Source organism: Pseudoflavonifractor intestinihominis, assembly GCF_040096055.1.
Taxonomy (GTDB): Bacteria; Bacillota; Clostridia; order Oscillospirales; family Oscillospiraceae; genus Pseudoflavonifractor; species Pseudoflavonifractor intestinihominis.
The window spans coordinates 1-44568 of record NZ_JBBMFK010000030.1 but is presented as its reverse complement, the minus strand read 5'-3'; the positions used below and the strand labels follow the sequence as shown (position 1 = coordinate 44568).

The following is a 44568-nucleotide window of genomic DNA, read 5'->3' as shown; positions in this document are numbered from 1 at the left end:
AGCTCCATAAGTTCAAATCCAGAACTCTCATCCAGCCGCTCACCGCTCTCGCAGCGAACTTTTATATGATATCATGTCCGGCCCGGTTTGTCAAGAGGTTTTTTCATTTTCTTTTTTCGAGCCGTCAGGCTGAATCAAAGAAAACTTTTGGCCTCTTCAAGGGGTGTTCCCCGCGAGCGCTTAGATAATATACCAGATAAAACACGGCTTGTCAACAGTTTTTCCGCTTTTTCTTTTCACTTTTTTCAATTTTCTCGTTTCCAACAATATCTGCCCACTGGGCAAGTGTTCGCACACTATATCTAGGTGCTTTTTACACCCTCTTTCCCCGCATTTTACGAACCGCCAACAGAAAAAGGGGCAAGCCCAGGCCAAAGGCCAGATTGCCGGCGGTAAGGGCCCCGTCGGCAAAGCGCTCCACGGCAAAGGCGTCGTGGAAGAGGAAGATGCTGCCCGCCAGCGCCACCGCCGTCACAGGCAGGGCGGCGGACTGGGCCCGCTTCAGGCCGAAGAGCACCTTGGACACGGCGCAGGCGGCCAGAACCAGCATGCCGATGAGCATCAGGTCGGAGAGGACCCACAGGGCCATGACCACAGACTCCACCCGCTGGAAGGCTCCCCGCACCCCGATCCCTTTGACCATGACAAAGAAGGGCTGCTCCACCCGGGAGATCAGGTCGGGGCCCAGGCAGCCCAGGGCCACCAGCAGCAGCACGGACAGCAGAAGGCACAGCCATGCCGTCCACCGGAGGGCCCTGGAGCGGTCCTTGTCCTCCCGCTTCAGGCAGCCCGCCAGAAAGGCCCCGGGGACGGCATACCCCAGCAGGGACAGTACGGGCACCACGGCGGCCCCTGCGGCGGGCAGATCCTCCACCCAGATGGGAAGCAGGTTCTCCGGCTCCATGCGGAAGGCGGCCAGCAGCAGCACAACGCCCAGGGTGACGGCCAGGATGGCGTGGAACACCTCTCCGGCCCGGCCGAAGGCGGCCAGCTTGCCCCTGGCCATCCACAGGGCCACCGCCAGCAGCACAATCATATAGAAGAGGACCGGCCGGTTGCGGTAGCCGGTGATGAGGAAGCGCTGGCCGCACATGCGCACGGTGACGCTGAGCTGGAGCAGGCCCCACAGCAGGCACAGGGACAATACCAGCTTTCCCCCGGTCTTTCCCAGCACCAGGGGGCAGGCCTCGGCCAGACCGGTGCCCGGGGGGAAAGGGGCCAGCAGCTTGAACAGTACCCAGCACAGGGCCAGGGCAATGGGCAGGGCCAGCAGCGGCGCGAGCCACCCGGCCTCCCCTGCCGCCTGGGCCACGCCGCCGGGCAGCACCCGGATGGCGGGGGACAGCAGCGCGGCAAAGATGACGGAGAGCAGCTGGCGCATGGCGATGGGCGTCTCAGACAATGTGCTTCACCTCTTTATTTCACATCGTAGCCCCGCCGGATGCTGGCGGTGACCTCCACCCGGATGGGCAGGGTGGAAAAGGCCTCCCCCCACTGGTCCTGAAGGGCGGCCCAGCGCCAGGGGGCGGACATGCCCGCCTTGCGGCACAGGTCCAGACAGTCGGCATCCAGGGTCTGGAACAGGGTGAGGGCGGCCACGATCCGCTCCCGCTCCCGCTCGGCCAGGGCGTTCTCCAGAGCCCGCTGTTTCTCCGGGCTGTGCTCCAGGTCCAGCCCCTCCGGTCCCTGGGCCACGCTGGCGTCCACGGCGCACTTCACCGTCAGGCCGGTGAGGGCGCCGTTTTCAAAGGCAGGGCTGATTTTGGTCTGGGCCCCCACCACCCGCAGGGCCGCCGTGCCCCCCTCCGCGGGGCACTCCACCACGTCCGCCTCCACCCGGCCCAGCAGCAGGTTGACCCCCAGGGCCGCGTCGCCATCGGCAAAGCCGATGAGGGCGCTGTCCTTCAGCAGGGCATAGCCGTCGGCGGCCAGGTCGTAGTCCCCCTCCTCCCCCGTCAGGGTGAGGGCGGGGGCAAAGGTGGCGCCGCACCGGGCCGTGTCGGAGAGCAGCTCCCGCACGGTGCGAGGCATGGAGGCGGCCATCAGCCCGGCGTCCTCTGCCATGGACTCCAGCCGCTCGGAAGCTGAGGTGCCCGATTCTGACAGGGCGGCGATGGCGTCGGAGGCCTTCCCGCCCCGCACCACGTAGAACTCGGTGTCCAGCCGCATCTCAATGTCCCGCTCCAGATAGCCCAGGGCCTCCTCCAGCCCGGCGGCGGCCAGCTCCTCCCCGGAGAGCAGCTGGCCCACGTGGCCGTAAAAGAGGTAGGCGCTGCCCAGGGACTGCATGGCCAGGCAGGCGGCGCTGACCGTGCCCGCGGTGTGGGAGTACACCAGGGCGGGCTGCTCGCCGCCGCTCTGCTCGGCGGAGGCGGCGGTGACCATCACCCCCTCCTCCGCCTTATCCACCCCCAGAGTGCGGATGAGGGCCATGTTCTCCAGCTCCCGCCCCTCGGGCAGCCAGCTCTGGCCGCCGCAGCCGGTGAGGGAGAGGCACAGTGCGGCCAGGGTCATTGCAGCAAACACCCGTCTCACGCCTGATTCCTCCTGTTTTTGGTGTAGAGCCCGGCCTGCCGCAGCTTGACCCAGGGCAGGGGCAGGCGGAGCACGCCGTCCAGCCCGGACTGGCCCCCGGCGGAGAAGGGGGTGAGATAGGCCACGCCGAAGCTCTCCAGCCGGGCCAGACGGAGGATAAGCACCGCCGCCCCCACCACCACGCCGAACAGCCCGGCCCAGCCCGCCAGCAGGGCCAGCAGGAAGCGCCACAGCCGCAGGGCGGCGGCGAACTCCTGGCTGGGCATGGTGTACCCGGCGATGCCGGCGGCGGCCACCACGATGAGCACCGCCGGGGAGACGATCTTGGCCTCCACGGCGGCGGTGCCCACCACCAGGCCGCCGATGATGGACACGGTCTGGCCGATGGAGGGGGGCAGCCGCAGTCCGGCCTCCTGGAGGATCTCAAAGGCCACCAGCATGAGGAGCACCTCGAACACGGTGGTGAAGGGTACGTCCCGCTTGGCGGCGATGATGGCCAGGGCCAGCCGGGTGGGGATCATCTCCTGGTGGAAGTTGACCATGGCGATATACACGGCGGGCAGCAGCAGGGTGCCGAAGATGCACAGGCACCGCAGCAGGGTGAGGACGCTGGCGGTCATCCAGTTGTTGGACTTGTCCTGAGGGGCCCGGAGGAACTCCCCCGCCGTGCCGGGGCAGAGGTAGCCCAGGGGCAGGCCCTCCATCAGAATGCCCACCCGCCCCTGGGCCAGCCCGGCGCAGAAGCGGTCGGGCCGCTCGGTGTAGAGCATCAGGGGGAAGGCGGTGGAGGTGTCGTCCACGATATACTCCTCCAGATTGCCGGTGGAGAGCAGGGCGTCGATGTCGATGGCGGCCACCCGCTCCTCCACCCGGCGTACCAGGTCCTGGTCGGCGATGTTGTCCAGCCACAGGATGTCCACCGGGGTGAGGGACTGCCGCCCCACGATCTTCTCCCTAATCTTCAGCTCGGGGGCCCGGAGGTGGCGGCGCACCAGGCTGGTGTTGCTGCGCAGGTTCTCCACAAAGGCGTCCCGGGCCCCCTTGATGGAGGGCTCGTTGTCCGGGGCGCTGACCCCCCGCTTGTCCTCGGTGGCCATATAAAAGGAGAGGGCGGCGGGGGCGCCGGGGAAAAAGAGGATCAGGTTGCCGTTGATGAGGTCCAGGGCGGCCTGGTCGGCGGTGGTGCGCTGCTCCACCATTAAATTGTAGAGGGCGCCCCCGGCCATCTTCCGCCAGGCCTCCTCCGGCGGGGCGTCCCGCAGGGTGCTGTCCTGGGCCAGAGGGCGGAGAATGTACTCGCTGGCCCGCTCCAGCTTCACCATGCCCCCGATGTAGCACATGGTCACGTGCTTCTCCGGGTCCCCGGCCAGGTCGGCCTCCCGGACGGCAAAGTCCACGCAGTCGGCAAACGCCCGCCGCATGGTGTCCACGGTCAGAGGGCCGTCCACTCTGGGCTCCTGCCTGGGATGGGGCGGGATTCCGTCCGTCTGGGGTCCGAACAGCTTCATGGGTGGATTCCTCCTCTCCTGTCTCCCGTTCAGTATGTCCCCGGCGGCGGCGGATATGCGCGGCACGCGTTCTTTTTGTTGCCTTTTTGGTAAGGCGTGGGTATAATATGGGGGAAATCAAAATCGACATATAAAATGAGAGGCTTTTTACTATGGAATTTAAAGCGAACGAGGGCAAGAGCGTCACCATCCAGGCCATGGGCAAGACCTGGGCCCGCCACGCCATCCAGACCCATTTTGTCCAGGTGGGCGAGAGCTATCTGGACCTGATCGAAAAGTATGTGCTGCCCGTCTACCAGCCCGGGGACATCCTGTCCTCCAGCGAGAAGGTCATCGCCATGTGCCAGAAGCGGATCGTCACCGAGGACGAGGTGAAGCCCGGCTTCTGGGCCAAGGTCCTCAGCCGCTTTGTGCACCAGACCTCCGCCGGCCCCGGAATGGGCCTGCCGGTGAAGATGCAGTTCGCCATCAACATCTGCGGCCTGCCCAAGGTGCTCTGGGCCGCCTTCCGGGCCGCCATCGACAAGCTGCGTGGCATCCACGGTACCTTCTACGATATTCTGGGCACCGAGGTGTCCGGCCTGGACGGCTTCTACGGCCACGACATCCCCGAGTATGAGCACATGGGCGTCCGGGTGCCCGAAAATCCCAACGGCGTGTGCGACGAGGTTTTTGAGAAGACCGGCGTGGTGATGATGATCGTGGACGCCAACGACCTGAACGTGGAGCTGCTGGGCCGCTGCTCCCAGCTCAAGCAGTCCGACGAGGAGCTGCTGGACCTGATCCGGGACAACCCCGCCGGCCAGGACCGCCAGCTCACCCCCTTCATCCTGATCCGGGAAGTGAAGGAGTAATTCCATATGCACAGCGGGCCCGCGGCAGACGCCGCGGGCCCGTTTTTTATGCCTTCCCCCGGGGGAATGCGGGGTGTGTCCTAAGCCTTCCCCCCGGGGGAAGGTGGCATTTGCGCAGCAAATGACGGATGAGGGGAGCGTTACCGGTGATTTCCGCAGTACCCCTCATCAGTCACGCTTCGCGTGACAGCTTCCCCCCAGGGGGAAGCCTATGGGGTGCGGCCAGACAGATCAGGCTCACGACCCTCAGTCCGCCTTTTTCCTCCCCCAGCGGCCCAGGGCCTTGGTCAGCTCGCACACAACCAGCGGTGCAGCGGCCAGTCCCAGGACGGCCCCCCACTGCGCCCCGCTGAGGGGTACGGTGGAGAACACGGCCTGGAGGGGCGGCAGGCACAGCACGGCCATCTGCATGGCCATGCCCACCAGGAAGGCCCTGTTCATGGCCTTATTGGAGAACAGGCCGATGCGCAGCAGGCTCTCCTCCTCGCTGCGCACGTCGAAGGCGTGGAAGAGCTGGCAGATGGTCAGGGTGGCAAAGGCCATGGTGTTGGCGGCGGCGGCGGGGTCGGCCGGGCCGGGCAGGACGTACTGCCCCAGGAAGAAGGCGCACAGGGTGAGCAGGCCCACCATGCACCCCTGCCAGCACAGCCGCCAGGCAAATCCCCCGGCGAAGAGCTTCTCCCCCGCGTCCCTGGGCCTGTGCTCCATCACGTTCTTCTCCACCGGCTCCACCCCCAGGGCCAGGGCGGGCAGGGAGTCGGTGACCAGGTTGAGCCACAGCAGCTGCACCGGCACCAGGGGCATCTGGCGGAAATCCAGGGCGGTGGCCAGGAAGATGGTGAGCATCTCGCCGATATTGCAGGAGAGCAGGTAGTGGATGGCCTTCTTGATGTTGGCGTAGATGCCCCTCCCCTGCTCCACCGCCGAGACGATGGTGGCGAAGTTGTCGTCGGTGAGGATCATGTCGCTGGCGCCCTTGGCCACGTCGGTGCCCGCCACGCCCATGGCGCAGCCGATGTCGGCGGCCTTGAGGGCGGGGGCGTCGTTGACGCCGTCGCCGGTCATGGCCACTACCTTGCCCCTGGCCTTCCAGGCCTTCACGATGCGCATCTTGTGCTCCGGGGACACCCGGGCGTAGACGGCGAATTTCTCCACCTCCTGCTCCAGCATTTCCTGGGGCATGAAGTCCAGGTCGGCGCCGGTGATGGCCAGGTCCCCGGGGCGGAAGATGTCCAGCTCCCTGGCCACGGCCACGGCGGTGAGCTTGTGGTCGCCGGTGATCATCACCGGCCGGATGCCCGCGGCGTGGCACTGCTCCACCGCCTCCTTCACCTCGGGCCGGGGCGGGTCCATCATGCCCACCAGCCCGGCAAAGGTCAGGTCTTGCTCTAGGGTGGCGCTGTCCAGGGCACGGGGCAGCATCTCCAGGTCCTTGTAGGCCACCCCCAGCACCCGCAGGGCCCGGGCGGCCATGTCGGCGTTGCGGGCGGAGATGTCCCGGCGGAGGCCGTCGGTGAGGGGCGCGCCGCCGGGCAGGCGGCGGCACAGGGACAGCAGCACGTCGGGGGCCCCCTTGACGCACACCCGGAACCCCCCGTCGGGCCGGCGGTGGACGGTGCTCATCCGCTTGCGGTCGGAGTCAAAGGGTACCTCGCCCCGGCGGGGCCAGTCCTTTTCCAGGTCGTCCTTGTCCAGGCCCTCTTTCAAAGCGGCCTCCACCACGGCGGCCTCGGTGGGGTCCCCCACCGCCCGGCGGCGGCCCTTGTCCCGGGCCAGGGCGGCGTCGGAGCACAGGCTGCCCACGGTGAGGACAGTCGCCCGGTCCCCGCCCCGGGGCGTCCACACCTGGGTGACGGTCATCCTGTTCTGGGTGAGGGTGCCCGTCTTGTCCGAGCAGATGACCCCGGCGCAGCCCAGGGTCTCCACGGCGGGCAGCTTCTTGACGATGGCCCCCCGCTTTGCCATCCGCTGTACCCCCAGGGCCAGCACGATGGTGACGATGGCGGGCAGGCCCTCGGGGATGGCGGCCACCGCCAGGGCCACGGCGGTGAGGAACATGTCCAGAATGCCCTTGTGGAGCAGCATCCCCACCCCGAAGAGCACGCCGCACACGCACAGGCAGGCGAAAGACAGGGTCTTGGAGATCTCCGCCATCTTCCGCTGGAGGGGGGTCTCCCCCTCCCCGCTGTCCAGGATCATGCCGGCGATGCGGCCCACCTCGGTGTCCATGCCGGTGGCGGTGACCACCGCCTTTGCCCTGCCGTTGGTGATGACGGTGGAGGACAGGAGCATGTTGTGCCGGTCCCCCAGGGGCAGGTTTTCCGCCAGGCCGTCGGCGGGGGCCTTGCCGCTGGGCAGGGACTCGCCGGTCATGGCGCTCTCGTCGGCCTTGAGCCCGGCGCTGTCCAGGATGCGGGCGTCGGCGGGCACCATGTCCCCCGCCTCCACCAGAATGATGTCCCCGGGCACCAGCCTGGCCGCCTCCACCCGGCGCTGGCCCCCGTCCCGCACCACCCGGGCCATGGGGGCGGACATGTTCCGCAGGGCCTCCAGGGCCTTCTCGGCGCTGTTCTCCTGGGCGATGGAGATGCAGGCGTTGACCAGCACGATGACCAGGATGATCACCGCGTCCACCCAGTCCTCCCCGCCCCCGGCCCACAGGGACAGCCCCGCCGCCCCCAGCAGCACCAATATCATGGGGTCCTTCAGCTGGGCCAGGAACCGCACCGGCAGCCCGGGCCGCTTCCGCTCCTCCAGCACGTTGGGGCCGTACCGCCCCAGCCTGTCCTCCGCCTCCGTCCCGGTCAGGCCCCTGTCCCGGCTGGTGTCCAGCTCTGAGAGGACCTGGGCGGCGGTTTTGCTGTGCCATGCGCTCATACACGTCTCCCCTTTTCTTCTCCTGCGCATTGGGCCCGTCCGCCTTTGGGGTGTGGGGACGGGCCTCTGCTTCAATCTATGCGGGGAAACGCCGCGTATGACAAAAAGAAGAGGGCCCGGAGACATCTCTCCAGGCCCTCAGGCGCTCTATCGCTCTTTTTCCGCCAGCTCCTCCGCCGCCCGGCGGAGGAAGGTGCTGTTGTCCGGGGGCTTTGCGCCGTCCGCCGGGCCGAAGACCCGGACATAGTAGGGGCTGGCCCCGGCATGCATGCCCCGGATGACGGTGCGCAGGTTTTTCTCCACGCAGGCGGCGGTGGTGCGGAAGGCCTCCGCCGTGGACAGGTAGATCTCCTTCATCCGCATGGCCCTGCCGCAGCCCGACACCAGCTCCAGGGCGTAGGCGAGCTGGCCGTAGCCCTCCAGGCGGCTGTCCGCCCCCAGCCGCAGCAGCAGGAAGTCGGCGGGGCCGCTGTCCTCCGGGTGCTCCCCGTCGGGAAACAGGGCGCTGATGCGCCGGGCCAGCTGGTGCAGGTCCACCGGCTTGACCAGATAGTAGTCCGCCCCCAGGCGGCAGCTGTGCTGCACGTAGGCGTCGGCGCTCACGCCGGAGAGGATGATCACGCGGGGCTTCCCCCCGCCGGGCAGGCCGCCCAGGCCCTCCAGGAACCCGATGCCGTCCAGGCCGGGCATGATGAGGTCCAGCAGCACCAGGTCGGGCCGCAGGCGGGCGGTCAGCTCCAGCCCCTGCCAGCCGTCCCCCGCCTCGCCGCACAGCTCCAGGCCGGGGGTATTGTTCACAAAGGCGGCCAGCAGCGCCCGGGCGGACGGGTTGTCGTCCACAAGCAGTATGCGAATGCCCTTCACGCGGTTCTCCTCCTCCCGCCGCGGCGGTCCTTATTCCGGCCTGCCCGCCTCCAGCATGGCCAGCATGGTGCCCAGCATCTCGGCCGCCATGTCCCGCATGGCGGGGGTCAGGGAGGCCAGATGCTCGGCGATGCCCACCCAGGCCGCGTCGGCGTCGGTGCGGCCGTAGAGCAGGTAGTCTGCGGTGACGTTGAGGGCCCGGGCCAGATTGGCGATGTTCATCCCCGTCATGCCCTTCTTCCCCCGCTCCACCGAAGAGAGGAACTGGGGCGTAATGCCCGCCTGCTCCGCCACGTCCTCCGCCCGGCGGTCCCCGCGGGCCAGGCGGCACCGCCGGCCGAACTCCTGGTTGAAGCGCTCCTTCTCGTCATACATGGGATGTTCCTCCACTTTTTCATCTATTGTTCATTTATCCTGAAACAATGGAGTTTGTGAACAAACCATAGCTTCTTATTCATGAAACAACAGATTCCAAAGTACCGTGGGGCCTGTGAGGGGAAAATTTCATCTGCCGGCGCTGCCGGGGATGTAAAAAAACGCGGAGGCCTGCTGGCAGGAGCAGGTCTCCGCGCAATGTGTCAGGCAGCGGGCGCTGACAGGTGGAAAATACTGCGACGTATGGTATGGCCGCGCCGGGGCTCAGCCCTCGGCGGCAGGGCTGGCGGAGGGCTCCTTGGTGGCGGAACCGTCGTTCTCGCCCTCAGCGGCAGGGCTGGCAGAGGGCTCCGCGGTGGCGGCGCCGTCGCTCTCGCCCTCAGCGGCGCTGTTGGCGGCGTCCAGCTGCTCCCGGTAGGCGGCCAGGCGCTCATAGTAGTCCTTGGGGTCGATGGAGGCAAAGGTGTCGTTGGTCTGGATGTCCGCCTCGTCCATCCAGGTGGTCATCTGCTCGTTCATCTGGTTGCTGATGTTGGTGCTCTGCTCCTCGGCCCAGGCCTCACGGGCCATCTCGGTGTCCACGGGCAGGCGGAGCAGGATGTGGTAGCCGTAGTCGGTCTCCACAATGCCGCTGAGCTCGTGCTCCTTCAGGGCCTTGGCGGCGTCCTCGAACTCCTGGACCATCTCGCCGTCGCCGAACAGGTAGCCGTCGGGGGCGCCCAGGGTGCCGTCGGCGTAGCGGCCGTCCTCGGACAGCTCGTTCATCAGCTGGTCAAACAGGTTCTCCATGTCGTCGCTGGCCTGGAGCTGGGCCAGGGTGTCCTCGGCCTTCTGCTTGGCGGCGGCGATCTCCTCGTCGGAGAGGGGGTTGCCCGAGTCGTCCACGGTCTTGAACAGGATGTGCTTGACCTGCATCTTGCCGTTGTCGGCCGCCCACTGGGCCAGCTCCTCGGCGGTGAGGGAGGCGGCGTCCTGGGCGGGGAACAGCTGGTTCTGCAGGTCCACATAGAGGAAGTTGGAGGCGGTATACATGCTCCGCAGGCCGGCCTCGGTGCGGTTGACCTGCTTCAGGGCCAGCTCAAAGGCGTCCTGACCGCCGGAGCTCTCCACCGCGTCGGCCAGCTGCTGATCCAGCTCGGCCTCCTCCTCGGCGGTGAGGGTGATGTTGCGCGCGGCGCACTGGTTGCGGATGACCTGGTTGAAGGCGGCCAGGTCACGGGCGTTGTTGATGAGATACTCGGTGACGGTGCCGCTGCCGGTGTCCATGTCCCAGTCGATGGCGGCGGGGTCGCCGAACTGGTAGTAGCCCACGTACTCGGTGGCGTAGCCCAGCCAGTAGAGGTACTCCTCAGCGTTGACCTCGGCGCCGTCCACGGTCATGACGGTGGTGTCGCCGGGGATGCCCAGCAGGGCCATGGTCACGTCGGGGGTCTCCAGGTCAAAGTCGCCGAACTGGGCGGCAGAGGGGCTCTCGGACGGGGTGGCGCTCACCGAGGGGGAGGGGGACACGCTGGAACTGGGGTCGGCAGGGGTCTCGGCGCAGCCGGCCAGGGCGCCAATCAGAAGGGCGCCGGAAAGCGCCGCGCCCAGGATTCTCTTGGTAGCTTTCATTCTTATCCTCCTTATAATGGGGAAACTTTTATTATCATAGCACCAGCAGGCCAAAACAGCAACGAAAATTTTGTGAACGATTCCCCCCGGTCGCAGAAATCCGCGCCTATGCCTCCGGCGGGGTGCCGGGCTCCTCCTGGGGCGCGGCGGTGGCGGCGTACTCCTCCACCAGCTTCCGGCCCAGCTTGAGGGGGTCGTCCCCCTTTTTCAGGCGCAGGGAGAGGTAGGGCTTCTCCCCGGCGGAGAAGAGCAGGCGGCTGCGGTACTTGTCCAGGGCGCACAGGGCGGACACCCGCCGCAGGTCGGCCCCGTCCAGGTAGAAGAGCAGGCTCAGGCCCTTCTGGGAGATCTCTGTGATGCCGCAGGCGGCCGCGTCGGCCCGCATCAGGGCCACGGCGATCAGGTTGTTCACCGGCCGGGGCGGGTCGCCGTACCGGTCGATGAGCTCGTCGGTCAGGTCGTCGGCGTCCTCCTCGCTGCGGATGGCGGCGATGCGGCGGTACAGGTCCATCCGCTGCTCGGGGGAGGGCACGTACCGGTCGGGGATGGAGGCGGCCACGGACAGGTCGGCGGAGCACTCGGCGGGGATCTGGGCCTTCTCCCCCCGCTCCTCCAGCACGGCCTCCTCCAGCAGCTTCAGGTACAGGTCATAGCCCACGCTCATGAGGAAGCCGGACTGCTCGGGGCCCAGCACGTTGCCTGCGCCTCTGATCTCCAGGTCCCGCATGGCGATCTTGAAGCCGGAGCCGAACTCGGCGAACTCCCGGATGGCCCCCAGCCGCTTGGAGGCCACCTCGCTGAGCACCTTGCCCCGGCGGAAGGTGAGGTAGGCGTAGGCCCGGCGGCTGGACCGGCCCACACGGCCCCGGATCTGGTGGAGCTGGGCCAGGCCCATCTTGTCCGCGTCCTCGATGATGAGGGTGTTGGCGTTGGCGATGTCGATGCCTGTCTCGATGATGGTGGTGCACACCAGCACGTCCACCTCCCCCTCGCTCATGCGGGTCATCACGTCGTTGAGCTCCTCCTGGCTCATCTTGCCGTGGGCCACGGCCACGGTCACGTCCTCCCCCAGCATCTCCCGGATACGGGCGGCGGTACGGGTGATGGTGTCCACCCGGTTGTGGAGGTAGTAGACCTGGCCGCCCCGCTCCAGCTCCCGGCGCATGGCGTCGGAGAGCACGCCCCAGTCGTGTTCCAGCACGTAGGTCTGCACCGGCTGCCGGTCGGAGGGGGGCTCCTCCAGGGTGGACATGTCCCGGATGCCCGAGAGGGCCATGTTGAGGGTGCGGGGGATGGGAGTGGCGGACAGAGTGAGCACGTCCACCTGGCGGGACATCTCCTTGAGCTTCTCCTTGTGGGCCACGCCGAAGCGCTGCTCCTCGTCGATGACCAGCAGTCCCAGGTCCTTGAACTTCACGTCCTTCTGGAATAGCCGGTGGGTGCCGATGAGCAGGTCGATCTGCCCCGCCTCCACCCGGCGGAGGGTCTCCTTCATCTGGGCGGGGGTGCGAAAGCGGCTCACCACGTCGATCTCCACCGGGTACTTGGCAAAGCGCTGCTTGGCGGACAGGAAGTGCTGCCGGGCCAGCACGGTGGTGGGCACCAGGATGGCGGCCTGCTTGCCGTCCAGCACGCACTTCATGATGGCCCGGAAGGCCACCTCGGTCTTGCCGTAGCCCACGTCGCCGCACAGCAGCCGGTCCATGGGCCGGGGGGCCTCCATGTCCCCCTTGATCTCCGCGATGCAGCGGAGCTGGTCGTCGGTCTCGGTGTACTCGAACTGCTCCTCAAACTCCCGCATCCACTCCGAGTCGGGGGAAAAGGCGAAGCCGGGCTGGCGCTGCCGCTGGGCGTAGAGCTGGATGAGGCCCTTAGCCAGGTCCTTGACCGCCTTTTTGGCCCGGGTCTTGGCCTTTTCCCAGTCGGCGCCCCCCAGCTTGGACAGCTTCTTGGTCTCCTGGGCGTCCTCCCCCGCGCCGATATACTTGCTCACCAGGTCCAGCTGGGTGGCGGGCACGTAGAGCACGTCGGCCCCGGCGTAGGCGATCTTCACATAGTCCTTCTGGATGCCGTCCACCGGCATCTTCACCATGCCCTGGTACCGGCCGATGCCGTGGTGCTCGTGGACCACCAGGTCGCCCACGCTCAGGTCGGCGTAAGACCCCAGCTTCTGCCGGTTGGTGACGGCCTTCACCTTTTTCTTCTTCACCCCGGCGGCCTGGCCCTCGGTGAGGACGGCGCATTTTGCCTCCGGGTACTCCATGCCGCCGGACAGGCCGCCCACGGCGATGACCGCCTTGCCGGGGGCGGGCAGCTTGTGGAGGAGGAAGTCCACCGCGGCCTTCACCCCCTGCTCCCGCAGGAGGGCCTGGAGGTTCAGGGCCCGCTGCTCGCTGGACACCAGCACCACGGTGGAGAAATTTTCGCCCAGATAGTGGCTCAGGTCGGAGACGGCGGTCTCCAGGCTGGCGCCGTAGGAGGGCAGCTGCTTGCACAGCAGGTTGATGAGGGTGCGGGGCCGCCGGGGGTACTGGGCGCCCACGAAATTGTCCAGATAGGCCACCGGCCACTCCTCCAGCACGCCGCACAGCTCCTCAAAGGTGCGGGCGAACTCGGTCAGCTCCCCCGCCAGCACCCCGGCCTCCATGAGGGCCTTGGCGTCCTCGGTCAGCTGCCAGAGGTAGTTCTTGGCCCGCTCCGCCACCCGGGGGCTCTCGCTGAAGAGCACCACCGCGTCCTCGGGGAAGTAGTCCGCCGCCGTGGCCATGTGGGGGTACACCAGGGCGATGTACCGGTCCAGGGCCGGGAAGGACATGTTCTCCGCCAGCCGCTCCCGGTCCTCCTCCAGGGTCTTGACCAGGTCGGCGCCGTCCTTGCGGCGCTTGGCCTTGGCGATCAGGCCGTCCATGGCCTCCAGCAGCCCGGCGTACCCGCCGGGGGCGAACTGGGGCAGCACCTCCGCCGCCGGGAGGATCTCGGCGCTCTTCCGGTTCTCCACCCGGCGCTGGGTGTTCACGTCGAACAGGCCCATGGAGTCGGCCTCGTCGCCGAAGAACTCCACCCGGATGGGGCCGTCCTCAGCGGGAGAGTAGAAGTCCAGGATGCCGCCCCGGAGGGCGAACTGGCCCACGCCCTCCACCTGCTCGCAGCGGGTGTACCCGGCGGCGGTGAGGGTGTCTGCCAGCTCGCTGAGGTCGTAGCTCTCCCCCACCCGCAGGCACTGGGAGGCCTGGGTCAGCAGGGTCTTGGGGATGGTCCGCTCCAGGGCGCCCTCGATGGTGCACACCAGCAGGGGGCACTCCCCCGCCGCCAGGGCCCGCAGCACGGACAGCCGCCTGTGCTCCCACTGGCGGGAGACCACCGCCGCGTGGTGGAAGGTGAACTCCCGGGCGGTGAGGGTGCGCACCTGCTCCCCGGTCAGGAAGGCCAGGTCCCGGGCCATCCGGTCGGCCTCGGCCTCGTCGGCGCACAGCACCACCACGCTCCGGCCCAGGGCCTGCCGCAGCCCGGCGGCCATATGGGCCCGGTGGACGGGGGACACTCCGGTGAACGCGGCGGGACAGCCGCCGCCGTCCACCGCCGCGGCCAGGCGCTGGAATTCCGGGATTGCGGTTACCATGGTTGCCAGTTCCTTCACGGGATACACCTCACAGTTCTAAAAAAATCAGGCTTGGAGCGGCAAAGCCTTCCCCCCAGGGGGAAGGCGCCCCAGTGCGCACACTGGGGCGGATGAGGGGAAGACCCCGAACTCAGTTGAAGCGGCTCATGGCCTTGTCGGGGCCGTCCTGGATATAGCACTCCACCGCGTCGGCGGCCCGCTTGACGGCGGCGTCGATGGCCTTCTTGTCCTCGCCGGTGAACTTGCCCAGCACCCAGTCGGCCAGGTCGTAGTCCGGGTGGGGCTTCTCCCCCACCCCCACCTTGAGCCGGGGGAACTGGTCGGTGCCCAGCTGCTGGATGATATTTTTCAGGCCGTTGTGGCCGCCGGCGGAGCCGCTGCGGCGGATGCGCAGCCGTCCCACGGGCAGGGACACGTCGTCGCTCACCACCAGTACATGCTCGGGAGGCACTTTATAGAAGTCGGCGGCCTGGCGCACCGCCTCGCCGGACAGGTTCATATAGGTCACCGGCTTCATCAGCAGCACCTGGGCGCCGCCCAACTGGGTGGTGTTGGTCAGGGCCTTGAACTTGAGCCGCTGGACGGGGATGTTCTTCCGTTCGGCCAGCTGGTCGGCCACCATAAAGCCCACGTTGTGGCGGGTGTTCTCATACTTGTCCCCCGGGTTGCCCAGGCACACCACCAGCCACTCCACGCCCCCGGTCTTTTTTCCAAACAGCATAATCATGAACTCCCTTGACAGGTTAAAAGGGGGCGGAGCAAAGCTCCGCCCCCGGATTCGGTTTTTGGTTCTGTTCCGTCTGGCGTTTCTTGTCACGCTTCGCCTGTTCGCGACGGGCGGCTTCCCTCCGACTCGGGCTTGAAACAGGCCCGCTATGCGGTCCTTCGGTTTCGCGCCCTCGCTCCGGTCCATCCGCCCTGCTCACGACGGCTCAGCGCTTCTCAGGAGAACAGCTTGGAGACGGAGACTTCCTCGTAGATGCGCTCAATGGCCTCGGCGAACATGTGGGCCACGGAGAGATACTTGATCTTATCACACTTCACGCCGGAACGGGCGGGAACGGTGTCGAGGAAGATGACCTCCTTGATGACGCTCTTCTCGATGCGGTCCACAGCGGGGCCGGAGAGGACGCCGTGGGAGGCGCAGGCGTACACCTCGGTAGCGCCGCCCAGCTCCACCAGGGCCTGGGCCGCGCCGCACAGGGACCCGCCGGTGTCCACCATGTCGTCGAAGAGGATGACCCGCTTGCCGCGGACGTCGCCGATGATGTTCATGACCTCGGAGGAGTTGGCCTTCTGGCGGCGCTTGTCCACGATGGCCAGGCCCATGCCCAGCTTCTGGGCGAAGGCCCGGGCCCGGGCCACGGAGCCCACGTCGGGGGACACCACCATGGTGCCCTCCACGTCGTCGCCGAAGCGCTCGGCGAAGTGGCGGGTGAAGATGGGGTTGCCCAGCAGGTTGTCCACGGGGATGTCGAAGAAGCCCTGGATCTGGGACGCGTGCAGGTCCATGGTCAGCACCCGGTCGGCGCCGGCGCGGGTGATCAGGTTGGCCACCAGCTTGGCGGAGATGGGGTCGCGGGGCTTGGTCTTGCGGTCCTGGCGGGCATAGCCGAAGTAGGGGATCACGGCGGTGATCCGGCCGGCGGAGGCCCGCTTGAGGGCGTCGATCATAATGAGCATTTCCATCAGGTTGTCGTTCACAGGCGCGCAGGTGGACTGAACCACGAATACGTCGGAGCCGCGGACCGTCTCATAGATGGAGACAAAGTTCTCCCCATCGGAGAAGGCGCCTACCTCGGCGTTGCCCAGCTCCATGCCCATTTCCTTGCAGATGGCCTCCGCCAGGGGTTTGTTGGAGCTGCCAGCGAAGATCTTGATGTCCTTGCCGTGTGAGATCATCTTCTACATCCTCTCATTTCTTTTGTTGTTTCTATATTTTTCCCGCGCCAGGCGCGGTCGTTCCCTCTCTCGCGCGGATTGATTCCGCTCTATGGTCCGGCCCTTACCGGCCGGAGCGCTTGCGCCGCTTGGCGGCCCACTGCTTCTTGACCACCTGGACGCTGCGGGCGATGGCCAGGGAGTCGGCGGGCACGTCGTCGGTGATGGTGCTGCCGGCGGCGGTGTAGGCGCCGTCGCCCACCTTCACGGGGGCCACCAGGTTGGTGTTGCAGCCGATGAAGGCCCCGTCGCCGATGACGGTGCGGTACTTGCTGGTGCCGTCATAGTTGACGGTGACCGTGCCGCTGCCCAGGTTGGCCCGCTCGCCCACGTCGCAGTCGCCCACGTAGGTCAGGCGGGAGATCTTGCTGCCCTCGCCCACGGTGGAGTTCTTCAGGGTCACAAAGTCGCCCACCTTCACGTTCCTGCCCACCCGGCAGCCCGGGCGGATGTGGGCGAAGGGGCCGATCATGACCCCCTCTTCCACGGTGCTCTCGTTGAGCTGGGAGGCGTTGACGGTCACGTGGTCCCCCACGATGCAGTCCCGGATCATGGCGTTGGGGCCGATCTCGCAGAAGCGGCCCACGCTGGTGCGGCCCCGGAGAATGGTGCCGGGGAGGATCACCGTGCCGCCGCCCACGGTGGCGCGGGGGCCGATGTAGGCGTTCTCCACGTCCACGAACCGGACCGGCGGAAGGATGAACTCGCTGCGCAGCCGGTCGATGGAGGCGTGGCGGGCAAAATACTGGGCGCTGTCCCAGGTGGGGGCGCTGTCGTCCAGGGGGAGCAGGCCCTCATAGCTGCCGCTCTTCAGGCCGAAATGGCTGCCGGCACGCACGGCGGTGACAAAGTCCTCGCCGCCCTCCACCGCCTCCTTGAGGGCCGCGGCGGAGATGCGGTACACGCCGGTGTCCTCGCCCCGGGGCAGCTCCTCGTCCCCGGCCAGGCGGGCCGCGCCCCGGTCATCCAGGAACACAGGCCGGGTAAACACCGCCACATTCCCCTCCAGCGCGGTGAGGAAGGCGGTGAGCTGTCCGGCGGCATCCTCGGCGCCATCGGTGACGAACTCGGTCCCTCCCGGGAAACAGGCCCCGGCCCGCTCCCGGTCGTCGTCGTGACAGACCACGAGGAACCGCTCCACCCCGGAGCGCTCCAGCGCGGCGGACAGCCACGCGGCGGCCGGGTCAAAGAGGAGATCCTCCAGCATCAGCGAAGAGGTGTCGCCCTCCCGCGGAAGAAAAACAATGGCGCCCATGGGCCCCATATGCTGTCACCTCGTCTGATAGAATGGGCGCACCGCCCGGACGGGTGGGCGCCATATTTACGGATACGGATAGATTATATCAAATATTTACGCAAAATGCACCGTGATTTTGAAATTTTACCACGCCGAAACCCACTCTCGTAAAAATGCACAATTTCCCCCCTTCATATCCCCCGCCCACGGCCATTCTGCCAGCCGTTTCGGGGACAATTTTCCCTTTTTTCGTCAAAACAGGGGAGAAAAAAGGGAACCGGCAACGGGTTCCCTTTTTCTTCCGTCTCCTCTGCCGTCAGCCCATGGCCTTTTCCCGCACCCGGGAGCGGCGCCAGTAGCCCAGCACCTCGGCGGTGGCGCAGGCCTTGTCGGCCAGGTTGACCACCGCCGCCTCGGCGCTGCGGGGCCGCCGCTTGGCCAGGGGCCACATGTGGGAGATGATGATATTCCGTTCCTTTTCCGTCAGCCGCCCGCACAGGGCCTCGGCGTTGCGCAGGGCAAAGACCGGGTGGTCAAAGCACTGGTTGCCCGGGTGGGCCGACTTGTCCCGGGGGTCGTAGAGGTACAGGTCGTGGAGCAGGCCGCACCGGGCCGCGGCCATGTAGTCCAGATTCCAGCGCCGGGCCATGCGGAAGGCCGCATAGGCCACGAACACCGAGTGCTCGTAGCAGGTGGTACCCGGGTGGTGGGGGATGTTCCGCATGGACTGCACCTCAGGCGTGAAGAGCAGGTCCCCCACGCAGTCCAGAAAGCACCGCCAGTTGACATCGTTGATTACCGTCATCCAACGTTCCCCTTTTCATCGCTTATCTCGTCCCGGCGGGCCGGGACGGCCGGTTCTATACAGTTTCAACTATATTATAGCGCGTCAAGGATGTCCTGTCATGTCGGAACGGCATTTTTGAAAGAAATATCATAATTTCTTAAAGTCTTTTCAGACCGGGCCGTGTATACTGACTGTACCAAGAGAGCTCATACAGTGGGCGCGGCGTCCCGCGCCCATGGAAAGGAGCGTGCCATGATCTCTCTCAACTACCGGGACCAGCGTCCCATCTACGAACAGATCAAGGAGGGCCTGCGCCATCTGGTGGTCACCGGGGCCATCCAGGCCGGCGACAAGCTGCCCTCCGTGCGGGCCCTGGCGGCCTCCCTGGCCATCAACCCCAACACCATCCAGCGGGCCTACGAGGCCCTGGAGGCGGAGGGGTATCTCACCTCCCAGCCGGGGAAGGGCTCCTTTGCCGCCCCGGGGAGGGATGTGAAGGAGCAGCGGCGGGAGGAGCTGCTGCGCCAGTTCGACCGCTCGGCGGCGGAGCTGCTGTTTCTGGGGCTGTCGGCGGAGGAGCTGGCCATGCGTGTGACGGCGGCGGGACAGAATCCCGCCGGTTTGAAGGAGGAAAGAGCGCAATGATCGAGGTAAAGGAGCTGGTCAAGAGCTTTGACGGCTTTCGGGCGCTGGACGGGCTGAACATGACGGTGCCCACCGCTTCCATTTACGGGCTGGTGGGCCCCAACGGCGCGGGCAAGTCCACCCTGCTGCGGCACATCACCGGCGTGTGGCGGCAGGACAGCGGCCAGGTGCTGGCCGACGGGGTCCCCATCTACGAGAATCCGGCGGTGAAGGCCCGCATCGCCTCCATCCCCGACGACCTGTACTACTTCCTCTCCGCCTCCACGGCGGACATGGCCGCCTTTTACCGGGGCTTCTACCCCCGGTTCGACATGAAGCGGTACGACGCCCTGCGGGAGGTGTTCTCCGGCATCGACGAGAAGCGGGCCATCCGCCGTCTGTCCAAGGGCATGCAGAAGCAGGCCGCCTTCTGGCTGGCCCTGTGCTGCCGGCCGGACATCCTGGTGCTGGATGAGCCGGTGGACGGCCTGGACCCGGTGATGCGCCGGCAGGTGTGGAGCCTGCTGATGGGGGACGTGGCGGAACACGGCACCACGGTGCTGGTGTCCTCCCACAACCTGCGGGAGCTGGAGGACGTGTGCGACCATGTGGGCATCCTCAGCCGGGGCAAGGTGCTCATCGAGCGGTCCCTCAGCGATTTGCAGGAGAACCTGGTGAAGATGCAGGTGGTGTTTCAGGAGAAGGAGCTGCCCAAGCTGCCCGACGACATGGAGGTGCTCCATGTGTCCCACGTGGGCCGCATCCACACCCTGATCGTCCGGGGCAACGCCACCGACGTGACCAACCGGCTGGCGGTGTACGCCCCCATCCTCATGGAGGCCCTGCCTTTGACCCTGGAGGAGATTTTCATCTATGAACTGGGAGGTGAGGACTATGCCGTCCGCGACATCGTGCTCTAAGGGGCCCAACCCCTGGTGGAATTCCACCCTGTACCGCAAAAACCTGAAGCGCTTCTGGCCCATCTGGGGGTCCTACGGGGCCATTCTGCTGCTCATCCCCCTGACCTTCCTGCTGACCTGGCTGGACCGGCACGACGCCCTGGACCTTAACAGCGTGGCCCTGGACCTGGTGGGCTTTGTCAGCCCCACGGGCCTGATGCTGTCGGCGCTGTGGTCCATCGTCAGCGCCATGGCCGTGTTCTCCTACCTCTACAACAGCCGCAGCGTCCAGCTCTACCACGCCCTGCCCATCCGGCGGGAGGGGCTGTACCTGACCAACTACCTGTCCGGCCTCAGCTTCCTGGTGCTGCCCCTGGCGGCGGTGTTCCTGTGCATCCTGGCGGTGGAGGCCCTCACCGGGGCCCTGGCCGTGGGGCCCCTGCTCCAGTGGCTCATCGCCCAGGTGTGCTTCGCCTTGTTCTTCTACTCCTTTGCCGCCTTCTGCGCCCTCTTTGTGGGCCATATCGTGGCTCTGCCCGTGTTCTACGGCATCCTCAACTTCCTGGCCTTCGGCATGTACCAGCTCCTCAGCGAGCTGTTCCGCCAGTTCGTCTACGGCTACTACGGCTGGCCCGCCATGTCCCAGCTGGCCCAGTGGCTCTCCCCCTTCATCGTGCTCTACCGGGAGAGCGGCGTCCGGATGGGCGAGGACGGCGGCTATTTCTTCACCGGCCTGGCCGCCGCCCTGGCCTACGCCCTGGTGGGCCTGGCGCTCTCCGCCGTTGGCCTGCTGGTGTACCGGGTCCGGTCCCTGGAGACCGCCGGTGACGTGGTGGCCGTCAAGTGGGTGCGGCCCGTGTTCAAGTACGGCGTGGCCCTCTGCACCGCCGTCACCATCGGCATCTTCCTCCACCAGCTGTTCCGCTCCCTCCTGCCCGGGGGCATGTGGCCCCTGCTGGGCCTGCTCCTGCTGGGCGGCCTGGTGGGCTACTTTGCCGCCGAGATGCTCCTGCGCAAGACCTTCCGGGTGCTCCGCCGGAGCTGGAAGGGGGCCCTGGCCCTGTGCCTGGTGCTCACCGCCGCCGCCCTGGCCATGCACTACGACCTCATCGGCTTCAACCGGGCCCCCTCCCGGTACGACGTGGTGTCCCTCTACCTGGAGGGCCCCTATACCTTCCCCAGCGACAGCGCCTCCCACTTCGGCGCCCACCTGACCGACAGCGAGGATATTGAGGCGGCCCTGGCCCTTCACCAGGCCATCGCCCAGAACCAGAGGGAGCTTCAGGCCCGGCTGGAGCAGGACCGCTACTCCACGGGCTATGACCCGGAGAACCCAGACCAGACCCTGACCCAGTCCCAGACCGTGTACTTCTACTACGACATGGCCGACGGCTCCCAGCTGATGCGGTCTTACGACCTGCAGCTCTACTCCACCGACCTGGAGGACCCCAATTCCGTGGCCTCCCTGCTCAACAGCATCGTCAACGCCCCCGGCTCCGCGGAGGACGCCTACTTCTCCGGCGTGGAGAGCCAGGACGCCTTCGGCAATCTGGTGGAGGCCTCCCTGCAAAGCGTGTACGACGCCGGCCAGCAGACCTACACCGACCTGGATGTGCTCACCGAGGCCGACCGGAACGCCCTGCTGGCGGCGGTGCGGTCCGACCTGGCCGCCGGACGGCTGGGACAGCGGTATCTCTTTGACGACAAGGCGCGCAACGACACCTGCTCCCTGGCCGACATCGAGCTGACCTTCTTCAAGACCGTCACCGACACCGACCAGTACGGCCAGCTGCGGGAGCACGACTGGAGCACCACCGTCACCATCGGCCTCCAGACCACCGCCACCGACACCATCGCCTGTCTGGAGGAGCTGGGGCTGATCGACGGAACTCACCAGCTGACCACCCACACGGAGGATATGCTCCGCTCCCCCGGCGACCCCGGCGCCGCCGACACCGTCCAGGAGGAGAACAGCTCCACCGAAGAGGCGGACGGCGGCCTCCCCCAGGTCGAGGCCGTTCCCCTGGACTGAAAAAAGTCTTCCCCACTGGAGAAAGGCGGGTGGCCGCAGTCCGGGCGGATGGGGGAAAACGTCCCTCAGAACGCTGCACCCTCCAATAACAGACCGCCCCCCGGCGCGTGATACGCGCCGGGGGGCGGTCTTTATGCCGCTATAGGACTGTTGAAATTACTCTTCAGTGGTACCGGCCACCGTCACCGTCTCGCCGGGCTTGCCGGAGTCCAGGATGGCCTGCATCATGGCCCGGGCGTTGTTGGAGGCCATGGTGGCGCCGGTGATGCCGTCAATCTTGGCGGTGCCGCCGGCCTTGAGGATCTGATCGCTCAGCTCGGGCATCCAGTCGGCGGGGGCGGGGTCCATGGGGTAGGTCTCAGGGGTGGTCTCGCTCTTCTTGTTGCCGTCGGCGTCGTAGCTGTCAAAGACGGCGGAGACCATGGCGCCGTCCTTGTACTCCACCACCAGGCGGTCCCGCCAGCCGTAGGCGGCCTCGGCGGAGGCGTCGTCCATCTCGGCGGTATAGGTGCCGTCGGCCATGGCGCTGGGCGCGGGAGCGGCGGCGGTCTTGGTGCAGCCGGCCACGGTCAGGAGCATGGCCGCGGACAGAACGGCAGGCACAAGCAGTTTCTTCATCGTATCTTTCCTCTGGAAATCTGTTTAAACTGTCTGAACATACAGACGCCCGGATATTACAGCAAGTTTGTAGGTATTTTGTCAATGTGCGCCGCTTTAAAATTTTTCCGCCCTGTTTCCCCTGTTTTCTGTATTTTTACCAGCTTTTTGTTATTTCCCCCGGCGAGGGCGGGCCTCCTGCTGGAAGCGCTGGAGGGTCTCCACCGGGTTCTCGCACTGGGCCAGGAGGATCATGGCGGCGATGATGTAGGGCTTGTAGCTGGCCTCCTTGTAGAGGTCGTCCCGGTACCGGTCGAACACGGTGGCCGCCACCTCGCCCTGCTGGCAGGACACGCCGGTGATGTCGGCGGGCAGGCAGTGCATGTACAGGGCCTTGCCGCCCTTGGTGGTGGCCATGCGGCTCTCGGTGCACTCCCAGTCGGTGTGCAGCGCGTTCTGGGCCAGCAGCTCCTTCTCCAGAGCCTTGATGCCCTCGGCGTCCCCACGGCCGTACAGGTCGGTGCGCTTCTCCATGGCGGCGAAGGGCGCCCAGCTCTTGGGGTAGACAATGTCCGCGTCCTGGAAGGCCTCGTCCATGGAGTTGGTGCGGGTAAAGCTGCCGCCGCTCTTCTGGGCGTTCTGCCGGGCAATCTCCTCCACCTCGGGCATGACCTCATAGCCCTCGGGGTGGGCCAGGACCACGTTCATGCCGAACCGGGTCATCAGGCCGATGACGCCCTGGGGCACGCTGAGGGGCTTGCCGTAGCTGGGGGAGTAGGCCCAGGTCATGGTGATCTTCTTGCCCCGCAGCTTGTCCACGCCGCCGAAGCGGTGGATCAGGTGGAGGGCGTCGGCCATGCACTGGGTGGGGTGGTCGATGTCGCACTGCAGGTTGACCAGGGTGGGCCGCTGCTCCAGCACGCCGTCCCTGTGTCCCTGCTCCACCGCGTCGGCCACTTCCTTCATATAGGTGTGGCCCTTGCCGATGTACATGTCGTCCCGGATGCCGATGACGTCGGCCATAAAGGAGATCATGTTGGCGGTCTCACGGACGGTCTCGCCGTGGGCGATCTGGCTCTTGCCCTCGTCCAGGTCCTGGACCTCCAGGCCCAGCAGGTTGCAGGCCGAGGCAAAGGAGAACCGGGTGCGGGTGGAGTTGTCCCGGAACAGGGAGATACCCAGGCCCGAGTCAAACAGGCGGGTGGAGATGTTCCGCTCCCGCAGGTCCCGCAGGGCGTCCGCCACCGCGAACACACCCGCCAGCTCCTGGCCGGTCTTGTCCCAGGTGAGGAAGAAGTCCTTCCCGTACATGTTCTTCAGGTCCAGCGTGCCCAGCTCCCGGATGATTTCATCAAACTGTGCGCTCATGCTCATATCCTCCTTGGTACGAAGTTTCACTGGAATAAGCATAGCATGTCCCCCGCCGGAATCAACCGGTATTTTGTGAACATTTTCACCTGATTGCATCTTTTTGAGGGAGACTTACAGTTTTTTTGTTTTCGCCTTGATTTCTCCCCCTGCTGTGATATGATGAAAGAAACAGTTCCGCCGGAGGAGATTTTTCCCCTTTTTCCGGTGCACACCCTCAGAAAGGAGCCTTTTTCCCATGCTCAGTGAAGAACGCCTCTCCCTCCTGCGGCAGATGGCCCACGGTCTGGCCGTCCAGTTCGGCCCCTGCTGCGAGGTGGTCATCCACGACCTGACCGACGACCCGGAGCACACGGTGGTCCACATCGAGAACGGCCACGTGTCCGGCCGCTCCCTGGGGGACGGCCCGTCCCACGTGGTGCTGGAGTCCCTCAGGGGCGGGCGCCAGGAGGACCACCTGGCCTACCTGACCCGCACCCCCGACGGCAAGGTGCTCAAGTCCTCCACCCTGTTTATCCGGGACCCCTCCGGCAAGCCGGAGGCCATCTTCTCCATCAACTACGATATCTCCGCCCTTCTCACCGTGGAACAGGCCCTGCGGCCCCTGGTCTCCCCCAAGGAGGCCCCCACCAAGGAGCCCGAGCGCATCACCCGCAGCGTGTCCGACCTGCTGGACGACCTGCTGCGGGAGTCGGTGGAGCTGGTGGGCAAGCCGGTGGCCCTCATGGACCGGGAGGACAAGATCCGGGCCATCCGCTTCCTCAACGACGCCGGCGCCCTGCTCATTACCAAGTCGGGTGACAAAATCGCCACCTTCTTCGGCATCTCCAAGTACACCCTGTACAGCTATCTGGACGACAAGAACGGCTGAGGCCGTCCGTTGGCCCATCCAACCATATAAAAAAGGAGGCACCGCCATGATCGACCTGACCATCCACCCCGAGGCCCTGGAGCGCAACCTGCGCAACGCCCGGGAAAACAACATCCTCATCCCCACCTTTCGGCAGATGAAGCACCCGGAGTCCATCCCGGACAAGGTGAAGGAGGGACTCAAGTCCGTGGGGCTGTGGGATGTGAACCCCCTGAACCTGTTCCGCATCACCTGGAAGAACGAGGCCAAGGAGTATGGCGGCCTGTTCCAGCACGTGCCCAACTACGTGGAGCTGCCCTCCTCCCTCACCGGCGTGCCCTGCCGCATCGTGGCCATGGCGGGCAAGTGGTTCCCCACCGGCTGCCACAAGGTGGGCGCCTCCTTCGGCTGCCTGGCCCCCCGGCTGGTCACCGGCCAGTTCGACGTGACGCGCCACAAGGCGGTCTGGCCCTCCACCGGCAACTACTGCCGGGGCGGCGCCTTCAACTCCAAGCTGCTGGGGGCCCGGGGCGTGGCCATCCTGCCCGCCGGCATGAGCCGGGAGCGGTTTGAGTGGCTGGAGTCCATCGGCGCGGAGGTCATCGCCACCCCCGGCTGCGAGAGCAACGTGAAGGAGATCTTCGACAAGACCAACGAGCTGCGGCAGGACCCGGGCTGCATGATCTTCAACCAGTTTGAGGAGATGGGCAACCATCTGTGGCACTACCAGGTCACCGGCGAGGCCCTGTCCGCCCTGTTCGAGGGCATCAAGCGGCCCGGGGACCGGCTCTCCGGCGCCTGCTTCACCAGCGGCAGCGCGGGCACCATCGGCTGCGGCGACTACCTGAAGGAGGTCTACCCCGGCATGAAGCTGGCGGTGGGCGAGGCCCTCCAGTGCCCCACCATCCTGAACAACGGCTTCGGCGACCACCGCATCGAGGGCATCGGCGACAAGCACATCCCCTGGATTCACGACGTGAAGAACACCGACATGGTCATCGACATCGACGACGAGGACTCCCAGCGGCTGCTGCGGCTCTTCGCCGAGGAGGAGGGCCTGCGGTATCTGGCCGAGGAGGCCGGTGTGGACGCCCAGACCCTGGAGAAGCTGTCCTGGATGGGCATCAGTGGCATTGCCAACGTGCTCTGCTGCGTGAAGATGGCCAAGTATTACGAGTTCACCGCCCATGATGTGGTGGTGACCGTGCTCACCGACTCGGCGGCCATGTACGGCTCCCGGGTGGCCGAGCTGGCGGAGCAGTACGGCCCCTACGACCGCCGGGCCGCCGCCATCGACCACCACCTCCACCTGCTGGGCCTGAAGACCGACGCCATGGCCGAGCTCAACTACTACGACCGCAAGCGGATTCACAACCTGAAGTACTACACCTGGGTGGAGCAGCAGGGCCGCACCGCCGAGGAGCTGGACGCCCTGTGGTACGGCGACGAGTGGGACAAGGTCCACGCCCAGGTGGGCGAGCTGGACGCCCTCATCGACCAGTTCAACACCGCCTCCGGCGTGCTGGGTCAGCTGTGAGATAAAACCGGCCCTCTCCCTCATCAGTCACGCTTTTCGCGTGACAGCTTCCCCCCCAGGGGGAAGCCGGAGCGATGCACCCACCCAAGCCTTCCCCCCAGGGGGAAGGTGCCCCAGTGCGCACACCGGGGCGGATGAGGGGAAATCCCTCCGCGGGCACATAACTTGCAGGGGAACGGTCTCCGACGGCCTACTTTCCAGCGAGGGAAAGTAGGCAAAGCTCGCCATGGGGCAACAGGCGCGGAGGGCCCTTCCAGGGCCAAACGCGCCCGTTTCCCCCTGGTACCCCCTTCGGAGACACGTCCGGCGGCGGCAAAATTCAATGACCCGCCGTATTTGAAAGCAGTTGCTTGCCGGTTCAATGCCCAGCGTACCGTTCCCCTTCTGCCCGAGCAGCGTTACCCACCCAGACTTGTGAACCGCTACAATCCAATTACCGTTCTCAATGCCGCACAGAGTTTCTGCGCCGTGTTTCAGCCTCCGCTCGAGGCACCCGAGCCTTCCCCCTAGGGGGGAAGGTGGCTGCATCTCGGGGGCCCCGCATGAGCCCAGCGAAGCGGGTCGTGTGGGGAGAGGACGAGCAGCGGAGTGAACGAGGCCTGCCGCTTGCGGCGGGCTGAGCGATACGCAGCTTGCGAGGACGATGACGGATGAGGGGGAAGCCTCCGCTGAATGCCGCAGTTCCCCTCATCAGTCACGCTTTTCGCGTGACAGCTTCCCCCCAGGAGGAAGCCTATGGGGTGCGTCCTGCGCCTTCTCCCCTTGGAGAAAGGTGGCCGCTTTTCGGGGTCCCCGCGGAAGATAGTTTCAGGCTCTTTTCCCGTTGAAAGGAGTAGTTTTTATGATGAAAAACGTCCGCTGTGCCAAATGCGTCCGCTGCGGCAGGGAGTACGAGGCCGTGCCCGGCCTGACCACCTGTGAGTGCGGCGGAATTCTGGATATTGAGTACAATTACGACTATATTCGCTCGGTTTTCTCTCCAAATTCCCTGTCTGACTGCACGGACTGGTCCATGTGGCGGTACCGCCCGTTCCTGCCGGTGGAGCCCGACTCTCCCCCGCCGCCCCTGCGGGTGGGCTGGTCTCCCCTGTACCGGGTCGACCGCCTGGCGCAAGCAATTGGCCTTTACAGGCTCTTCCTCAAGGACGACGGCCTCAACCCCACCGCGTCCCTGAAGGACCGGGCCTCTGCCATGGCGGTGGTCAAGGCCCGTGAGGCGGGAGCGGACACCATCGCCTGCTCCTCCACCGGCAACGCCGCCTCCTCCCTGGCGGGCAACGCGGCGGCGGCTGGCCTAGCCAGCTACATCTTTGTGCCCGCCCGGGCCCCCAGGGGCAAGGTGGCCCAGCTGCAGATCTTCGGGGCCACCGTCATCAGCGTGGACGGCAGCTATGAGGACACCTTTGCCCTGTCCAAGGCCGCTATCGACCGCTGGGGCTGGTACAACCGCAACGCCGCCATCAACCCCTACCTGTCCGAGGGCAAGAAGACGGTGACCCTGGAGATCATGGAGCAGCTCCACTGGCAGGCGCCCGACTATGTGGCGCTGTCCGTGGGGGACGGCTGCACCATCGCCGGGGCGTGGAAGGGCCTGAAGGACCTGTACGCCGCCGGGTTCATCGACCGCCTGCCCAAACTCATCTCGGTCCAGGCCGAGGGCTGCTGCCCCCTGAACCGGGCCCTCCAGACCGGGGAGCCCTGGCGGCCCATGGAGGAAAACACCCTGGCCGACTCCATCGCTGTGGGCGTGCCCCGCAACGCGGACAAAGCCCTGGCCGCCGTAAGAGAGAGCGGCGGCGTGGCGGTCAACGTGTCCGATGAAGAGATCCTCGCCGCCATGCGGCTCATCGGCCGTACCTGCGGCGTGTTCGGCGAGCCTGCCGGGGTCACCGGCACGGCGGGCGTGAAGAAGGCGGTGGAGCTGGGGCTCATCGACCCGGCGTCCACAGTGGTGAGCATCGTCACCGGCAACGGCCTGAAGGACGCGGCCAGCGGCATCAGGGCCGCCGGGGAGCCCATGATGGTCAAGCCGGACATGGCAGACCTGCTGTCCGCCTTTGAGGCCCGCAACATCCGCCCGTAAACCCAAGAGATACACCGCCATGCGGCGGAACGGAGGTTTTATTATGTCTGAGCGTACATCCACCCTCATCCGTGGGGGCACCCTCATCCTGCCCCAGGGTCCCGTGTCCGCCGACCTGCGGATAGACGGGGACAAGATCACCGCCATCGGCCCCGACCTGCCCGCCGAGGGCTGCAAGGTGGTGGAGGCGGCGGGCAAGCTGGTGTTCCCCGGCTTTATCGACACCCACACCCACTTTGAGATGAACAAGGGCCTGCCCAACGAGACGGCGGACGACTGGGTGTCGGGTACCCGGGCGGCTCTGGCGGGGGGCACCACCTGCGTGCTGGACTTCGCCGAGCCGGAGCGGGGCTGTTCCCTGGCCTCCGCCCTGGAGACCTGGCACGGCCGTGCCGACGGCCGCGCCTCCTGCCACTACGGGTTCCACATGACCATCAAGGACTGGGACCCCCGCATCAAGGCCGAGCTGGCCGACATGACCGCCGAGGGAATCACCTCCTACAAGATCTACCTGGCCTACGACAACCTGCGGGTCACCGACCGGCAGGCCCTGGAGGTGGTGGAGGCGGTGGCCCGTGAGGGCGGCATCGTGGGCTGCCACTGCGAGAACGGCGACATGGTCACCGAGGGCATCAAGGCCCAGCGGGCGGCGGGGCACCTGTCCCCGGCGGCTCACCCCCTGTCCCGTCCGCCGGTGGTGGAAGCCGAGGCGGTGGACCGGTGGCTGGCCCTGTCCGAGATGGCGGGCTACCCGGTAAACGTGGTGCACCTGTCCACCCTGCGGGGGCTGGAGGTCATTCGGGCCGCCCGGGCAAGGGGCCAGAAGTGCTATGTGGAGAGCTGTCCCCAATACTTTCTGTTGAATGATGATAAATATCTACTGCCCGGATTCGAAAGTGCCAAGTTTGTGCTGTCCCCGCCCCTGCGGAAGAAAGAGGACAGCGACGCCCTGTGGCAGGCGCTCTCCGCCGGGGAGATCGACACCATGGGCACCGACCACTGCTCCTTCAACTTCAACGGCGTAAAGACCCTGGGCCGGGAGGACTTCTCCAAGATCCCCAACGGCATCCCCGGCGTTGAGCACCGTCCTTCCCTCATGTACACCGCCGGTGTGGCCACCGGCCGCATCACCGCCGCCGACATGGCCCGGATGCTCGCCGAGCAGCCCGCCAAGCTCTTCGGTATGTACCCCCAAAAAGGCGTGCTGGCGGTGGGCAGCGACGCCGACCTGGTCATCTGGAATCCCGAGGCCCGCTGGACCATCACCGCCGCCGAGCAGAACCAGCGGGTGGACTACACCCCCTACGAGGGCTTTGAGGCCGTGGGCCGGCCCGAGACCGTGTTCCTCTCCGGCAAGGTGGCGGCGGAGAACGGCAAGGTGGTGCTGGAGAAGGCGGGAGAATTTGTCCACAGAGGGAGCGCCCAGCTGTGGAGATGAAAATCGCCCTTGTGCTCATGGCCTCGGGGGCCGGGCGGCGGTTCGGGGCCAACAAGCTGCTCCAGACCGTGGACGGCCTGCCCCTGGTGCGCCGGGTGATGGCCGCCTGTCCCCCGGAGCTGTTCGCCCCCGCCCTGGTGGTGAGCCGCTACCCGGAGATCCTCTCCCTGGCGGAGGAGCTGGGGTACACGCCCATCTTTAACAGCGGCGCGGACGAGGGCATCTCGGCCACCGTCCGGCTGGGCACCGCCGCGGCTCAGGCCGCGGGGGCGGACGGGGCGTTGTTTGCTGTTGCCGACCAGCCCTGGATCACCCGGGCAAGCGTGGAGCGGGTGATGGCCGCCTTTTCCTCCCACCCGGACACCATTCCCGCCCTGGGCTGGCAGGGGAAAAAGGGCAATCCCTGTCTCTTTCCCCGGGAATTCTTCCCCGAGCTGTCCGCCCTCACCGGGGACACCGGCGGCGGCGCGGTGATCAAGGCCCACCGGGACCGGCTGCGGCTGGTGGAGGCGGGTGACCCCGCCGAGCTGCTGGATGTGGACACCCCCGCCGACCTGGGACACAGCGGAGGCGCGGCCCCGTGACGCCCTGGCTCATCGGTATTCTGCTGGCCCTGCTGATCGTGGCCGCCCTGTGGCGCAGCCTGGGCCTGCGGGTGTGGCTGCTCCGGAAGATCTTCGGCGGCCCCGGCCCGGGACAGGGCCCCGCCGACCTGGAATCCAGAAAGGCAGCTCTGTCCATCCGCCGGGACCTGGTCTACCCCTCCCCCGACGGAGACGGGCGCTACGATCTGTACCTGCCCGCCGGTGAGGGCCCCTTCCCCGTTGTGGTCTGGGTCCACGGCGGGGCCTTTGTGGCCGGGGACAAGGCCAATGTGTCCAACTGGGCGGTGATGCTGGCCCACGCGGGGTACGCGGTGGCCGCCCTCAACTACCGCTGGGCCCCGGAGCTGGCCTTTCCCGGCCAGGCCCGGCAGATCCAGGCCGCTCTGGCGGCCCTGAGGGCCCATCCCCAGCTGGATGTGACCCGGGTGGCCCTGGCCGGAGACTCGGCGGGGGCCTATCTGGCCCTTCAGGCTGGGCTTATCACCGTCAAACCCGCCTTTTCCGCTGCCCTGGGGGTATCCCCCGCCCTGCCGCCGGAGGCGCTGAAGGCCCTGGTGCTCTGCTGCGGGTGCTACCGGCTCATCCCCCACGGGCGGGATTTTGCCTCCCGCCTGCTGGGCCGCAGCGTGGGCTGGGCCCTCTTCGGCCGCCGGGACTGGGCGGCCCTGCCCACCGCTCCCCTCACCGACCTGATCAGCCAGGTGACAAGCGGCCTTCCCCCCTGTTACATTGCCGACGGCAACACCGGCTCCTTTGAGGAGGACGGCCGGGCCCTGGCCGCCGCCCTGGAGCAGGCCGGGGTGGCGGCGGTCACCCGGTTCTACGGGAGGGAGGCGGGCGCCGTGGGCCACGAGTACCAGTTCGACCTGCTCACCCCCCAGGGGGTGGAGACCTGGGAGGAGGCCCTGGACTTTCTCCACAAATTTCTCCCCTGATGTGGAAAAAAATGAGGCCCCGGAGCAATTGCTCCGGGGCCTTTCTGCGTCTTTGTTCAGTTTTCCAGCCGCCAGATGGAGGCGGTGCGGGCGGGGAGCAGCTGGTTTTCGCCCAGGGTGAGGGTCTCGCCGGTCTCCAGGTCGGTGGCCGGGCCGGAGAGCCCGCCCAGCCGGGCGGTATAGTCCGCGTCGTCCAGGTTGACGGCGCAGAGCACCCGCTCGCCCTCGTACTGCCGCAGGAACACCAGCTGCCGGTTGGTGATGACCACGGTCTGGTACCCGCCGCCGTTGAGGGCCTTGCTGCCCGCCCGGGCCCTGATGAGCCCGGCGATGCGGTCTGTGAGGGCGTTCCACTCAGGCTTCTCCAGGGCGGGACGGAGGGCGCTGTCGTCCCCTCTGCCCTTGGCCCCCTGGATGCCCCACTCGCTGCCGTAGTACAGGCAGGGGATGCCGGGCATGGCGAAGAGGACAGCGTAGCACAGGGGCATGTCGTCGGCCCGGCGCAGGTTGCTGGCCAGGCGGTTGACGTCGTGGTTGTCCGCGAAGGAGAACAGGTGGCAGCCCCGGTAGAGGGTGTACTGCCCGTCGGAGAACAGGCGGTTGAGGGAGTGGTTGATCTCAAACAGGTTCTTGTCGTTGAAGCTGGACCACAGGCCCTTGAAGCACTCGTAGTTGGTGCAGGAGTGGAGCAGGCCGTCCCCCATGATGCGGCGGTAGTCGCCGCCCAGGATCTCGCCGTAGAGGAAGAAGTCGGGCTTGAGATTGTCGCAGAAGGAGCGGATGGCCCGCAGGAAGTCCTGGGACAGCAGGTAGGCCACGTCCAGCCGCAGGCCGTCCACGCCAAACTCCTCCACCCACTTGCGGATGCAGGAGAACAGGTACTCCACCACCTGGGGGTTGGACAGGTTCAGCTTCACCAGCTCGTAGTGCCCCTCCCAGCCCTCGTACCACAATCCGTCGTTGTAGTTGCTGTTGCCCCCGAAGTTGATGTGGAACCAGTCCTTATAGGGGCTGCCCTCCCGGTTTTTCAGCACGTCCTGGAAGGCCCAGAACCCCCGGCCCACGTGGTGGAACACGCCGTCCAGCACCACCTTCATGCCCCGGCGGTGCAGGTCGTCGCACACGTCCTTGAAGTCCTGGTTGGTGCCCAGGCGGCAGTCCACGGTGAGGAAATCCCGGGTGTCGTACCCGTGCCGGTCGGACTGGAACACCGGGTTGAACACCACGGCCCCCACCCCCAGCTTCTCCAGGTGGTCCCCCCAGTCCAGCACCCGCCGGATGCGGGGAACGGTGACGCCGTCGTTCTCCATGGGCGCGCCGCACATGCCCAGGGGGTAGATCTGATAAAAGGTCCGCTCATATGCCCACATATACTTGGCTTCCTCCTCTGAGGTCTGGATTTTTGGATCGTTTGGAGCTTAGAACAGTTTGACGGTATAGGTGATGGTGTCGGTGCCGCCGCTCCTGAGCTTCAGGCCGGAGATGGTCACGGTGATGGGCTGGCCGGTGCGGTATTCCAGCCCGGCAGGCCGGAAGATGACCGCCGCAGCGCTGCCGTAGCCGGAGCCGCTGGTCAGCACAAAGTCAGCGCTCAGGTCAGTCTGCTCCGAGACCCGGCCGGTCCAGCTGTGGCCGCTTGCGTCGGTGACGGTGACCGACAGGCTTTCCCGGTTCAGCGTGTACTTGTCGGGGCTGAGGGAACAGCTCCAGGCCAGGTCGCTGTGGAACAGGTCCACCGGGAACACGCCCTCGGAAGGCCAGGTCACGTAGTCCGGTCCGTTCCACTTTACATAGCCGTCCTCAATCACCTGGGTCAGGGAGCACCGCTCGGCGTAGCCCATGCCCACGGTGGTCAGGGTTGGGTCCAGCAGCCAGCGGCGGTGGCCCAGGATGGCGATGTTGGAGGGGTCGGAGTCATCCGCACAGCTGAGATTGAAGTCGGACAGGCTGTAATGGCCCATGCCGATGTTGCTGCTGGAGGTGGCGGCATAGCCCTGCTTGTACAGGTCGTCGGGCATGTCGGCGGGCTGGCTGGGGTAGTGGCTGAACTCACCGGCCGCTATCAGCATGGCGCCCACCTGGGCGTTCCGGTTCTTCTCCTCACTCATGGACACCGGGCTCAGCCCGGCCACAGCCCGGATATAGTTGATGGCGTTGAGGCCGTCCTGGAGAAAGGCATCGTTGAGCACGCCGGGGCTGTAGGGCGCGGAGACAGAGGGCGCCTGGGCGTAGGGCTCGCCGGGATTGCCGAAGGTGGTCCCCAGCTCCCTGAGCTTGGCAATCTGCGCCCGCTCGGCGGCGGTGAAGCTCTCCTCCTCCAGAATATCCTTGCCTAGGTCCATAGCCCGCAGAGCCAGCACCATGGCCTGCTCCCGGGTAGTCTGGGCGCTGAGGGCCAGGCTGCCGTTGTCGCCGCCCTGCATCAGACCGGCGCCCACAATCTCCGCCACGCCCCCTCTGGCCCAGTCAGGCACCACGCCTTCAGCGCCCGAGTCCAGCCGCTCTTCCACGCCGGACACGGTCTCAGGCAGCGCAACGCCGCACTTCTCCATCACCCGGCTGAGCAGGGTGCAGATCTCCATGCGGGTGATGGTGCGGTTGGGGGCAAATTCGGTGGCGGATACGCCGTTCATCAGCCCCAGCTGCCAGGCCGCCGCCACGTCGTTGTAGTTGGAGGCGTTCTGAATGTCGGTAAAGGGCGGCTGACCCAGGGACTGGATATCCACCTCCAGCCCGCCCACCTTCCGGCATAGGGCTATGGACAGGGAGGCAAACTCCTGCCGGGTGATGTCCCCCTGGAGGTTGCTCTCATAGCGCCAGGGAATTACCAGCTCCTCGGCCTCCGCCCGCTCCAGGTCAGCGGCCGCCCAGCCGGAAGGCTGATTGAACCATCCGCTGAGGGCGCCGGCGGGCAGACAGGCCGTCAGGCTCAGGGTGAGCGCCCCGGCCACCATACACTTCCCAATTCTTCCCCGTTTCATTCCGGATCCCTCCCTTATGATTTCTCAGCGGCGGAGGGCGAACTCCACCTCAATGATGCCGCCGCACACCATGCCCAGGTCGGCGGCGTTGGGGGACAGGTCGTAGACCTGCCGGGTGGGGATGTCCTCCCCGTTCCACAGCTTCATGGCGTCCTGCCTGGCCCTGAACTCGGCGGCGCCGCCGCCCACGGTGCCCAGGATGGACCCGTCGGGCCGCACCAGCATCCAGGTGCCCTCCCCTCTGGGGGCGGAGCCACGCTTGCTGACGATAGTCACCAGCACGCCGGGCTCCTGGCTGGGAGGCGGCGGGGGCATGGAGCCGATGCGGGCCCGCTCGGCCACCAGCTCGGCCGCGATGGACACCGCCACCTCCGCCGGGCTCTGGCCCCCCAGCTTGATGCCGATGGGAGAGTGGACGCCGTCCAGCTGGGCCTGGGGGAAGCCCTCGGAGAGCAGGCTCTTCATCACGGCCGCCACCTTGCCCTTGCTGCCGATCATGCCCGCATAGGCGTACTGTCCCCGGAGCACATGGGCCAGGCAGTCCCGGTCAAAGGCGTGGCCCCGGGTGACGATGACGTAGTAGTCGTCGGCCCGGCTGCCCAGCTGGTCCAGGGCCTGGTCAAAGCCCATGCACAGCACCTGGCCCACCATGGGGAACCGCTCCTTGTTGGCAAACTCGGGCCGGTCGTCGATGACAGTGATGTCAAAGTCCAGAATGGAGGCCACATGGGCCAGGGCCAGGGACACATGTCCCCCGCCGCAGATGATCAGTCGTTCCAAATTCCCTTCTCCTTTCCGAAGTACAGCAGTCCCTCCAGCACGCCGCCACCGATGGCCCGGGCCTTGTCGGACACGGTGAAGCAGTGGCGCACCTCGCAGCGGGGGTCGATGTCCCCCGACTTCATGCCCTTGAACACCTTCAGCCCGGCGGGGAGCATGCCCCGCACCACGCCGGTGATGAGGGCGTACACCGGCTGGCCGTCCACGCTGGCCACCAGGTCCCCTTTCTCCACCTGGTCGCCGATGGCGGCCACAGGCTCAAAAATGCCGTCGGCGCTGGCGCGGATGATGCGCTCGGTGGTATAGCCGCCGATGTTGCCCGGCACGCCGGTGTTGGGCACGGCGGAGCCGTCGGTGATGAGGCGGCCCAGGTCGTGGCCCCGCTGGGTCTCAATGACCCCGTGGCAGTCCACTCCGGCGGTGAAGCCGGGCCCCAGGGCCAGCACCACCGGCGCGTCGTGGATGGTGGTGCCCAGGTTCTTCTTGGCCAGGATGGCGTCCACCACGGCGAAAAAGTCCAGCTCCTTGAGGATCTTGGCCTCCGGGTCGTTGAGGACGGGGATCTCCCCCTTCTCCAGGGCGGCCAGGGCCTCCCCGCTGCCGCTCACCCGCCGGGCAGTGATGCCCTCCACGGTACAGGTGCCGTCGTACATGCACTGGCAGAAGGCCACCGTCCGCCGCACCGCCGTGGGCTGGTCAATGTCGGTCATCACCAGGGGGAATCCCGCCCGGTGCAGCCGCACCGCCGTGCCTGTGGCCAGGTCGCCGGCGCCCTTGATCAAAATTCGTTTCACTGTCTATCCACTCCTTTTTCCTGCCGCCGGTCGCCCGGGGCCCGGTTTTTTGTTTCTATAATTTTATATCGTGGTTTTTCTGTTCCCTCAGGGCAAGGCCTTCCCCCTGGGGGGAAGGTGGCTGGCCGCAGGCCAGACGGATGAGGGGGCGGTCTTTAGATGACATGCAGCTTGCAAAGATGAGGGGAACGGTCTCCGACGGGGTACTTTTCTCCGGCGAAAAGTACCCAAAAGCCGCCATGGGGCAACAGGCGCGGAGGGCCCTTCCAGGGCCAAACGCGCCCGTTTCCCCCTGGTACCCCCTTCGGAGACGCGGCTTGCGGCGGCAAAATTCAATGAGCCGCCGTATTTGAAAGCAGTTACTATGCCGGTTTGGTGCCCTGTGTGTCGTTTCTCTCCTGCCCGAGCAGAGTTACCCGCCCAGGCTTGTGAGTCGCTGCAATCCAATCACCGTTCTCAATGCCGCACACAGTCTCTGCGTTGTGTTCCAGCCGCTGCCCCAATCACTTTATTTGAACCAGCTCATGCCGCCCTGTTCCTCTCTGGAGTAGGCGGTGATGACGGCGGGAATGCCCCGCTTGGCCAGCAGGGCGGCGATCTCCTCCGCCCCCCTGAGCCGCTCCTCGCTGTCGGCCTTGTTGAGCACGCAGCGGAAGGCCATGGCCTCCCCCACGCCCTTCCGGCTGCCCGCCGGGCTGGACAGGATGGCGTCCACGTCGGCGGGGGTGATCACGTGGTCCATATCGCACCCCAGCAGGGCGCACACCTGCTCGGGCCGGTGGCAGATGTCCCCCACCGTCCGGCCCAGGCAGTCCATGCCCGCCAGGGCCAGCACCGCGGCGGCCTGGGGCGGGATCACCGGCTCGTGGTCGGCGGGCGCCTTCAGGGGCCGCACCCGGGCCCCGTCGGCCTCGGCCAGCACGATATCCGCCGCCGCCGCACAGGCCGCCACGTCGCCGCCGGTCATCTTGTCCCTCCGGTCCAGCCGGCCCACGGTGAGGATGCCGTGCCTGGACAGCAGCTCCTTCAGGGCCGCCGGGTCGCTCTCATCGGTCATAAACAGGCCGGGATGGGGCAGAATGTGGGTGGTGGTGGTGACGATGACCGTTTTCCCCGCCTCCCGGGCCTCCCGGGCCAGGGCGTACATGGTGGTGGTCTTGCCGCCGCCCCCCACCAGGGCGACAACCCGGTGGCGATCCATGTCCAGCCCCAGCTTATCCCAAAGTCTCATATATCTCTTTTTCTCCTTCCATTCCCCGGAGTCCCTCCGGGGGCCGTGGTGTCCTGTTCAGCATAGCACAAATCCGCCGGATTTACCACTGCTATCCCTTGCGCTGTATGGAGAAAATAGATAAAATAGAGTGCTGACACAACCCTGTGCGAGGAGGCGGAGGATATGGACCACGAGGACTATATGCGCCAGGCCCTGGACCTGGCCAGAGAGGCCATGGAGGCCGGCGAAGTGCCGGTGGGCTGCGTGGTGGTATGGGAGGGCCGGGTGGTGGGCCGGGGCCGCAACCGCCGGGAGGAGGACAGGGACGCCCTGGCCCACGCCGAGCTGATGGCCATCCATGAGGCCAATGAGACCCTGGGGGGCTGGCGGCTCCACAAGGCCGACCTGTACGTGACCCTGGAGCCCTGCGCCATGTGCGCCGGGGGCATTGTGAACGCCCGGATCCCCCGGGTGTGGTACGGCGCGGCGGACAGCCGGTTCGGGGCCTGCGGCTCCGCTCTGGACGTGTTCTCCGCCCCCCTGAACCACCGCCCCCAGGTCACCGGCGGCATTCTGGCGGAGGAGAGCGCGGCCCTGATGCAGGCGTTCTTCCAGCGCCTGCGGGAGAAGCGCAGGAAACCCGCCGCCCCCTGCTGCAACGAGACGAAAGGAGACGATTTGATGGAATTTCAGTACGAGGACAGCCGCATTTTCCTGCCCGACGGCAAGGGCGGGGTGCTGGCGGAGATCACCTTTCCCGACGGGGCCGACGGCGTGCCCGTCATCGACCACACCTTTGTGGACGGCAGCCTGCGGGGCCAGGGGGTGGCCGGGCGCCTGATGGAGGCGGCGGTGGCCGCCCTGCGGGCCAGCGGCCGCCGGGCCAATGTGACCTGCTCCTACGCGGTGAGCTGGCGGGACAAGCACCCCGAGGCCGCCGACGTGCTCCTGTGACCGGCGGGGCGGAGCTGCCGCTGCCGGAAAGATTTGATTCTTTTGTAACAATTCCACCTTATATTCTTAATATCCTGCTGGTAACATAATACTTGCAAGAGACAGCGACTTCTTTTCATTCTATCCTCCTATCCTTTTTCATGCCGGGCCGCGGAATTCCGCGGCCCGGCCCCCTTTTTCCCCCGCCGCGCCGCCGCCGGCCCTCCATTACACAAACTTTACATAAAATCCAAAAGATTTAATTCTCTTGTAACATTTTCCTCTTTCTCTGTTAACAAGTCTCGGGTACTATAATACCTGCAAGAGACAGTTTCTTTTCATTTCATTGTATCCTCTTTCCTTCGGCAGGAGCCGGGCGTCAAGGAGCGGACGCCCGGCTTTTGTCGTTTTTCTGCTTTTTTCCCGGCTTTTTCCTGCCCTCCCACCTGTGCGCACCCGCCGCTGTTAAAATTTCTAAATTAAGATGACAAATGTCCGTTTTTTTGATAGAATATAGGCGGTTGAACTGGCGCCTCTTTTTCGCTACAATGTAGCTATCTATTTTTATCGGCAGGGAGAGCGTACTTATGAAGCTTTTGGAAGACCGTATCCGCCGCGACGGCAAGATCCGCAGCGGCGGGGTACTCAAGGTGGACAGCTTTCTGAACCATCAGATCGACGTGAAGCTGTACGGTGAGATCGGCAAGGAGTTTTACCGGCTGTTCGGCGACTGTGGGGTCACCAAGATTTTGACCATCGAGGCATCGGGGATCGGGATCGCCTGCGTGACCGCGCAGTTTTTTGATGTCCCCGTCATCTTCGCCAAGAAGAACAAGACCAAGAACATCGCCGGGGACGTGTACACCTCCAAGGTGGAGTCCTTCACCCACGGCAAGGTGTACGACATCATCGTGTCCAAGGAGTTCCTCCTGCCTGAGGACCGGGTGCTCATCATCGACGACTTCCTGGCCAACGGCAGCGCCCTCCAGGGCCTGATCAAGCTGGTGACCGACGCCGGCGCCACCGTGGTGGGCGCGGGTATCTGCGTGGAGAAGGCCTTCCAGCCCGGCGGCGACCTGATCCGCTCCATGGGCGTGCGCGTGGAGTCCCTGGCCCGTATTAAGAGTATGAGCGAGGACAGCATCGAGTTCTGCTGACCCCCTCCCCGCTCCCTATCAGAAACGCAATGGCTCCGGTCTGGTGCGCCGGGGCCTTTTCCCCTTTCCCCTGTTTTGCACCCCTGCTGCCGCAGACGGCCCCGCCGGGCCGTGATGAGCGGATGTTCTGAGTGAGACCGCCAGGGTGTCCTGTTGGCCGCGCTCCGCAGGAATTACCGGCGGAGCCGCAGCCGGGCCCCTGGCGGTCCGCTGTCTCCGCCGTGATTCATAGAGCTGTCTTTTTGTACGTAGGAATGAGAGAGAAACCCGCATGTTTTGAAGGAGGAACACAGCTATGAAGAAGAAATTGCTTGCCCTGCTCCTGGCCGCGTCCATGGTGCTGGCCCTTGGCGCCTGCGGCAACGACTCCGCCGACGGTGACGCCAACTCCCCCGCCCCCTCCGGCTCTACCCCCGCCCAGACCGACAGCCAGGGCAGCGGCGATACCGCCGGTATCCCCGCCGCCGACCTGAAGGTGGGCCTGGTGATGATCGGCGAGGAGAACGACAACGGCTACAACTACAACCACATGGTGGGCATGGAGGAGGCCTTTGCCGCCTGCGGCCTGGACGAGGACACCCAGCTGGTGGTCAAGCGCAACGTGGGCGAGGACGCCTCCTGCACCACCGCCATCCAGGAGTGCATCGAGGCCGGCTGCCAGATCATCTTCTGCAACAGCTTCGGCCATGAGCAGTTCATGATCCCCCTGGCCCAGGAGTACCCCGACATCCAGTTCTGCCACGCCACCGGCTATCAGGCCGCTACCACCGAGAACACCAACGACCACAACTACTTCACCAAGATCTTTGAGGCCCGCTACCTGGCCGGCATCGCCGCCGGCATGAAGGCCAAGGAGATCGGCAATCCCAAGCTGGGCTATGTGGGCGCCTACCCCTTCGCTGAGGTGGTCTCCGGCTTCACCGCCTTCTATCTGGGCGCCAAGAGCGTGTACCCCGAGGTGACCATGGAGGTCATGTACACCAACTCCTGGTCCAGCCCCACCCTGGAGGCCCAGGTGGCCCAGGCCCTCATTGACGACGGCTGCGGCGTCATCTCCCAGCACTCTGACACCACCGCCCCCGCCACCACCGCCGAGGCCAACGGCGTGTTCCAGGTGGGCTACAACGCCGACATGATCTCCGCCGCCCCCAAGGCCTCCCTGGTGTCCGCCCGCGTGGACTGGGGCGTGTACTACACCTTCGCCCTCAACTGCATGATCAACGGCGAGACCATCCCCGACGACTGGTGCCAGGGCTACGCCCAGGGCGCCGTGTACCTCTCCCCCCTGAATGAGGACATCGTGGCCGAGGGCACCGCCGAGGCCATTGAGGCCGCCGAGGAGAAGTTCCTCAACGAGGACTTCCACGTGTTCTCCGGCCCCCTGAACGGCTACGCCTTTGACTCCAACACCGGCGAGAAGACCGAGGACTGGTCCCTGCCCGAGGGCGAGTTCTACGACGAGAGCGGCACCGCTTCCGCCCCCAGCTTCTGCTACATCATCGACGGCATCACCAACATCATCCAGTAACCGGCTCTCCTGAGCCGGGCAAGTTCCCAACGGAGCGGGTGGACGCTGCTTTCCCGCAGCTCCACCCGCTCTTTCCTCTGCGAGGAACCACAACCCCAGGCGGCGGACCAGGTCCCCCGCCATATGACGCGCAAGCGAGGTGAAGGATTTGGACGCCAATACAGCCATCCGCCTGAAAGACATCACCAAAACCTTCGGCCACGTGGTGGCCAACGACAAAATCAGCCTGGAAGTGGACCGGGGCGAGATCCTGGCCCTGCTGGGCGAGAACGGCAGCGGCAAGACCACCCTGATGAACATGCTCTCGGGCATCTACTTCCCCGACGCCGGCCAGATTTGGGTGGACGGCAAGGAGGTCACCATCCGCTCCCCCAGGGACGCCTTTGACCTGGGCATCGGCATGATCCACCAGCACTTCAAGCTGGTGGACGTGCTCACCGCCGCCGAGAACATCGTCCTGGGCCTGGACCAGAAGGGCCGCCTGGACCGGAAAAAGGTGGCCCGGGAGGTGCGGGCCATCAGCGAGAAGTACGGCTTCGACATCGACCCGGACCAGAAGATCTACAACATGTCGGTCTCCCAGAAGCAGACCGTGGAGATCGTCAAGGTGCTCTACCGGGGGGCCAACATCCTCATCCTGGACGAGCCCACCGCCGTCCTCACCCCCCAGGAGACCGAAAAGCTCTTTGCCGTGCTGCGCAACATGAAGGCCGACGGCAAATCCATCATCATCATCACCCACAAGCTCAACGAGGTCATGGCCATCTCGGACAAGGTGGCCGTGCTCCGCAAGGGCAAGTACATCGGCACCGTCAACACCTCCGAAACCAACCCCCAGGCCCTCACCGACATGATGGTGGGCCACGCCGTTACCCTGGACATCGACCGGCCCATGGCCAAGTACCACGACCTGCGCCTGGAGGTCAAGGGCCTCAACTGCCGGGGCAGCGACGGCGTCAAGGCCCTCACCGACGTGAGCTTCACCGCCATGGGCGGCGAGATCCTGGGCATCGCCGGCGTGGCCGGCTCGGGCCAGAAGGAGCTGCTGGAGGCCATCGCGGGCCTGCAGAAGGTGGAGTCGGGCCACATCTTCTACTATCCCCCCCACCCCAAGAGCGACATCGCCGGAAACCATGTCCCCGTGGACAAGGCCGGCGAGGAGCTGGTGGGCAAGAATCCCACCCAGATCCAGAAGATCGGCGTGTCCCTGGCCTTTGTGCCCGAGGACCGGCTGGGCATGGGCCTGGTGGCCTCCATGGACATGGTGGACAACATGATGCTCAAGACCTACAAGGCGGGCAAGGGCCCCCTGGTGGACCGGAAGGCCCCCAAGGCCCTGGCCGAGAAGCTGATCCAGGAGCTGGAGATCGTCACCCCCGGGGTGTCCACCCCGGTGCGCAAGCTGTCGGGCGGCAACGTGCAGAAGGTGCTGGTGGGCCGGGAGATCGCCTCCTCCCCCACCGTGCTCATGACCGCCTACCCGGTCCGCGGCCTGGACATCAACTCCTCCTACACCATCTACCGCCTGCTCAACGAGCAGAAGATGAAGGGCGTGGCGGTGCTGCTGGTGGGCGAGGACCTGGACGTGCTGCTGGAGCTGTGCGACCGGATCGTGGTGCTGTGCGGCGGACGGGTCACCGGCGTGGTGGACGCCCGCACCGCCACCAAGGACCAGGTGGGTCTGCTCATGACCCAGTCGGGAAAGGAGGCTGAGGCCTGATGACAGCCCAAGTGAAAGCGGCGGAGCACCGGGAACCCCTGGTGCGCATCGCCAAACGGACCGATATTCCCCGGGGAAAGGCCTGGGCCATCCGGGCCGCCGCCATCGTGCTGGCCCTGGCGGTGGGCGCCCTCATCATGCTCCTGCTGGGCCACAACCCCTTCCTGGTGTACGCCGACATGGTCCGGGGCTCCCTGGGCACCCAGACCGGACGGCGTGAGACCGTGAAGATCGCGGTGCCCCTGCTGGGCGCCGCCGTGGCCATCGCCCCCGCCTTTATGATGAAGTTCTGGAACATCGGCGCCGAGGGCCAGATCCTGGCCGGCGGCATCGCCGCCACCTACTTCGCCCTGTTCTGGGCCGACACCCTGCCCAAGGTGCCCCTGCTCATCGTCATGTTCCTGGCCGCAGCCATTGCGGGCGCCCTGTGGGGCCTGATCCCCGCTTTCTTCAAGGCCAAATGGGGCACCAACGAGACGCTGTTCACCCTGATGCTCAACTACATCGCCCTGGGCATCGAGCAGTACCTCCAGAACGGCCCCTGGAAGGACACCAAGGGCACCGGCTTCCCCATCATCGCCCAGTTCGCCTCCAACGCCCGGCTGCCCAAGGTGCTGGGGGTCCACGCGGGCTGGATCATCGTGCTCATTTTCGTGGTGCTCATGTTCCTCTACCTGCGGTACACCAAGCAGGGCTATGAGATCGCCGTGGTGGGCGAGAGCGAGGCCACTGCCCGCTACTCCGGCATGAGCGTGCCCAAGATCGTCATGCGCACCATGGCCATCTCGGGCGCCATCGCCGGCATCGTGGGCTTTACGGTGGTGTCCGGCGCGGACTACACCCTCAACGCCAACACCGCCGGCGGCGTGGGCTTCACCGCCATCACCGTGGCCTGGCTGGCCGGCCTCAACCCCATCATCATGGTGTTCATCGCCGCCTTCCTGGCCGTCCTCACCAAGGGCTCGGGCACCATCCAGACCAATTTCAGCATCCCCGCCTCGGTGGCCGACGTGCTCACCGGCATCATCCTCTTCGCCATGCTGGGGTGCGAGTTCTTCATCCGCTACCGGCTGATTTTCCGTGGAAAGGGGGAGCACAGCAATGGATAAAGTCCTCAGCTTTGTGGTGGCCGCCGTGCTGGCGGGCACGCCCCTCCTGTTCGGCACCCTGGGCGAGATCCTCACCGAGAAGTCGGGCAACCTGAACCTGGGCGTGGAGGGCATGATGTTCATGGGCGGCGTGGCCGGCCTGGCCGGGTCCTACTACTACGAGCAGGCCGTGGCCAACCCCAACCCGGTGGTGTCCGTGGTCATCGCCATCGTGTGCGCCATTCTGTGCGCCGCCTTCGGCGCCCTCATCTACAGCGTGCTCACCATCACCCTCCGGGCCAACCAGAACGTGACCGGTCTGGCCCTCACCATCTTCGGCACCGGCTTTGCCAACTTCCTGGGCGAGGCCATCGGCAACACCGCCCCCAGCCGGTACATGGCCGTGGGCAACGTGACCAAGAACGCCTTCAACTCGGGCATTCCGGTGCTCCAGGACCTGCCCGTGGTGGGCAAGCTCCTCTTCTCCTACAACTTCATGGTCTACCTGGGCATCGTGGTGGCCATTATCCTGGCCTGGTTCCTGGGCCGGAGCCGGGCGGGATTGAACCTGCGGTCCGTGGGCGAGTCCCCCGCCACCGCCGACGCCGCCGGCATCAACGTCACCCTCTACAAGTACCTGGCCACCTGCGTGGGCGGCGGCATCTGCGGCCTGGGCGGACTGTACATCGTCATGAACTCCGCCAACGGCGTGGGCGGCGTGTGGGTCCACAACTGCGTCAACGGCAAGGGCTGGATCGCCGTGGCCCTGGTCATCTTCGCCACCTGGAGCCCCGCCCGCGCCCTGCTGGGCTCCCTGGTGTTCGGCGCCCTGTCCGTCATGCGGCTCTATGTGGCCCTGGGTATCCCCGCCCAGATCTACGACATCTTCCCCTATATCGCCACCGTCATCGTGCTGGTGGCCGTCAGCATGCGCCGCAAGCGCGAAAACCAGCCGCCCCAGAGCCTGGGTCTGGCCTATTTCAGAGAAGAGCGCTGAAAAATTCAATTCCTGCGTCAAAGAGCGGGTCCGGACGATGTCCGGACCTGCTCTTTTTCTTCGCCTTTCCCCTCATACGACATTTGCTGTGCCAGACTCAGCTGTTCCCCTCATCCGCCCCTCGTCCTCGCAAGCTGCGTATCGCTCAGCCCGCCGCAAGCGGCAGGCCTCGTTCACTCCGCTGCTCGTCCTCTCCCCTCG

General features: G+C 66.1%; 35 protein-coding genes. 16 read left to right on the top strand and 19 right to left on the bottom strand.

All coding sequences use genetic code 11. The features are described from left to right. Positions 1 to 313 precede the first annotated feature (313 nt). Genes WMO64_RS14670 through WMO64_RS14660 form a run of 3 tightly spaced genes read right to left on the bottom strand, consistent with a single transcriptional unit; the run spans position 314 to position 4043 of the window. On the bottom strand, positions 314 to 1402 hold the full coding sequence (locus WMO64_RS14670) for a GerAB/ArcD/ProY family transporter (protein ID WP_349232443.1): 1089 nt from the start codon (positions 1400 to 1402) through the stop codon (positions 314 to 316). A 14-nt stretch (positions 1403 to 1416) separates the two neighbouring features. Further along, complete coding sequence (locus WMO64_RS14665) at positions 1417 to 2535, bottom strand: Ger(x)C family spore germination protein (RefSeq protein WP_349232442.1); 1119 nt, start codon at positions 2533 to 2535, stop codon at positions 1417 to 1419. Then, positions 2532 to 4043: a spore germination protein gene (locus WMO64_RS14660; protein ID WP_349232441.1), complete on the bottom strand. Its 1512-nt coding sequence runs from the start codon at positions 4041 to 4043 to the stop codon at positions 2532 to 2534. The genes WMO64_RS14665 and WMO64_RS14660 overlap by 4 nt, the downstream gene beginning before the upstream one ends. Before the next feature lie 152 nt (positions 4044 to 4195). Here WMO64_RS14660 and WMO64_RS14655 point away from each other — a divergent pair, with 152 nt between their 5' ends. Continuing rightward, the gene (locus WMO64_RS14655) at positions 4196 to 4897 is read left to right on the top strand and encodes a F420-0--gamma-glutamyl ligase (protein ID WP_349232440.1); all 702 of its coding nucleotides are present in this window, start codon (positions 4196 to 4198) and stop codon (positions 4895 to 4897) included. Positions 4898 to 5143: 246 nt separating this feature from the next. On the opposite strand, the gene WMO64_RS14650 is transcribed toward WMO64_RS14655, so the two are convergent. The 9 genes from WMO64_RS14650 to WMO64_RS14610 form a co-directional block, all read right to left on the bottom strand. Further along, on the bottom strand, positions 5144 to 7774 hold the full coding sequence (locus WMO64_RS14650; protein WP_349232439.1) for a calcium-translocating P-type ATPase, PMCA-type: 2631 nt from the start codon (positions 7772 to 7774) through the stop codon (positions 5144 to 5146). A gap of 147 nt (positions 7775 to 7921) precedes the next feature. Further along, a complete protein-coding gene (locus WMO64_RS14645) occupies positions 7922 to 8638 on the bottom strand; it encodes a response regulator (RefSeq protein ID WP_294522708.1) in 717 nt (238 codons plus the stop codon). A 30-nt stretch (positions 8639 to 8668) separates the two neighbouring features. Then, entirely contained in the window at positions 8669 to 9013 is a 345-nt protein-coding gene (locus tag WMO64_RS14640) for a helix-turn-helix domain-containing protein (protein ID WP_294522706.1), read from the bottom strand. Positions 9014 to 9277: 264 nt separating this feature from the next. After that, the gene (locus tag WMO64_RS14635; RefSeq protein WP_349232438.1) at positions 9278 to 10624 is read right to left on the bottom strand and encodes a peptidylprolyl isomerase; all 1347 of its coding nucleotides are present in this window, start codon (positions 10622 to 10624) and stop codon (positions 9278 to 9280) included. Between the two features lie 106 nt (positions 10625 to 10730). Continuing rightward, positions 10731 to 14243, bottom strand: a complete 3513-nt coding sequence (gene mfd / locus WMO64_RS14630; protein WP_435412076.1) for a transcription-repair coupling factor — start codon at positions 14241 to 14243, stop codon at positions 10731 to 10733. 130 nt (positions 14244 to 14373) lie between these two features. Beyond that, positions 14374 to 14964, bottom strand: coding sequence for an aminoacyl-tRNA hydrolase (gene pth, locus WMO64_RS14625; protein ID WP_349232436.1), 591 nt, complete (start codon positions 14962 to 14964; stop codon positions 14374 to 14376). A 221-nt stretch (positions 14965 to 15185) separates the two neighbouring features. Beyond that, complete coding sequence (locus WMO64_RS14620; RefSeq protein WP_294521761.1) at positions 15186 to 16145, bottom strand: ribose-phosphate pyrophosphokinase; 960 nt, start codon at positions 16143 to 16145, stop codon at positions 15186 to 15188. Positions 16146 to 16248: 103 nt separating this feature from the next. Beyond that, positions 16249 to 17448: a DapH/DapD/GlmU-related protein gene (locus WMO64_RS14615; protein WP_349232435.1), complete on the bottom strand. Its 1200-nt coding sequence runs from the start codon at positions 17446 to 17448 to the stop codon at positions 16249 to 16251. Positions 17449 to 17737: 289 nt separating this feature from the next. Next, a complete protein-coding gene (locus tag WMO64_RS14610) occupies positions 17738 to 18226 on the bottom strand; it encodes an HD domain-containing protein (protein ID WP_294521767.1) in 489 nt (162 codons plus the stop codon). A gap of 234 nt (positions 18227 to 18460) precedes the next feature. Between WMO64_RS14610 and WMO64_RS14605 the strand changes: the two genes are divergently transcribed. The 3 genes from WMO64_RS14605 to WMO64_RS14595 are packed head-to-tail and all read left to right on the top strand — an operon-like array spanning position 18461 to position 21763. Next, positions 18461 to 18853 carry a GntR family transcriptional regulator gene (locus WMO64_RS14605; protein WP_294521771.1) on the top strand — a complete coding sequence of 131 codons (393 nt, stop codon included), beginning with the start codon at positions 18461 to 18463 and terminating at the stop codon, positions 18851 to 18853. Next, on the top strand, positions 18850 to 19752 hold the full coding sequence (locus WMO64_RS14600) for an ABC transporter ATP-binding protein (protein ID WP_349232434.1): 903 nt from the start codon (positions 18850 to 18852) through the stop codon (positions 19750 to 19752). The genes WMO64_RS14605 and WMO64_RS14600 overlap by 4 nt, the downstream gene beginning before the upstream one ends. Beyond that, positions 19727 to 21763, top strand: coding sequence for a hypothetical protein (locus WMO64_RS14595; RefSeq protein ID WP_349232433.1), 2037 nt, complete (start codon positions 19727 to 19729; stop codon positions 21761 to 21763). Before WMO64_RS14600 ends, WMO64_RS14595 begins: the two co-directional genes overlap by 26 nt. Positions 21764 to 21919: 156 nt before the next feature. Here the strand turns inward: WMO64_RS14595 and WMO64_RS14590 are convergent, their stop codons facing one another. Together WMO64_RS14590 and ygeW are read right to left on the bottom strand one after the other, a co-directional pair. Continuing rightward, positions 21920 to 22381 (bottom strand): hypothetical protein, encoded by a 462-nt coding sequence (locus WMO64_RS14590; RefSeq protein WP_349232432.1) that lies wholly within the window; start codon positions 22379 to 22381, stop codon positions 21920 to 21922. A gap of 150 nt (positions 22382 to 22531) precedes the next feature. Beyond that, positions 22532 to 23728: a knotted carbamoyltransferase YgeW gene (gene ygeW / locus WMO64_RS14585; protein WP_349232431.1), complete on the bottom strand. Its 1197-nt coding sequence runs from the start codon at positions 23726 to 23728 to the stop codon at positions 22532 to 22534. 238 nt (positions 23729 to 23966) lie between these two features. On the opposite strand from ygeW, the gene WMO64_RS14580 reads away from it, so the two are divergent. The 6 genes from WMO64_RS14580 to WMO64_RS14555 all read left to right on the top strand — a co-directional run bounded on the left by WMO64_RS14580 (position 23967) and on the right by WMO64_RS14555 (position 31176). After that, complete coding sequence (locus tag WMO64_RS14580; protein ID WP_294521784.1) at positions 23967 to 24599, top strand: helix-turn-helix transcriptional regulator; 633 nt, start codon at positions 23967 to 23969, stop codon at positions 24597 to 24599. A gap of 46 nt (positions 24600 to 24645) precedes the next feature. Further along, positions 24646 to 26115: a pyridoxal-phosphate dependent enzyme gene (locus WMO64_RS14575; RefSeq protein WP_349232430.1), complete on the top strand. Its 1470-nt coding sequence runs from the start codon at positions 24646 to 24648 to the stop codon at positions 26113 to 26115. A gap of 844 nt (positions 26116 to 26959) precedes the next feature. Beyond that, the gene (gene thrC / locus WMO64_RS14570; RefSeq protein WP_349232445.1) at positions 26960 to 28198 is read left to right on the top strand and encodes a threonine synthase; all 1239 of its coding nucleotides are present in this window, start codon (positions 26960 to 26962) and stop codon (positions 28196 to 28198) included. A 43-nt stretch (positions 28199 to 28241) separates the two neighbouring features. Next, positions 28242 to 29636, top strand: a complete 1395-nt coding sequence (gene hydA / locus WMO64_RS14565; RefSeq protein WP_294521790.1) for a dihydropyrimidinase — start codon at positions 28242 to 28244, stop codon at positions 29634 to 29636. Further along, on the top strand, positions 29633 to 30220 hold the full coding sequence (locus tag WMO64_RS14560) for a nucleotidyltransferase family protein (protein WP_349232444.1): 588 nt from the start codon (positions 29633 to 29635) through the stop codon (positions 30218 to 30220). The genes hydA and WMO64_RS14560 overlap by 4 nt, the downstream gene beginning before the upstream one ends. Then, positions 30217 to 31176: an alpha/beta hydrolase gene (locus WMO64_RS14555; protein ID WP_349232429.1), complete on the top strand. Its 960-nt coding sequence runs from the start codon at positions 30217 to 30219 to the stop codon at positions 31174 to 31176. Before WMO64_RS14560 ends, WMO64_RS14555 begins: the two co-directional genes overlap by 4 nt. Before the next feature lie 56 nt (positions 31177 to 31232). Here the strand turns inward: WMO64_RS14555 and WMO64_RS14550 are convergent, their stop codons facing one another. From WMO64_RS14550 to yqeC, 5 genes are all read right to left on the bottom strand, one after another. Then, positions 31233 to 32546: an alpha-amylase family glycosyl hydrolase gene (locus tag WMO64_RS14550; RefSeq protein WP_349232428.1), complete on the bottom strand. Its 1314-nt coding sequence runs from the start codon at positions 32544 to 32546 to the stop codon at positions 31233 to 31235. A 48-nt stretch (positions 32547 to 32594) separates the two neighbouring features. Then, a complete protein-coding gene (locus WMO64_RS14545; RefSeq protein WP_349232427.1) occupies positions 32595 to 34157 on the bottom strand; it encodes an S-layer homology domain-containing protein in 1563 nt (520 codons plus the stop codon). Between the two features lie 24 nt (positions 34158 to 34181). Further along, positions 34182 to 34937, bottom strand: coding sequence for an XdhC family protein (locus WMO64_RS14540; RefSeq protein WP_294521801.1), 756 nt, complete (start codon positions 34935 to 34937; stop codon positions 34182 to 34184). Further along, entirely contained in the window at positions 34925 to 35731 is an 807-nt protein-coding gene (gene yqeB, locus WMO64_RS14535; RefSeq protein WP_294521804.1) for a selenium-dependent molybdenum cofactor biosynthesis protein YqeB, read from the bottom strand. The genes WMO64_RS14540 and yqeB overlap by 13 nt, the downstream gene beginning before the upstream one ends. 508 nt (positions 35732 to 36239) lie before the next feature. Beyond that, the gene (gene yqeC / locus WMO64_RS14530) at positions 36240 to 36962 is read right to left on the bottom strand and encodes a selenium cofactor biosynthesis protein YqeC (protein WP_349232426.1); all 723 of its coding nucleotides are present in this window, start codon (positions 36960 to 36962) and stop codon (positions 36240 to 36242) included. 165 nt (positions 36963 to 37127) lie between these two features. Here yqeC and tadA point away from each other — a divergent pair, with 165 nt between their 5' ends. The 6 genes from tadA (at position 37128) to WMO64_RS14500 (ending at position 44367) form a co-directional block, all read left to right on the top strand. After that, entirely contained in the window at positions 37128 to 37898 is a 771-nt protein-coding gene (tadA, locus tag WMO64_RS14525; protein ID WP_349232425.1) for a tRNA adenosine(34) deaminase TadA, read from the top strand. A 566-nt stretch (positions 37899 to 38464) separates the two neighbouring features. Further along, on the top strand, positions 38465 to 39034 hold the full coding sequence (locus WMO64_RS14520) for a xanthine phosphoribosyltransferase (protein WP_294522884.1): 570 nt from the start codon (positions 38465 to 38467) through the stop codon (positions 39032 to 39034). Between the two features lie 295 nt (positions 39035 to 39329). Next, positions 39330 to 40562 carry a BMP family ABC transporter substrate-binding protein gene (locus WMO64_RS14515; RefSeq protein ID WP_349232424.1) on the top strand — a complete coding sequence of 411 codons (1233 nt, stop codon included), beginning with the start codon at positions 39330 to 39332 and terminating at the stop codon, positions 40560 to 40562. A gap of 148 nt (positions 40563 to 40710) precedes the next feature. Next, positions 40711 to 42282: an ABC transporter ATP-binding protein gene (locus WMO64_RS14510; protein WP_349232423.1), complete on the top strand. Its 1572-nt coding sequence runs from the start codon at positions 40711 to 40713 to the stop codon at positions 42280 to 42282. Continuing rightward, a complete protein-coding gene (locus WMO64_RS14505) occupies positions 42282 to 43391 on the top strand; it encodes an ABC transporter permease (protein ID WP_294522874.1) in 1110 nt (369 codons plus the stop codon). The genes WMO64_RS14510 and WMO64_RS14505 overlap by 1 nt, the downstream gene beginning before the upstream one ends. Continuing rightward, positions 43384 to 44367: an ABC transporter permease gene (locus WMO64_RS14500; protein WP_349232422.1), complete on the top strand. Its 984-nt coding sequence runs from the start codon at positions 43384 to 43386 to the stop codon at positions 44365 to 44367. Before WMO64_RS14505 ends, WMO64_RS14500 begins: the two co-directional genes overlap by 8 nt. Positions 44368 to 44568: the final 201 nt, after the last annotated feature.

Bases quoted from the DNA above. Each gene is read 5' to 3' on its own strand.
- WMO64_RS14660 (WP_349232441.1), bottom strand. From the start codon at position 4,043: ATGAAGCTGTTCGGACCCCAGACGGACGGAATCCCGCCCCATCCCAGG.
- WMO64_RS14655 (WP_349232440.1), top strand. From the start codon at position 4,196: ATGGAATTTAAAGCGAACGAGGGCAAGAGCGTCACCATCCAGGCCATG.
- WMO64_RS14650 (WP_349232439.1), bottom strand. From the start codon at position 7,774: ATGAGCGCATGGCACAGCAAAACCGCCGCCCAGGTCCTCTCAGAGCTG.
- WMO64_RS14640 (WP_294522706.1), bottom strand. From the start codon at position 9,013: ATGTATGACGAGAAGGAGCGCTTCAACCAGGAGTTCGGCCGGCGGTGC.
- WMO64_RS14635 (WP_349232438.1), bottom strand. From the start codon at position 10,624: ATGAAAGCTACCAAGAGAATCCTGGGCGCGGCGCTTTCCGGCGCCCTT.
- mfd (WP_435412076.1), bottom strand. From the start codon at position 14,243: ATGGTAACCGCAATCCCGGAATTCCAGCGCCTGGCCGCGGCGGTGGAC.
- pth (WP_349232436.1), bottom strand. From the start codon at position 14,964: ATGCTGTTTGGAAAAAAGACCGGGGGCGTGGAGTGGCTGGTGGTGTGC.
- WMO64_RS14620 (WP_294521761.1), bottom strand. From the start codon at position 16,145: ATGATCTCACACGGCAAGGACATCAAGATCTTCGCTGGCAGCTCCAAC.
- WMO64_RS14615 (WP_349232435.1), bottom strand. From the start codon at position 17,448: ATGGGGCCCATGGGCGCCATTGTTTTTCTTCCGCGGGAGGGCGACACC.
- WMO64_RS14610 (WP_294521767.1), bottom strand. From the start codon at position 18,226: ATGACGGTAATCAACGATGTCAACTGGCGGTGCTTTCTGGACTGCGTG.
- WMO64_RS14605 (WP_294521771.1), top strand. From the start codon at position 18,461: ATGATCTCTCTCAACTACCGGGACCAGCGTCCCATCTACGAACAGATC.
- WMO64_RS14600 (WP_349232434.1), top strand. From the start codon at position 18,850: ATGATCGAGGTAAAGGAGCTGGTCAAGAGCTTTGACGGCTTTCGGGCG.
- WMO64_RS14595 (WP_349232433.1), top strand. From the start codon at position 19,727: ATGCCGTCCGCGACATCGTGCTCTAAGGGGCCCAACCCCTGGTGGAAT.
- WMO64_RS14590 (WP_349232432.1), bottom strand. From the start codon at position 22,381: ATGAAGAAACTGCTTGTGCCTGCCGTTCTGTCCGCGGCCATGCTCCTG.
- ygeW (WP_349232431.1), bottom strand. From the start codon at position 23,728: ATGAGCGCACAGTTTGATGAAATCATCCGGGAGCTGGGCACGCTGGAC.
- WMO64_RS14580 (WP_294521784.1), top strand. From the start codon at position 23,967: ATGCTCAGTGAAGAACGCCTCTCCCTCCTGCGGCAGATGGCCCACGGT.
- WMO64_RS14575 (WP_349232430.1), top strand. From the start codon at position 24,646: ATGATCGACCTGACCATCCACCCCGAGGCCCTGGAGCGCAACCTGCGC.
- thrC (WP_349232445.1), top strand. From the start codon at position 26,960: ATGAAAAACGTCCGCTGTGCCAAATGCGTCCGCTGCGGCAGGGAGTAC.
- hydA (WP_294521790.1), top strand. From the start codon at position 28,242: ATGTCTGAGCGTACATCCACCCTCATCCGTGGGGGCACCCTCATCCTG.
- WMO64_RS14560 (WP_349232444.1), top strand. From the start codon at position 29,633: ATGAAAATCGCCCTTGTGCTCATGGCCTCGGGGGCCGGGCGGCGGTTC.
- WMO64_RS14550 (WP_349232428.1), bottom strand. From the start codon at position 32,546: ATGTGGGCATATGAGCGGACCTTTTATCAGATCTACCCCCTGGGCATG.
- WMO64_RS14545 (WP_349232427.1), bottom strand. From the start codon at position 34,157: ATGAAACGGGGAAGAATTGGGAAGTGTATGGTGGCCGGGGCGCTCACC.
- yqeC (WP_349232426.1), bottom strand. From the start codon at position 36,962: ATGAGACTTTGGGATAAGCTGGGGCTGGACATGGATCGCCACCGGGTT.
- tadA (WP_349232425.1), top strand. From the start codon at position 37,128: ATGGACCACGAGGACTATATGCGCCAGGCCCTGGACCTGGCCAGAGAG.
- WMO64_RS14520 (WP_294522884.1), top strand. From the start codon at position 38,465: ATGAAGCTTTTGGAAGACCGTATCCGCCGCGACGGCAAGATCCGCAGC.
- WMO64_RS14515 (WP_349232424.1), top strand. From the start codon at position 39,330: ATGAAGAAGAAATTGCTTGCCCTGCTCCTGGCCGCGTCCATGGTGCTG.
- WMO64_RS14505 (WP_294522874.1), top strand. From the start codon at position 42,282: ATGACAGCCCAAGTGAAAGCGGCGGAGCACCGGGAACCCCTGGTGCGC.
- WMO64_RS14500 (WP_349232422.1), top strand. From the start codon at position 43,384: ATGGATAAAGTCCTCAGCTTTGTGGTGGCCGCCGTGCTGGCGGGCACG.